The organism is Roseibium sp. RKSG952, assembly GCF_009711355.1.
This window is the reverse complement of sequence record NZ_SMMF01000917.1, coordinates 1-56,862: the sequence shown is the minus strand read 5'-3', so window position 1 is coordinate 56,862 and position 56,862 is coordinate 1. Positions and strand designations below refer to the sequence as shown.

General features: G+C 57.8%; 49 protein-coding genes and 2 tRNA genes. 25 read left to right on the top strand and 26 right to left on the bottom strand.

Features of this window, described 5'->3' with window-relative positions; all coding sequences use genetic code 11:
• Window positions 1–144: 144 nt before the first annotated feature.
• Together E1297_RS20515 and E1297_RS20510 are read right to left on the bottom strand one after the other, a co-directional pair.
• Complete coding sequence (locus tag E1297_RS20515; protein WP_155141738.1) at window positions 145–1,509, bottom strand: MFS transporter; 1,365 nt, start codon at window positions 1,507–1,509, stop codon at window positions 145–147.
• 278 nt (window positions 1,510–1,787) lie between these two features.
• Window positions 1,788–2,831 (bottom strand): EF-hand domain-containing protein, encoded by a 1,044-nt coding sequence (locus E1297_RS20510; RefSeq protein WP_155141736.1) that lies wholly within the window; start codon window positions 2,829–2,831, stop codon window positions 1,788–1,790.
• Between the two features lie 240 nt (window positions 2,832–3,071).
• Between E1297_RS20510 and E1297_RS20505 the strand changes: the two genes are divergently transcribed.
• Window positions 3,072–3,797, top strand: coding sequence for a response regulator (locus E1297_RS20505; RefSeq protein WP_368669630.1), 726 nt, complete (start codon window positions 3,072–3,074; stop codon window positions 3,795–3,797).
• A complete protein-coding gene (locus E1297_RS20500) occupies window positions 3,798–5,219 on the top strand; it encodes an ATP-binding protein (protein ID WP_155141732.1) in 1,422 nt (473 codons plus the stop codon).
• Between the two features lie 97 nt (window positions 5,220–5,316).
• On the opposite strand, the gene E1297_RS20495 is transcribed toward E1297_RS20500, so the two are convergent.
• The 6 genes from E1297_RS20495 to E1297_RS20470 form a co-directional block, all read right to left on the bottom strand.
• Window positions 5,317–6,294, bottom strand: coding sequence for a formylglycine-generating enzyme family protein (locus E1297_RS20495; protein WP_368669629.1), 978 nt, complete (start codon window positions 6,292–6,294; stop codon window positions 5,317–5,319).
• A 10-nt stretch (window positions 6,295–6,304) separates the two neighbouring features.
• On the bottom strand, window positions 6,305–7,300 hold the full coding sequence (locus E1297_RS20490) for an HAD family hydrolase (protein ID WP_209015891.1): 996 nt from the start codon (window positions 7,298–7,300) through the stop codon (window positions 6,305–6,307).
• Between the two features lie 76 nt (window positions 7,301–7,376).
• Window positions 7,377–8,975, bottom strand: a complete 1,599-nt coding sequence (locus tag E1297_RS20485) for an arylsulfatase (protein WP_155141730.1) — start codon at window positions 8,973–8,975, stop codon at window positions 7,377–7,379.
• 235 nt (window positions 8,976–9,210) lie between these two features.
• Entirely contained in the window at window positions 9,211–9,594 is a 384-nt protein-coding gene (locus tag E1297_RS20480; protein ID WP_155141728.1) for a cupin domain-containing protein, read from the bottom strand.
• 114 nt (window positions 9,595–9,708) lie between these two features.
• On the bottom strand, window positions 9,709–9,948 hold the full coding sequence (locus E1297_RS20475) for a CDGSH iron-sulfur domain-containing protein (protein WP_155141726.1): 240 nt from the start codon (window positions 9,946–9,948) through the stop codon (window positions 9,709–9,711).
• A 68-nt stretch (window positions 9,949–10,016) separates the two neighbouring features.
• Entirely contained in the window at window positions 10,017–10,424 is a 408-nt protein-coding gene (locus E1297_RS20470; RefSeq protein WP_155141724.1) for a cupin domain-containing protein, read from the bottom strand.
• 286 nt (window positions 10,425–10,710) lie between these two features.
• Between E1297_RS20470 and E1297_RS20465 the strand changes: the two genes are divergently transcribed.
• Complete coding sequence (locus E1297_RS20465; RefSeq protein WP_155141722.1) at window positions 10,711–11,625, top strand: NAD(P)/FAD-dependent oxidoreductase; 915 nt, start codon at window positions 10,711–10,713, stop codon at window positions 11,623–11,625.
• Between the two features lie 108 nt (window positions 11,626–11,733).
• On the opposite strand, the gene E1297_RS20460 is transcribed toward E1297_RS20465, so the two are convergent.
• From E1297_RS20460 to E1297_RS20450, 3 genes are read right to left on the bottom strand one after another with little or no spacing between them, the layout of a single operon-like run.
• The gene (locus tag E1297_RS20460; protein WP_155141720.1) at window positions 11,734–12,651 is read right to left on the bottom strand and encodes a DMT family transporter; all 918 of its coding nucleotides are present in this window, start codon (window positions 12,649–12,651) and stop codon (window positions 11,734–11,736) included.
• 3 nt (window positions 12,652–12,654) lie between these two features.
• Window positions 12,655–13,005 (bottom strand): antibiotic biosynthesis monooxygenase, encoded by a 351-nt coding sequence (locus E1297_RS20455; protein WP_155141717.1) that lies wholly within the window; start codon window positions 13,003–13,005, stop codon window positions 12,655–12,657.
• A gap of 7 nt (window positions 13,006–13,012) precedes the next feature.
• Window positions 13,013–13,330, bottom strand: coding sequence for an NIPSNAP family protein (locus E1297_RS20450; protein ID WP_155141715.1), 318 nt, complete (start codon window positions 13,328–13,330; stop codon window positions 13,013–13,015).
• Between the two features lie 78 nt (window positions 13,331–13,408).
• Here E1297_RS20450 and E1297_RS20445 point away from each other — a divergent pair, with 78 nt between their 5' ends.
• On the top strand, window positions 13,409–14,101 hold the full coding sequence (locus E1297_RS20445) for a helix-turn-helix transcriptional regulator (protein ID WP_155141713.1): 693 nt from the start codon (window positions 13,409–13,411) through the stop codon (window positions 14,099–14,101).
• A 71-nt stretch (window positions 14,102–14,172) separates the two neighbouring features.
• Here the strand turns inward: E1297_RS20445 and E1297_RS20440 are convergent, their stop codons facing one another.
• Window positions 14,173–14,502, bottom strand: coding sequence for a hypothetical protein (locus E1297_RS20440; protein WP_155141711.1), 330 nt, complete (start codon window positions 14,500–14,502; stop codon window positions 14,173–14,175).
• Between the two features lie 132 nt (window positions 14,503–14,634).
• Here E1297_RS20440 and E1297_RS20435 point away from each other — a divergent pair, with 132 nt between their 5' ends.
• The 3 genes from E1297_RS20435 (at window position 14,635) to E1297_RS20425 (ending at window position 16,877) form a co-directional block, all read left to right on the top strand.
• Entirely contained in the window at window positions 14,635–15,255 is a 621-nt protein-coding gene (locus E1297_RS20435) for a hypothetical protein (protein WP_155141709.1), read from the top strand.
• A 354-nt stretch (window positions 15,256–15,609) separates the two neighbouring features.
• Window positions 15,610–15,813, top strand: a complete 204-nt coding sequence (locus E1297_RS20430; RefSeq protein ID WP_155141707.1) for a hypothetical protein — start codon at window positions 15,610–15,612, stop codon at window positions 15,811–15,813.
• Between the two features lie 407 nt (window positions 15,814–16,220).
• Entirely contained in the window at window positions 16,221–16,877 is a 657-nt protein-coding gene (locus E1297_RS20425) for a hypothetical protein (RefSeq protein ID WP_155141705.1), read from the top strand.
• Between the two features lie 147 nt (window positions 16,878–17,024).
• On the opposite strand, the gene E1297_RS50965 is transcribed toward E1297_RS20425, so the two are convergent.
• From E1297_RS50965 to E1297_RS20410, 3 genes are all read right to left on the bottom strand, one after another.
• Window positions 17,025–18,812, bottom strand: a complete 1,788-nt coding sequence (locus E1297_RS50965; protein WP_155141703.1) for a calcium-binding protein — start codon at window positions 18,810–18,812, stop codon at window positions 17,025–17,027.
• Window positions 18,813–19,096: 284 nt separating this feature from the next.
• Window positions 19,097–19,264, bottom strand: a complete 168-nt coding sequence (locus E1297_RS20415) for a hypothetical protein (RefSeq protein WP_155141701.1) — start codon at window positions 19,262–19,264, stop codon at window positions 19,097–19,099.
• Between the two features lie 193 nt (window positions 19,265–19,457).
• Window positions 19,458–21,620: a malate synthase G gene (locus E1297_RS20410; protein ID WP_155141699.1), complete on the bottom strand. Its 2,163-nt coding sequence runs from the start codon at window positions 21,618–21,620 to the stop codon at window positions 19,458–19,460.
• Between the two features lie 245 nt (window positions 21,621–21,865).
• Between E1297_RS20410 and E1297_RS20405 the strand changes: the two genes are divergently transcribed.
• The 3 genes from E1297_RS20405 (at window position 21,866) to E1297_RS20395 (ending at window position 26,338) form a co-directional block, all read left to right on the top strand.
• Window positions 21,866–22,783, top strand: coding sequence for a DMT family transporter (locus E1297_RS20405; protein ID WP_155141697.1), 918 nt, complete (start codon window positions 21,866–21,868; stop codon window positions 22,781–22,783).
• 103 nt (window positions 22,784–22,886) lie between these two features.
• Window positions 22,887–25,586 (top strand): cation:proton antiporter, encoded by a 2,700-nt coding sequence (locus E1297_RS20400; protein WP_155141695.1) that lies wholly within the window; start codon window positions 22,887–22,889, stop codon window positions 25,584–25,586.
• Window positions 25,586–26,338 (top strand): SDR family oxidoreductase, encoded by a 753-nt coding sequence (locus E1297_RS20395; RefSeq protein WP_155141693.1) that lies wholly within the window; start codon window positions 25,586–25,588, stop codon window positions 26,336–26,338. The genes E1297_RS20400 and E1297_RS20395 overlap by 1 nt, the downstream gene beginning before the upstream one ends.
• Before the next feature lie 18 nt (window positions 26,339–26,356).
• On the opposite strand, the gene E1297_RS20390 is transcribed toward E1297_RS20395, so the two are convergent.
• Window positions 26,357–27,871, bottom strand: a complete 1,515-nt coding sequence (locus E1297_RS20390) for an ankyrin repeat domain-containing protein (protein ID WP_155141692.1) — start codon at window positions 27,869–27,871, stop codon at window positions 26,357–26,359.
• Between the two features lie 186 nt (window positions 27,872–28,057).
• A complete protein-coding gene (gene mnmD / locus E1297_RS20385) occupies window positions 28,058–28,816 on the bottom strand; it encodes a tRNA (5-methylaminomethyl-2-thiouridine)(34)-methyltransferase MnmD (protein WP_155141690.1) in 759 nt (252 codons plus the stop codon).
• 116 nt (window positions 28,817–28,932) lie between these two features.
• Here mnmD and E1297_RS20380 point away from each other — a divergent pair, with 116 nt between their 5' ends.
• Window positions 28,933–30,117 (top strand): FAD-binding oxidoreductase, encoded by a 1,185-nt coding sequence (locus E1297_RS20380; RefSeq protein WP_155141688.1) that lies wholly within the window; start codon window positions 28,933–28,935, stop codon window positions 30,115–30,117.
• 156 nt (window positions 30,118–30,273) lie between these two features.
• Window positions 30,274–30,750 (top strand): YbaK/EbsC family protein, encoded by a 477-nt coding sequence (locus tag E1297_RS20375; RefSeq protein ID WP_155141686.1) that lies wholly within the window; start codon window positions 30,274–30,276, stop codon window positions 30,748–30,750.
• A gap of 23 nt (window positions 30,751–30,773) precedes the next feature.
• Here the strand turns inward: E1297_RS20375 and E1297_RS20370 are convergent, their stop codons facing one another.
• Window positions 30,774–31,784 carry an SDR family NAD(P)-dependent oxidoreductase gene (locus E1297_RS20370; RefSeq protein ID WP_155141684.1) on the bottom strand — a complete coding sequence of 337 codons (1,011 nt, stop codon included), beginning with the start codon at window positions 31,782–31,784 and terminating at the stop codon, window positions 30,774–30,776.
• Window positions 31,785–32,114: 330 nt separating this feature from the next.
• Here E1297_RS20370 and E1297_RS20365 point away from each other — a divergent pair, with 330 nt between their 5' ends.
• On the top strand, window positions 32,115–33,512 hold the full coding sequence (locus E1297_RS20365; RefSeq protein WP_155141682.1) for a mannose-1-phosphate guanylyltransferase/mannose-6-phosphate isomerase: 1,398 nt from the start codon (window positions 32,115–32,117) through the stop codon (window positions 33,510–33,512).
• 123 nt (window positions 33,513–33,635) lie between these two features.
• Here the strand turns inward: E1297_RS20365 and cysN are convergent, their stop codons facing one another.
• From cysN to cysQ, 3 genes are all read right to left on the bottom strand, one after another.
• Complete coding sequence (gene cysN / locus E1297_RS20360) at window positions 33,636–35,570, bottom strand: sulfate adenylyltransferase subunit CysN (RefSeq protein WP_155141679.1); 1,935 nt, start codon at window positions 35,568–35,570, stop codon at window positions 33,636–33,638.
• A gap of 2 nt (window positions 35,571–35,572) precedes the next feature.
• The gene (cysD, locus tag E1297_RS20355) at window positions 35,573–36,487 is read right to left on the bottom strand and encodes a sulfate adenylyltransferase subunit CysD (protein WP_155141677.1); all 915 of its coding nucleotides are present in this window, start codon (window positions 36,485–36,487) and stop codon (window positions 35,573–35,575) included.
• Between the two features lie 69 nt (window positions 36,488–36,556).
• Window positions 36,557–37,459, bottom strand: coding sequence for a 3'(2'),5'-bisphosphate nucleotidase CysQ (gene cysQ, locus E1297_RS20350; RefSeq protein ID WP_368669626.1), 903 nt, complete (start codon window positions 37,457–37,459; stop codon window positions 36,557–36,559).
• Window positions 37,460–37,716: 257 nt separating this feature from the next.
• On the opposite strand from cysQ, the gene E1297_RS20345 reads away from it, so the two are divergent.
• The 5 genes from E1297_RS20345 (at window position 37,717) to E1297_RS49880 (ending at window position 42,152) form a co-directional block, all read left to right on the top strand.
• The gene (locus E1297_RS20345) at window positions 37,717–39,087 is read left to right on the top strand and encodes a PLP-dependent aminotransferase family protein (RefSeq protein ID WP_155141673.1); all 1,371 of its coding nucleotides are present in this window, start codon (window positions 37,717–37,719) and stop codon (window positions 39,085–39,087) included.
• A gap of 153 nt (window positions 39,088–39,240) precedes the next feature.
• Complete coding sequence (locus E1297_RS20340; protein WP_155141671.1) at window positions 39,241–39,681, top strand: DUF983 domain-containing protein; 441 nt, start codon at window positions 39,241–39,243, stop codon at window positions 39,679–39,681.
• A 378-nt stretch (window positions 39,682–40,059) separates the two neighbouring features.
• Window positions 40,060–40,722 carry a cysteine hydrolase family protein gene (locus E1297_RS20335; RefSeq protein ID WP_155141669.1) on the top strand — a complete coding sequence of 221 codons (663 nt, stop codon included), beginning with the start codon at window positions 40,060–40,062 and terminating at the stop codon, window positions 40,720–40,722.
• 74 nt (window positions 40,723–40,796) lie between these two features.
• A complete protein-coding gene (locus tag E1297_RS20330; protein ID WP_209015889.1) occupies window positions 40,797–41,729 on the top strand; it encodes an urea transporter in 933 nt (310 codons plus the stop codon).
• A 54-nt stretch (window positions 41,730–41,783) separates the two neighbouring features.
• Complete coding sequence (locus E1297_RS49880; RefSeq protein WP_209015888.1) at window positions 41,784–42,152, top strand: cupin domain-containing protein; 369 nt, start codon at window positions 41,784–41,786, stop codon at window positions 42,150–42,152.
• 36 nt (window positions 42,153–42,188) lie between these two features.
• Here the strand turns inward: E1297_RS49880 and E1297_RS20325 are convergent.
• A tRNA-Gln gene (locus E1297_RS20325) sits at window positions 42,189–42,263 on the bottom strand.
• A gap of 318 nt (window positions 42,264–42,581) precedes the next feature.
• Here E1297_RS20325 and E1297_RS20320 point away from each other — a divergent pair.
• A tRNA-Pro gene (locus tag E1297_RS20320) sits at window positions 42,582–42,658 on the top strand.
• A 218-nt stretch (window positions 42,659–42,876) separates the two neighbouring features.
• Here E1297_RS20320 and E1297_RS20315 read toward each other — a convergent pair.
• The 3 genes from E1297_RS20315 to E1297_RS20305 form a co-directional block, all read right to left on the bottom strand.
• Window positions 42,877–43,821, bottom strand: coding sequence for a diguanylate cyclase (locus E1297_RS20315; RefSeq protein WP_196223371.1), 945 nt, complete (start codon window positions 43,819–43,821; stop codon window positions 42,877–42,879).
• A gap of 208 nt (window positions 43,822–44,029) precedes the next feature.
• Window positions 44,030–44,317 carry a DUF2218 domain-containing protein gene (locus E1297_RS20310; protein ID WP_155141665.1) on the bottom strand — a complete coding sequence of 96 codons (288 nt, stop codon included), beginning with the start codon at window positions 44,315–44,317 and terminating at the stop codon, window positions 44,030–44,032.
• Between the two features lie 133 nt (window positions 44,318–44,450).
• Entirely contained in the window at window positions 44,451–46,577 is a 2,127-nt protein-coding gene (locus tag E1297_RS20305; protein ID WP_196223370.1) for a TonB-dependent receptor, read from the bottom strand.
• Window positions 46,578–46,912: 335 nt separating this feature from the next.
• Between E1297_RS20305 and E1297_RS20300 the strand changes: the two genes are divergently transcribed.
• The gene (locus tag E1297_RS20300; RefSeq protein ID WP_155141662.1) at window positions 46,913–47,719 is read left to right on the top strand and encodes an IclR family transcriptional regulator; all 807 of its coding nucleotides are present in this window, start codon (window positions 46,913–46,915) and stop codon (window positions 47,717–47,719) included.
• Between the two features lie 212 nt (window positions 47,720–47,931).
• Here E1297_RS20300 and E1297_RS20295 read toward each other — a convergent pair whose 3' ends face one another.
• Window positions 47,932–49,239 (bottom strand): NtaA/DmoA family FMN-dependent monooxygenase, encoded by a 1,308-nt coding sequence (locus E1297_RS20295; RefSeq protein ID WP_155141660.1) that lies wholly within the window; start codon window positions 49,237–49,239, stop codon window positions 47,932–47,934.
• Between the two features lie 112 nt (window positions 49,240–49,351).
• On the opposite strand from E1297_RS20295, the gene E1297_RS20290 reads away from it, so the two are divergent.
• From E1297_RS20290 to E1297_RS20270, 5 genes are all read left to right on the top strand, one after another.
• Window positions 49,352–50,137 (top strand): ABC transporter ATP-binding protein, encoded by a 786-nt coding sequence (locus E1297_RS20290; protein ID WP_244327825.1) that lies wholly within the window; start codon window positions 49,352–49,354, stop codon window positions 50,135–50,137.
• Window positions 50,137–51,150, top strand: coding sequence for an iron ABC transporter permease (locus E1297_RS20285; protein WP_155141655.1), 1,014 nt, complete (start codon window positions 50,137–50,139; stop codon window positions 51,148–51,150). Before E1297_RS20290 ends, E1297_RS20285 begins: the two co-directional genes overlap by 1 nt.
• Window positions 51,150–52,214 (top strand): FecCD family ABC transporter permease, encoded by a 1,065-nt coding sequence (locus E1297_RS20280; protein ID WP_368669631.1) that lies wholly within the window; start codon window positions 51,150–51,152, stop codon window positions 52,212–52,214. Before E1297_RS20285 ends, E1297_RS20280 begins: the two co-directional genes overlap by 1 nt.
• Window positions 52,215–52,224: 10 nt before the next feature.
• Window positions 52,225–53,220 carry an ABC transporter substrate-binding protein gene (locus E1297_RS20275; RefSeq protein ID WP_155141650.1) on the top strand — a complete coding sequence of 332 codons (996 nt, stop codon included), beginning with the start codon at window positions 52,225–52,227 and terminating at the stop codon, window positions 53,218–53,220.
• A gap of 405 nt (window positions 53,221–53,625) precedes the next feature.
• Window positions 53,626–56,667 (top strand): condensation domain-containing protein, encoded by a 3,042-nt coding sequence (locus E1297_RS20270; RefSeq protein ID WP_244327824.1) that lies wholly within the window; start codon window positions 53,626–53,628, stop codon window positions 56,665–56,667.
• Window positions 56,668–56,862 lie beyond the last annotated feature (195 nt).

Below are 56,862 nucleotides of genomic sequence, written 5' to 3'. Positions count from 1 at the left end.
AACACCGGCCTTTTTCAACGGGCTGCTAAGAAGCTGAGAGAGCTCCGCAGTTACAAAGTACGGCAGGCAGGAACCAGAGAATACCTTGAGCCACCCGAATTAGCCCGCAGCGCGTTTTTTTTACATGGCGGCCATGTCAAAAAACTATGACTTAAATACCGCCAGTTCCGCATCATGCGCCAGAAGAAGCGCAATCCCAAGTACAACGAGAGACAGGGCAGCGGCCCCTAAAAACACGACTGCAAATTGACCGGTCAAGGCCAGTAAGAAACTGGCAACCGTCACCCCGAAAGTACCACCGATTACTTTTGCGGCTGTTTGCACCCCCATCACTTCGCCATGGAGGTTGGGCGCAGTTTGGGTTAAAACCAGTTGTAACGCAGGCACATAGCACAGCGGCATGAAGATGCCGAATGTGAAGAGGGCAACCAGCGTCGTGTACAACAACCCGAAGTGCGTGGAAACCGCGACACCTGTCATTGTCACCGCCATCCCGGCCAGCCCGGCTAGAATCGGCGCCCGCGATCCGTATATGTCGGTTACCCGCCCGCCGATCGCCGTACTGAACGGAACCAGGAGAACAGAAACGCTGGTCGCAAGGCCGCTATAAAATGCGCTGAAGTGAAGAACCTTGTGAAAGTAAAAGGCTGCAAAGATTGCGACCGTCAGCTTGCAGAACTGGCCGGTAAACACGGTCGCACATCCGGCAAGCATACTCGGCTTTGAAAGCAGACCAACATTGATCAATGGCTCCCGGACACGGGCTTCATGACGAAAAAACAATGCCGTGATCGTCACACCCACAATGACCGCTGCAATGGCCAAGTAACGCACCAACCCCTGTTCGGGTGCTTCCATCAGGCCAAACACCAGCAACGACAGGCCTGACAACAAGAGCACAAAGCCCATGTAGTCCGTATGCTTTTGGGCCGGAAATTCATGCTTATCGTTGGCGAGAACCAAAATGACGGTCGCGCCGAACAAAAACACAGGTACGTTGAGCAGGAATATCCAGCGCCAGCTGGCATATTCGGTCAATGCGCCCCCGAGGATCGGACCGAGGGCCAGAAATGTCGTGCCTGCACTTGCCAAGGTTCCCAGAGCCATCCCGCGGCGATCCTTTGGAAAGGCACTGGCAACCACCAACATCGAAACAGGGAACAATATCCCTCCACCTATCCCTTGAAAGCCGCGCGCCAGAACCACCAGCCACGCGTCCTGCGCCAATCCCCCGAGCAAACTGCCCGTCAGAAACACGGCGCCGCTGACACACAAGACCGCCTTCAATCCATAGAACTCCCGAAGTATACCTCCAAGAGTTGCGAAGCAGGCGAAGGCCAAGAGATAGGAATTAATCACCCAATGGATTGCAATCGGCGACGGCCCGAGTGCGGCTTGCATATGCGGCAACGCCGGCCCAAAAACTGTTTCATCCAGCAGAAAAAGGGAGAAGATAGCTGAAGTGGCAAAAAGAATAAGCCATTTCTGGGCACCGGCGTATCTGTTCATCTAGTTGCCCTAAAAGTAACAACTTGTACTGACCCGCAACTAGAGCTGCCAGAGCTAATGAGAGATGTATCTGGCACGGAGTGAATTCAAGATCCAGCGCTGCAAGATGCAACGACTGCTCATACCAAATTTCCAATCTCGGATCAGTCGATCGCAGAAAGGGCCGCGTGGACACGCGACCCTTCTTGCACCGGCCGGTTGCGGGTGGGGGAGCGGACCCGACCGGAGACAACGGAATGCACCACATGGGCGGGCAGTGCATTCCGAAACCAGAGAGGTCAGCCCTGTTGAGCTGGCGGGGGCGGAAGGTCGCCCGGAGCTTCTGGAGCCTGCCGCATTTGGCCGGGCTTGCCGCCACGGTGATGTTCACGATGGCCGTGACGTTTGCCTTTCTTGCCGCCCTTGAAGTCTGCCTTGGTCACCAGCCCGTCATGGTTTCGATCAAGACGCTCGACAATGTTGGAATAGGGTGCAGCGAATTCCTGCTCCGTGATTTCCAGATTGCCGTTCTTGTCAAGGCGCTGGAACATGCGTACGACACGGTGATCGTTCACCTTCATCCAGATGTTTGAAAAGCCTTCCAGCTGGAAGCTGCCGGTATTGTCCGGATCCGCAAGGGCATAGAGCGCGTCGCGCTGCTGCTCGAATTCGGCGCGGGTCACGGTGCCGTTATTGTCGGCATCCAGGTAGCGGAACATGGCACGCATCTCGCCGCGTGGTCCGTGCGGACCAGGCCCGCGGCCCTCATGCTTCCGCGGCCCGCCGCGTTCGCCTCGTTTTTCACCTTTTTGACCGTCCGACTGCTTCGCGGCATTGCCGTCCTGTGCCGCCGGTCCGCCGCGGCCGACACGTGTCAGTTCTCCGTCACCATTGCGGTCCATGCGATTGAACATCTGATCGGTGATCTCGACAAAGTCTTCCTTTGTCACTGTCCCGTCACCATTGCGGTCCATCCGCTGAAACGCGCGCACCTGGCGGTCCTTGCTCTGGCCCTTGAAGAAGGCCTTGAACTCGTCCAGAGTCAGTGTGCCGGAGCCGGTGGTGTCAGCCTTGGCAAAGTCCTGTGCGATGACCGTGTCGACGTCCTTTTGGGAAAAGCCGCCTTCGTTGTTGATGTCAAAGCGTTCAAAAAGCCGCTGCATCCGCTCCGGTCCGCCGCGGCGGCCGTCCCGGTCCTTGCCCGGGCCCTTGTGCGCCATCTGCTGGGTCTGCGGACCATCGGCCGGTGTCTGTGCCTGCGCACTTACCAGGGACGACGACAAGGCGGTCCCGGCAATCAGTGCAGCCATGGCTGCGGCAGCGATCTTCTTTACTCGTGTCATCCCAATTAACTCCTTGGGTTGGTCATGCAGCTTGTCTCTGCGATGACCAGAAGGTAGGTGGCACTTGTCGCAAAATTACGTGTCGAAACCGGCTCAAGTGTCGCCAGCTGTCGCGCTGGCCGCTCCTGTTACAAGCCGTTACAACTTCACCGGAAAAACCAGTGTTTTTAAGGCTAGGAGCAGACAGCACGTCCTCCAATTTGTATGGAGGTAAGCCAATTCAGCAATCGGAGAAAAGCGGTGAGCGATCCGAGCCCGCACATTCTGGTCGTCGATGACCATCGAGACATTCGCGAAACCCTCGCGCGCTATCTGATCAAGAACGGCCTCCGGGCAACCACGGCCGAAAGTGCTGCCCACGCCCGGAAAGCATTGAAGGCGGCCTCGATCGATCTGGTGGTGCTGGACATCATGATGCCCGGCGAGGACGGGTTGTCGCTTTGCCGCCACCTCGTCGAGACAGGCGCCCTGCCCGTCATTCTCCTGACAGCAATGGCCGATGAAACCGACCGGGTGATCGGCCTGGAAATCGGTGCCGACGACTACGTCACCAAACCGTTCAACCCGCGCGAACTGCTCGCTCGGATACGCGCCGTTTTGCGCCGGACAAGCCAGGTTCCCAAGGATCGCGATCCTATCGATCAGGAAAAACTCTCTTTCGAGGGCTGGATGCTCAATATCGGCAAGCGCGAACTCCACGGGCCGGACGGCGATGTCGTGCCACTGTCCAGCGGCGAGTTTCAGCTGCTGTGCGCCTTTTTGAAGCGGCCCAAGATGGTCCTGACCCGCGACCAGCTGCTCGATCTGACCACCGGGCGCGCACCGTCCGTCTTCGACCGGTCGATCGACAATCAGGTCTCCCGCCTGCGCCGCAAGATCGAGGAAGACCCCAAGGACCCGCGCCTCATCAAGACGGTCTGGGGCGGCGGCTACATGTTCACTGCAGATGTGACGGACGGCGCCTGAATGAAACACTTGTCTTGGAAAACTTTGATCCCGTCGAGCCTCGCGGGGCAGCTGATCGCCCTGCTGTTGTTCGCGCTCGTAGCCGCACAGGTAATAAGCATCTGGGTGTTTCACGATGAGCGCAAGGTTGCGGTGATGCAGGTCGTCCGGGACAATCTTCTGTCGCGCGCCGTCTCCGTTGCCGAACTGATCGAGGAAACACCGGATAGCGTTCATGACCGCGTGCTCAGCGCCAGCAGCAGCCGTTATGCCAATTTCTGGGTCGCTCCAGGCCCGATCGTCTCGCAAACAGGAGAGTCGCGCGCCGAACAGCGTTTGCGCGGCTATCTCAACAGTCAGTTTCAAGCGCCGCGCGACGTCCGCATCAACATTGAAAGCGAGGCCCCCAGGGACCGCCCGCCTAAGGTATCCCCGGAGCAGGAAAACACACCCGAGACACGCGCTCCCGACCGCAAGGGCCACAGGGAAAACTGGCGCAAGGCCATGCGCCGGGAAATCGACCTGACCATGTCGATCCCGCTCGAAGACGGCCGCTGGCTGAATGTTGCGACAAGTTACCGCCCGCCCGAACAGCCACTTTTGCCGCTGATGGTTCAACTTGGCATCACCGCTCTTGCGATCATTGTGATCGTCGGGTTTGCAGCGCGGCGGATCGCACGGCCTTTAAGGGAACTGGCTGGTGCCGCCGACCGCCTGGGGCGGGGCGAGGACATTCCCGAACTGACTGTTGCGGGTCCGCGCGAAGTCCGGGCGGTCACCCTCGCCTTCAACGACATGCAGGCGCGGTTGACCCGTTTTGTCCGGGACCGCACCCGCATGCTGGCCGCCATCAGCCACGACCTGCGCACACCGATAACGTCGCTTCGGCTCCGGGCCGAATTTATCGAGGACGACGAGAACCGCGAAAAAATCATCGAGACACTCGACGAAATGGCCGCAATGACCGAAGCAACCCTCGCATTCGCGCGGGACGAAGCAGCCCGCGAGGATGCGGAGGAAACCAATCTCGCCGATCTTCTGGAAAGCCTGGCCGGCGACCAGACGGATCTCGGGCATACGGTCACTTTCCCGGCGACTGATCCGCTCGTAATCACCTGCCGCCCGATCTCGATCAAGCGTGCCCTGCGCAACCTGATCGAAAATGCCATCCGGTATGGCGGCGATGCAGAGGTCTCACTGGCCCCGGAAACGGGAAACGCGGTCATCCGGATCACGGACAATGGCCCGGGCATTCCGGAAGACCGGCTGCAGGACGTGTTTGAGCCCTTTGTAAGGCTGGAGGAATCCCGCAGCGAAGAAACCGGCGGCATCGGCCTCGGCCTTGCGATCACCCGATCGATCATCCATGCCCACGGTGGAACTATCACGCTGAAAAACCGTCCGGAAGGCGGACTGGAAGCCGAAGTCCGGCTGCCGGCGTGAACTCAAGGGCTGTGGGTTTCAATCATCCACATGGCGCAGCCAGCCCGCCCTGCCGCGTCCAGTGAACACCCGCTTGCAAGACCAAGACTGGCCGGGTTCAGCTGCCGATCTCCTTCACGATCCGGAAGCCGATATGATTGGACCCGATGCTGCGCTCCGCTTGCTGGCGGGCCGACGGGCGGTAGCGCAGGCAATAGGATGGTGAACATAGCCAGGAGCCGCCCTTGACGACCCGCATCGGACCGACGGCTTCATGGGCAAAACTGGCAGCAAGCTGGACCGGCGGGCCGTCCGGATCGGCCGCCGGGCGGGCAGGATGCCCCGGCACCCACCAGTCGCCCACATGCTCCCAGACATTGCCTGCCATGTCGAACAGACCGTATCCGTTCGGTGCAAAGGACCCGACCGGCGCGGTCCCCTTGTGGCCGTCCTCACCCAGATCGACGCTCGGGAACACACCCTGCCAGGTGTTCGCCTTCCAGCCCTCGGACGGGTTGTAATCCTCGCCCCAGACATAGTCAGCGCCGTCCAGACCGCCCCGGGCAGCAAATTCCCATTCGGCTTCCGTCGGCAAGCGCCCACCGGCCCATTTGGCATAGGCCTCCGCGTCCTCCGGTGACACCTGCACCACAGGGTGGCCTTCCAGCCCTTCGATACTGCTGCCCGGGCCGGTCGGCTGCCGCCATGTCGCACCGCGCACGTACCGCCACCAGGACCGGAAGTCATTGATGTTGCGAACGTCCTGCGGTTGTGCGAAGACCATGGACCCGGCCTCCAGAAGATCCTCTGGCACGCCGGGATGATCCGCAGGGTCAAGCGGCCGCTCCGCGCTCGTCACATATCCGGTCGCCTCGACAAACGCCGCAAACTCCGCATTTGTCACTTCCGTCGCCTTGATCAGAAACGGGCTGACGGTGACCTGATGTTCGCTGCGCTCTTCGCGGTAATGCGTGTCAGAGCCCATGGTGAACGTGCCCCCATCAATGCGGACAAAGGCATTGTTGTCAGCCGCCGCGGCAGCCGGTCCGAGCGGACCGAAGAGCAGTGCGGCAAGAACCGTTCGAATACGCAACACGCGGTTCCTCCTACTTCCCGTCAAGCTGATAGGGAAAGACCGTACGCCAGTCCGACTTCATGTCAATGACAGTCCAGCCATATTGCTTGGCAGCCTTCAGCGCCGTGTCGAGATGGCCGACATCCGAATTGCGGTCATAGGCCCACTCCCGCTCAGAGTCCGTATGATGCACCAGTATCGCAAAGGCCGGGCGCTCGCCGAGAGTGGTGTATTCCAGCATTTGCTGATCGCCATCGGAATTGCCGACGGCAAAGACCGGCCGCCGTCCGATATGAAGATCTATGCCAACGGGTTTGCCGCTGTGATTGTCATCGAAGAAAACCTCGGGCAGCATATAAACATTCGCGAAGTCGTCCCTGATCTCGAACTCGCTCTTGAGAGAGGAACCGATCACCTGCTCGGGCGGAATGCCGTAAACGGTTTGGGCATAGGCCCGAATAAAATTGATCCCGCCGCCGGAGACGATATAGGTCTTGAAGCCATTGTCGCGCATGTAAGACAACAGCTCCAGCATTGGCTGGTAGACCATTTGCTCATAAGGTTCGCCGGTGTCCGGATGAACCGCAATTGCCAGCCATTGGCGCACTGATTCCTTGAAATCCGAGACCGACATTCCTTCCTGGGCACCTACCATCAGCTCCAAGAAGCCCTTCATTCCGTCTGCCGCGATTGTTTCAGCATCCCCTTCAATCGCCGCCTTGAGCACCGGGTTGCCCTTGCCAAAGTCCGGGTCCTCGGCTGCCCGTTGCTTTATCTGCGTCATCCCGTAAGCGATCTGGAAATAATATGGTTTTTCCGCCCATAATGTGCCGTCCTGATCGAACACCGCGATCCGTTCGGCAGGCACCACATAGGCGCTGTGGGCCGGGTCAACCGATTGTTCGACAAATGCAATGATACCCGACTTTGCCGCGCCTTCATTCCAAGAGGGCAATGGATCTGCCAGCACCAGCGTAACCGGACACACCCACAGGACGAGACCTGCGGCCAATCTCAACACAAACACGTAGTTCCCTCCCGAGGCAGTCAATGCAGGGGCTGCGCATCAGCCCCTGCTCTTCCCTGTCATGTCCGGCTCCGGTCTAGTTGCCGATCCCGGTTTTCAGTTTTTCCTCGATGGTCGACAGATTGAAAGACCCCGGCGACTGGCTCGGGGGATATTCCTGCATGGTTGTCAGAAACTGCGCTGCGAGCCCCTGGATCGGGACAATCACGAAGGCCCGGTCGAGGAACCAGTCGTCATAGGTGTTGGAGTTGTGCTGGGCCTTCTCGAACGGGTCCCGCCGCAAATTGAACAGGAGCGGAACGCGCAATTCGGTGAACGGTTCGCGCCACACCCCGAAGGCCTGTCCGCGGTTTTCGAGGAAAACCACCTTCCAGTCGTCATAGCGCGCGGCAACGACCTGGCCGTCGTCATTGACGTACCAGAACTCGCTGCGCGGGCTCTCGTCCACCTCGCCCTTCAGATAGGCGCTCATATCGTAGCCATCGATATAATTGCGATAGGGCCGGCCGATGATCTCGACACCTTCACGCAGCTGGTCCTTGATATCGGCAGCCCCGGCGATCGCCGCGAAGGTCGGCAGCCAGTCTTCATGGGCGACAATACCGTTCAGTGTTTCGCCCGCCGGAAACACGCCCGGCCAGCGCACAAATGCCGGAACGCGGTACGCCCCTTCCCAGTTCGAATTCTTTTCGCTCCGGAACGGAGTGGTCGCCGCATCCGGCCAGGTGTTGAAATGCGGACCGTTGTCGGTCGAGTACATTACAACGGTGTTGTCGGCGATCCCGAGTTCGTCGAGAAGATCCAGCAACTCGCCGACATGCATGTCATGCTCGACCATGCCATCGTGATACTCGTTGCCGCTGGGGCCGGAAACCCCGGTCAGTTCGTCCTTCACATGAGTACGGAAATGCATCCGCGTGCCGTTCCACCAGACAAAGAAGGGCACGCCTTCCTGAACCGACTCGATGATGAACCGCTTGGCCTCTGCAACCGTTTCGTCATCGACCGTTTCCATCCGCTTCTTGGTCAGGGGACCGGTGTCCTCGATCCGCTGACCGCCATCCGGGAGCGCCCAGGAATGAATCACGCCGCGCGGGCCGAATTTCTCCCGGAAGGTTTCCCCGTCCGCCAGCACCATGTCGCCGGGATAGTCGCGATTTTCCGGTTCCTCCTCGGCATTCAGGTGATAGAGATTTCCGAAGAACTCATCGAAGCCGTGATTGGTCGGCAAATGCTCGTCCAGATCCCCCTGGTGGTTCTTGCCGAATTGCCCGGTCCGGTATCCGAGTTCCTTCAGGACGGCGGCAACGGTCACATCGACCTCCTGCCAGCCCTGCTCGGCGCCCGGCAGACCGACCTTGGTCATGCCGCTGCGCACCGGGACGCTGCCGCTCAGAAAGGCGGCACGTCCGGCGGTGCAGCTTTGCTGCGCATAATAGTCGGTGAAGCTCAAACCTTCGCTGGCGATCCGGTCGATATTCGGGGTCTGATACCCCATCATGCCGCGATTGTTGTGACTGATGTTCCAGGTACCGATGTCATCCCCCCAGATGACGAGAATATTCGGCCTTTCCGGATCCTCCTGGGCCTTTGCACGCTCGGGCGCGGCTGCAAAAGCCGCCGCAACTCCCAGAAGTGCCGCGCAGAAACGCGACGCGGTTCGTCTCCCACTCATTGAAATCTCCCAAGTAAATTATCCCGGGCAAAGAAGGCCTTATCGGCCACGGCACCGAAGCTGCCGCCCTGCCACTCGATTACCCTAGGGAATTTACGAGTGTGACTGAAGGAAAAATATCCTCGTCACAAATGTTTCATTGCTTTCTTACCAAAAACAAAAACAGGTCATTGCTTTTTTTGACGATAAATCTGAGGAAGGACATTTTATTGCAACCGGGAATACATGAAGCTTGTCAAAATGAGGCAATCCAGGGCCCATTGACATAGACCGCCTCGTGATCTCCGGGCCAAGGCGGCATGGAAATGCAGATGAATTTGAGTGGAATATCGCCAATGCTGCGGTACTGAAAGGCAGTGCCAACCGGAATGTCGATAGACATGCCCGGCGTCAATTCGGTCACCCGTTCCTCATTCTGATCCTTTCGCCAGATCTCACCTGCACCCTCGAGAACGAACCAGAATTCACTGACCGTGGCATGAATGGTTGCCCGGTTGATCTGTCCGGGCGGCACCGTGCTGTGGATCATGTTGCCGGTCTGTCCGTTCATCAGAAACCGGATATCGGCCCCAGCCGGGGATTTGGCATCGGCTGTTTCCGGAAATGGAGTTTGTTTCATGAATGAGGTCCCGCCGGTAGACATGGCTATCGCCGGATATCTATCCCGATTCTCGACCGGCTCAAAACACGCCTTGATGCACGTACTTCAAACATCCCCCACAACACTCCCGCCCTAAAGTCCGGAATGTGTACCGTCACAAAGAGGCACCTTACCGGTCTGCTTGCACGCGCAGAAAAATACCCGGCCATCCCTTTCAGCGGTGTATTTGACTGGCGACAGACCTGTATCCTTGTGACTGCCGTCGCAAAACGGCTGTTTGGCGCTTCGGCCACAGTAGCACCAAAAGTAGGACTTTCCGGCCTTCACCTCGACCGGGATCGGGCTTTTTTGGGCAATCACCGCTTCGCTCATACTATCAGTCTCCCCGCACCATTCACGAAGCCTGACATAGCGGAGCTTTCAATGCCGCCAAGGTGTAATCACGGGTCTCGCGCATATTCCCCGTCCGACACCGGTTCCATCCAGTCGACATCGGCACCGGGCGAGGCAGCCAGAACCACCAGATGAACCATGTCCGCGTCTGGCGATGCGCCATGCCAATGCTTGACTTGCGGCGGAATTACGATGGTATCGCCTGTCCGGAGTTCGACCACCGGCTCGCCAGCCGCCTGAAACCGGCAGAGACCGGACATGACATGCAGGGTTTGTTCGACCGGATGCGTGTGCCAATAGGTGCGGGCCCCAGCCTCGAACCTGACCTGAAACACCTGGGTTTGTGCAGGCTCGGACGAGTTGATGATCGGATCGCGCCAAACACCCCCGGTGAAATAGGTTGAAGGCATACGCTCGGAAGGGCGGCTCCCGGCCTTGAATATTTCAATGCTCATGAGGTCTGCTCTCCATCAAAACCAAAACGGCAAGTAACGAATATAGAACCGATGTCCGGCACGCTTGCCAGAATTATCGCTTTGCAGGAATGCCAATCCTTCCATTTGCCGCTTGATGCCGAATTCAAGATATGGTGCCGGAAAACCAACGCACCAGTCACCCCTCCGGTTTTTGAAGGCTGCCCTTGAAAGGGCGCCTTGTTCGTCTGAAACTTGCAATCTGTTCCGCAAATGCCCTTGAGCAAGTCGGCGCGACCGTCCGCACAAACGAAAGGCCTACCGGATTATGACGACACAGACGACAATGGCCGTCATCGGCGCGGGTCCGGCCGGATTGGCCGCAGCCCTGACCTTGTCCCGCTCCTTGCAAAAAACCCTTGTGTTCGACGCCACAACGCCGTTTCGCAATCGCGATTCACCAGGTGTTGGCGCTGTGCTCGGGCGTGACCGTGTTCTTCCCGGCGATCTGCGCGGTCTCGGGCGCCAGGAAATCGAAGGCTATGGTTTTGTCCGGTTTGTCGATGAAACGGTGTCTCACCTCCAAGGTGCCAAGACCGGAAGCGGTTTCGAAATCAGGACCGGCGCAGGGCCGGTGTATTACGCGGACCGCGTGCTGCTTGCCTGCGGCATGATCGACCTGTTTCCCGAGATCCCCGGTCTGTCGTCGTTTTGGGGCACATCGATCATCAATTGTCCTTTCTGCCACGGATATGAACTGCGTCACCGCCCCTGGGGCGTGTTTGTCAATCGCCCGGAAATGCTTGCCGCGGCCGAAATTTACCGCACCTGGACAGAGGATATCGTGTTCTTTCTGGAGCCGGGGCCGGAACCGGCACAGGAACGCGCAGCCGAACTGACGGCACAGGGGTTTGGTCTCGAACGCCGGCGCATTTCTCGCTTCATCGGTACCGATGACGGTTTGACGGCGGTCAGGCTGGAGGACGGCACGGACATGCGGCGGGAAGGCTTTGTCATCTGGCCGTTTCAGAAACAGACCGATCTTGTTGCCGATATCGGTCTGACCATGGACGAACGCGGATTTGCCGTTGTGGATCCGGGATACCGGACAAATATCGATGGTCTTTATGCGGCCGGAGATCTGCTTTACCGCGAACACCAGAACATCAACACAGCCATGCATATGGGCAACCTCGCCGCGTCAACCATGGTGTTCGACCAGGCAAAGCAGCGCGTGTTCTGACCGGTCGGCAAAAGAGGCCGCAGACGGATTTGATTGTACCTGAAAGACGCAGAGCACCTGCGCCCTGCGTCTCTCGTTCCACGATAACGCCGGATGACCCTTTTGCGGTCAAGCCACTTTCCGGCCCGCCAGGTTCTGGCCGGTCCTTTTCCCACCCGGCCAATTGATCAGGACCACTCCGGAGATCGCCAGACATATCCCGGCAAATGTCGCCAGTTGCAGCACCTCCGACAGGAACATCACCCCGAGAAACACCCCGACCCCAGATCTCAGATAGGCCTGGCTGGCCGCCCCCATGGGACCAAGCGTCCCAAGGAGCCTGAAATAAAGCAGGAAAGCCAATGCTGTACAGACAACTCCGAGAATTGCGACCGAGAACAAGGCCTCCGGAGCTGGTTGCAGCGTCCACGGGCGGTCGACGATCAAACTCAACGGAATGACAACAAGGCTGGAGCAGATCAGGGTTCCGGCTGCGGTTACTGTTGGCGGATTTCCCGCAAGTTTTGCCCCGCGCAACGCAGCCCCGCCGTAAAGGACCGCGCCCAGCAGGATAGCTGCCTGCGGGATCAGTTCGTCTCCCAAGTGACCAAGGGCGCCGGGTCCGACGATCAGCAGGATCCCGCCAAAGCCGAGAAGAGCGCCGCCAAGTTTCAACAGACCCGGTCGCTCGGTCCCTTTCACAAACAGCAGCGAAAGAACAAAAACGAACAAGGGGGATGTGGAGTTCAGGACACTTGCAACCGCGCTCTCGACATATTGTTGCCCCCAGGCCAGAAGCAACCAGGGCCCCGTGCTGTTCAACACAGACTGCAAAGCAAACGCCTTCCAGATCCGGACGTCCCGCGGCAATTTCAAGCCGCGCAGCTTGATCACGGCCAACAGGAACGCCGCTGCCAGTCCGACCCGGATGGCAATCAGTGTCACGGGCGGGAAACTCTGCAAGGCCAGATCGATCCAGAGGTAAGACGAGCCCCATGCCAGCGCGAGCAGCCCCAGAAGACCATACTCCAATGACTTCACCGGCATGAATTATACCTCGTCATGGATCTGGCGGCTGTCTGCCGGAGCCTCATCGCGCGCTTCCATCCCGTAGTCACGGATCACGCTGGCGACCCGCAGCCGGTAGTCCCGGAAATAACTGCCCCGGCCAGCCGCCTGTGCCTTGCGGTGCCCGGTCAGCTGGCGCCACTCATCAAGCGCCGCCTCGTCCCGGAAGAAGGACACTGACAACAGTTTTTCCGGATTGGTCAGGCTCTGGAACCGCTCGACAGAGAGGAAACCGTCGATCCGGTCGACCAAAGGCCGCATCTCGGCAGCCATGTCCAGATAGGCCTGTTTCTTGTCCGCATGCGGAATGACTTCGAAAATTACGGCAATCATCAGACCCTCACCCCTTTTTCGGCGTTGACACCAGCTTCAAAAAGGTCCGGTCCTCACGCAAGAGAAACTTCTCCTTTTGCGCAAAGAGATAGTTCTCCCGGCCAAGCGGGTCGGCTGCCAGCCGCGCGCGATAGGCTTCGTAGGCCGCAAGGCTTTCAATGTTGTAGACACCGTATGCCAGCGTCGAGGACCCCTCATGAGGTGCGAAATAACCAATGAGGTCCGCCCCGCAGCGCGGGATCGCCTCACCCCAGTTTCTGGAATAGGTCTCAAAGGCTTCTTTTTTCGTCGGATCAATGTGATAGCGGATAAAACATGTGATCATTTCCAACTCCTCGTCTGTATTGATGTGGAGCCGGTTTGCCATATGGACGCATGCGCATGCTTCGATTAGGATCGAACTATGAAAGAAGGCCCGGACATTGCCCGCATTGGCGCGCTGATTGGCGACCCGGCGCGCGCCAACATTCTCACCGCGTTGATGAGCGGCAAGGCGTTGACTGCAACCGAGCTTGCGGCAGAGGCAGGCGTGACCCTGCAAACGGCAAGTTCCCATCTGGGCAAACTGCAGGACGGCGGGCTGTTGTCACAGGCAAAGCAGGGCCGTCACCGGTACTTTACTCTGGCGGGACCGGAAGTCGGAGCAGCGCTCGAAGGGCTGATGGGGCTTGCCGCCCGGAAAGGGCATTTGCGCACGCGAACCGGCCCAAAGGACCCTGCCTTGCGCACCGCCCGCGTCTGCTACGACCATCTGGCGGGCGATCTGGCCGTGCGCATCTTCGACAGTCTTCACGAACGCGCCTTCTTGAGCATCACAACGGACAAGGGTGGCTTGGGCCTGAGTGATACCGGTGTCCGGTTTGCCGAGGATTTCGGGATCGATATCGCTGCCTTGAGAAAAGCGCGCCGTCCTCTGTGCCGGGCCTGTCTTGACTGGAGCGCGCGCCGAAATCATCTTGCAGGCGCTTTTGGGGCAGCCTTGCTGACCCGGTTTCAGCAACTCGGCTGGGTTCACCGCAACCCGGACAGCCGTGTGGTCCGGATCAGTACTTCCGCAGAAGTTGAAATAAAAAAACTTTTCAAATTAACAGGTTAGATCTCAAAATCTGCAGGTAATCCAACACAGATGACAAAATCGTCATGAGGAAGACCGGCAACCGTAAGGTTTCAGCATGCCTCCGGAAGGGCAACGCCCAATTCCTCTCCCACATCTAGGGGCGACACCGATCCCGGTGTTTTGAACGCGAGAGGAAAGAAAATGATACGTTCCCGCAAATCGAGAATCGCTGTAGCGGCCGGATTGGCAACGCTGCTTGCCGTTGCCGGGATGAGCGGAGAAGCATCGGCTGCGACAGTTACCATTTCCACAAATCCCCCGGCCCACAAGGTGGCTCCGCCGCCTGCCCCGGCACCAGCTCCGGCACCCGTCGCGTTCGTGGCGCCAGCCAAAGCGCCGCCCCCCGCCGCCGGACCCGCGCATGTCGTGATCCATACCAAGGCACCTTCTCCGGCCCCGGCTCATCCGCCAAAGCCGGTCTAGTCACCGCCAGACAGATCCCCTTCTGCTGAAGGGGATCGCGACCACAAGCGACCTGATATCTGATCATTGAATGCAAGAGAGTTGGTAACATGAGCACTTCAAGGAAATGGAAATTCGCTGCCGTAACCGCATTGGCCACTGTCATTGCCATCGGTGGTCTAGGCGCTGATGCCATGGCAGCAACCCCGGCCGCCGCCAATCCGGCCTATACCCAGCAGCAAACAACTGCTCCATACGCTCAACCGGCTGCTCAGGGGCCGTCCGCACAACGAACCGCCCCCGCTCCCAATCCGGGCCCTGCACCACAGCGGTTCGTCATTGTCCGTCCGGCGCGCGCACCACAACCGGCCCCGGCACCACAGGTTCGCGTCGCACCGGGTCCGGTTCCGGCACAGCCTCCCACAGCAACACCAGCTATGGCGCGCGGAACGGTCCCGGTCGTGATCATTACTCCAAGGGCGCCAGCACAACAGCCAGCACCGGCAAAAGGCCCGTTTGTCATTTATCGCGGCACCGTGCCAGCTCCCGCGCCGGTCGCAGCTCCGGCCATTCATCCGGGCGCTCCTGCACCCGCGCCTACGCTTACGGTCAATCCGGCTGCGCACGTCCAGAATCCGGCTCTCGTACAAACACCCGCAGCAAATGTGCAAGGTCAGGGCCAAACCCACGTGCAGGGCCAAATGATGAACCAGATGCGGGGATCGATGTAGCTTCCGGCAAAATCTTGAAGCTCATAAACCGGCCCTGCAGTTACTTTAAAAAGGTTTTTAATACTGCTTAGTCCAAAATCCATTTTTCCAATCATTTCCCGCAATCAAAAAGCCGGTCAGTTGACCGGCTTTTTGATTGACCGGATCCGAAGCTTTTTATGAAGTCGCAAAAAATGTCTGAGTACGATTAAAACCCAGTAACACAGACCGAATTCCTCAAATATCACAACATAATTCATGAAAATGAAAGCAAAACGTCAGGCATCTGTCAGGGCGAAGAACCAGATAATTTTTATGCATGAAAGGCTTAGTCAGCACATGCAGCATTGATCCAATCACCTTCGGAGTAGAGTCATGACATCAATCAGCAAATGGAAAATGGCTACTGCAGCAGTTTTGGTTGCAGGCATGGTCCTCGCCGGCATGAGCGTGGACGCAAATGCCGCCACAGCAACATCAAACGCACCGACTAGCATGTGTTCGCAACACATGGCATCGGTCTCCGGGCATCAAATGAACACCCAGCCAAATACTCAACATTGCAACATGATGCGTTGAGAAAACTGATCCTGGAGCACGCAACGGTCCAAGTTAACTTTTCGGGCATGCCTGCTGCGGTGTTTGGACCGTTGACACTTTCAAATCCGCCAAGAACCAGACACTGGATCATACGACAAAGAACCGGCTTCTTGCCGGTTTTTTTGTCAAGAAATCATTCACGGGAAGGCAGTTGACCCGCGACCATTTCATCCGGTCCGTCAGGCGAAACTTGTTTTCACGCCACGTTTCACGCGTTGGCCCAAGCATTTTCTGCAAGGCACCGGTTTTGTGAAAAAGCTTTCTAAGTCATGACAAAATCGTCACGAACTCGACTGGCAATTGTAATTCCCGGCGAGGCAATTCGCGCTGAAATTCATATTTCGAATCCCATATCAAGGTCATCCGAAGACCTAAGGAGACGGAAAATGAGCACGTCGAGATATACAAAGATCGCAGGCGGGGTCCTGGCGGCGGTGATTGTCGTTGGCGGACTGAGCGCCGGTGCGATGGCCGCACAAAGCCACCAAGGCAATCAGCCAGCAACCCCTTCCCAGACGCAAGGTCAAATGCAGTACCAATCCGCACCATCTCAGGGTCAACAGGTTCAACCCCAGGGTTTCTTCCGTGTTACGGAAATCGCTCCGGCTCCGGAAACCATGCAGCAGGCAGCCAACGGTCAGCAGAACTACATTGTTGTGACCGGCAGTGAATTGATGAAGGCCAACGGACAGGACGTGATCAACCAGCCGCAAGCCTACCTCTACAACCCTGCCACCGGTCAGGTAACGGCCATCAAGCAGATGCAAAACCAGCAACCTGCCTCGCAAGCGCAGCAATCCCGATACAATCTGAGGCACCCGGTGGCTACGGCACCTTCCGCCCAAGCGCAGCAACCTAGCTCAAGGGCACAAGGTCAAATCCAGGTAATTCAACCCTCGAATGGTTCATCCAGCCAAAACACTACACTCAACCAACAGCAGGCCCAGGCGCCTCAAAAGGCACAAACCCAGCAACAACAAGGCGGTTTCTGGCATCGCATGTGGGAAGACACAACAGGCGGCTCATCCGGCTCATCCTCCTAGGTCACTCCCGACCCCTGCCTGAGGGCCACATAACCCCTTTGCCCAAACGTCACTGAAAACGCCGGCCCCGGGAGCCGGCGTTTCGGTTTTGGCCCTGCTCGGTGGCATCAATGGGAACGATGCACACCCATACTCAAGCGCGACCCATCAGATCCACTCACTCAAATCGAAGCTGGACGTTTCGTAGGTAACGATCCCACCGTCATAAGACAGGTCATAATCACTGCCGTCCGAGAATGTGATGTAGTTCCCGGCCCAGTCTGCAACGCTATCATATGTAAGACCATCCGCGTCGGTGACCGAGCCGGTATCCTCGTCATAGGTTGCGTCATAGGCATCGAAATAGATGACAAGACTGTCCTCATCGGCATCGAAATCGGTAATCGTGGCCGTTCCACCGGCGAGCACAAATGTATCGGCACCATCGCCACCGGTCAGTGTGTCATTGCCGCCGTTCGAGATCAGGATATCGTCCCCGTCGCCACCATCGAGCACATCATCTCCGTTGCCGCCGACCAGAATGTCGTCCCCGCCACCGCCATAAAGCTGGTCATCACCATCAAAACCGAGGAAGACATTGTCGTTGTCATCGCCGATGATGATGTCGTCGTAGTCGCTGCCCCAGATATTCTCGATGCTGTAGAGATGGTCCGTAGTACCGAAACCGTCTTCGGCCAGCGCGTAGGTACCGTTCGCATCTTCGTAGGTCGTCGACAGGTCGACATAGATGCTATCGGTCGAATCTGTATACGCTGATGTGTCGGACCCGTCGCCACCGAAGATGTAGTCATTGCCGGCCCCGCCCTGGATCCAGTCGTCGCCGTCAAAACCGTAGATGTAGTCGTCGCCGCTGGTCTCCGCACCGGTGTAACCGGCGATCGAGGAATCCGGGATGTAGCCGTAGATGATGTCGTCATAGTTGTTGCCAACCAGAACATTGCCTGTGGAATCGCCGTAGACATACCATCCACTATAGGCTCCCATCAGAATGTAGGCCGAATCGTCGATTGAGCTGATTTCGCTCGATGTCATGTCGACCGACCCGCCACTGGTGAAGCTGTAGACGTCGCCATCAGCGGTCACGATCAATGCATTTTGCAGCATCGAATAGTAAAAGGCGTCGACCATGGACTGGGACCAGGAGGTCACGTCCTCGCCGAAGATCTCACTGACGTCATCGAAGGTCACCGTGGCGACAATGTCGGACGAAGAGCCGTTGTCGTACATGATGGTGAAGCCGTAGCCGCCATTGGTCAGATCGCTTGACAGGAATACATTCGACAGGCTTGTCGAGTAGATCGGCAGGATCAGGACATCCGATGTCGGATTGAAGTCCGTAACCTGTGCGTAACCGGGTGTTGGATCACTGGAGCTGTCATCGGTGGTAAACAGCGTTGCGTCCAGAATATCCGACACGGCATAGGCAACCGTGCTGGCAACCGACGCCGGTCCCAGGCTCGCACCTGCCGCACTTGATGCTTGCAGCAGCGTTGTCGTCAGGGTCTTGCTGATCGTCTTGGAAAGACTTCCCCAATCCACGCTCGACGAGGACCCGCTGCTATCGGCAACCTCACCGAGCACAAAAGTATTTGACCCGGAACCACCGGTCAGAATGTCGCTTTCGCCATCAAACAGGGAACCCGAATACAGCCAGTCGTCGCCGTCACCGCCATAAAGGACGTCATCACCGGGGCCGCCATAGAGAACATCGTTGCCATCTCCGCCATAAAGCGTGTCGTTGCCGAACCCGCCATAAAGCGTGTCGTCGCCGGCGCCTCCGTAAATCGTATCGCTGCCGGTTGCACCATACATGACATCATTGCCATCGGTACCGTAAAGCTCCTGATCCGTAATCAGGGAATCGACGGTATCCGCAACATCCTCTTCGTCGTCGTTGTCAACGTTTGTGAGTTCATCAAGTATTGAGCCGACCATCCTGCCGAACCTCTCAAATGTTTTAGGTCAGGCATTGTCATAAGTGCGAAGATACTTCAGTTGAAATTAAATTTACGTCATAAAATCAATAGCTAATTTCGAAAATATGAACATGAAAAGTCAACACCCGTAGAGATTTTGGAGCTTGTCAGAATAACAAGAGCTTCGCGAACTCTACCGTTTTAAAGCCATTTCGATACAGCTTGCCGCTCCGGATTTACTCGCCAGAAGCAGGAAATTTTCCGGACCGCGCATGCTGCTTTTGACTGCTTGGCAAACAAGTCTCAAAACAGTTTCCAGAACGGCCGTGACATCGGACCTGTGTCCGGGATTGGCCGGGCCTCCCGACGGGTCCGATAAAGACTGTCCGGCCACCACTCAAGGCGCTCGTGGTTGTAATCAAGACCATGTTTCACAAACATGCAACGCGCGGTGAAAAGACTGTGGCTCATGATGGGTTTCCTTATGTCATTTTTTGTTGTCCTTAGGTAAACTTAGGCGCACACAGTGCATTATGCAAGCGCAATATGTGCACGTTTTCATAAAGCACCCGCAGAGCCGCTCGATCACCGGCCCAAACAAAAAGAACCCGCGCCTTCGCGCGGGTTCCATGGCTCTTCAAAGTGTTTTGACAGCGGAAGACCGTCAGGCCGCCTGCTTCGCCTTGAACTCGATCCGGCGGCGATGCAGCACCGGCTCGGTGTAGCCGCTCGGCTGCGCGGTACCCTCAAACACCAGATCACATGCAGCCTGGAACGCCACCGACGCCTCAAAATCGGCAGCCATCGGGCGATAAAGCGGGTCCCCCGCGTTCTGCCCGTCCACGACTTTTGCCATGCGCTTCAGTGTTTCCCGAACCTGATCTTCCGAGCACACGCCATGGCGCAGCCAGTTGGCGATATGCTGGGAGGAAATGCGCAATGTGGCCCGGTCTTCCATCAGGCCGACATTGTTGATGTCGGGAACCTTGGAGCACCCCACCCCCTGTTCGACCCACCGTACGACATAGCCGAGAATGCCCTGGGCATTGTTGTCCAGCTCGGCCTGAATGTCGTCCAGTGCCCAGTTCGGACGCTCCGCAACCGGAATCGACAGGATGTCTTCCAGCTTGGCGGCCTCGCGTGCCTTCAGCTCGTCCTGGCGATCAGCCACACTGACCTTGTGGTAGTGCAGGGCATGAAGCGTTGCAGCCGTCGGCGACGGAACCCAGGCGGTGTTCGCGCCGGCCATCGGGTGGCCGATCTTCTGTTCCAGCATCGCCTGCATCAGGTCCGGCATGGCCCACATGCCCTTGCCGATCTGGGCATGGCCGGGAAGACCGCTCGCAAGACCGACATCGACATTGTTGTTTTCATAGGCCCCAATCCAGGTCGCTGCCTTCATGTCTCCCTTGCGGATCATCGGGCCGGCTTCCATCGAAGTGTGCATCTCGTCGCCTGTGCGATCGAGGAAGCCGGTATTGATGAAGAACACACGGTCCTTGGCCTGACGGATGCACTCCTTCAGGTTGACCGTCGTGCGGCGTTCCTCGTCCATGATACCCATCTTGAGCGTGTTGCGGGTCATCCCCAGTGCGTCCTCGACCCGGTTGAACAGCTCACAGGCAAACGCAACTTCTTCCGGTCCGTGCATCTTCGGCTTGACGATATAGACCGATCCCGCGCGGCTGTTGGCGCGGCGGCCGTTTGCCCCGACATCATGCAGACCGATCAGCGCGGTGACCATACCGTCGAGAATGCCTTCCGGAACCTCCCGGCCCTCACTGTCGAGAACAGCCTCGTTGGTCATCAGGTGGCCGACATTGCGCACGAGCAGAAGCGACCGGCCATGCAGGGTCAGCCCGGAACCATCCGGAGCCGTGTAGACCCGGTCGGCATTCATCCTGCGGGTAACGGTCTCGCCGCCCTTTTCGAAGGTTTCCTGGAGATCCCCCTTCAGCAGACCCAGCCAGTTGGAATAGACCACCACCTTGTCTTCGGCATCAACGGCTGCAACCGAATCCTCGCAGTCCATGATCGTCGACATGGCCGATTCCAGAATGATGTCGGAAATCTGCGCCTTGTCGGTCTTGCCGATCGGGCTGGTACCATCGATGACGATGTCGAGATGAAGGCCGTTCTTATTGAGCAGAACATGCGCCGGCTTTGCGGCATCGCCCTTGTAACCGGCAAACTGGCGCGCATCGGCAAGACCCGTTGCGGCGCCAGCGGTTGCGACCTGAAGCGCACCATCCACGACCGACAGGCCTTGCGCATCAGTCCAGGATCCGGTCGCCAGAGGCGCTGCATCATCAAGCACCTTCCGCGCATGGGAAATCACTTCGGCACCACGCGCCGGATCGTATCCGCCGCCTTGTGGCTTCGAGCCCATGGCATCGGTGCCGTATAGCGCATCATAGAGCGAGCCCCAACGGGCATTGACGGCGTTGAGCGCATAGCGGGCATTCATTACTGGGACGACCAGCTGGGGCCCGGCGACCGTTCCGATTTCCGGATCCACATTGGCAGTCTTTACCTTGAAGTCCGGACCTTCCGGAACGAGGTAACCGATCCCGGTCAGGAACGCCTTGTAGCCGTCCATGTCCGGCGTTCCAGGATTGGCCCGGTGCCAGTCATCAATCTGCTTTTGCAGGGCTTCGCGCTTTTCGAGAAGCGCGCGATTCTTAGGTGCGAGGTCTTCGACAATCGCGGCCAGTCCGGCCCAAAACGCGTCCTGCTCCACTCCGGTGCCCGGCAAGGCCTTTTCATTGACGAACTCGAATAGCTCGCGGGCAACCTTCAGTCCATGCGCGTCGACGCGTTCCGTCATGCTTCAACTCCCTTTTATCGCGGTGTTGGAGGGAGGGTCTCCCCCATTGGCGCCCTTTTTGACGGCTGGCAAGGTCCGGGTCAATTCCCGCAAAAACCCAATCAGCTTTTCATTTAAGGAAAAAATTTAGCAGACTTGTTCCGGCTCCTTCGCAATGCAGGGCATCTTGGATGCGTTCCGGTCTTGCCCTGTAATGCGCAGTAGGTCATGTCTGGCACCCGATCCTTTCGCACCAAGGCTGCCTGATGCTTTCCACCCTGACCCTGTTCGGCAACCGGCTCTATGCAAATGCCATCTTGCTGCTTGTCCTGACCACCCTGTTTTGGGGCGGAAACACGGTCGCCGGACGACTGGCCCTGGGGGAAGTGTCGCCCCTGATGGTTGTAACGTTGCGTTGGATTATCGTGGCGGTCATCATGCTGTTGTTCCTGAAGAATCGCATCCGTCAGGAGTGGCCCATGATGCGGCCACATATCGGCAAAATGACACTGATGGCGGCGCTTGGCTTCGTCGCATTCAACTCTTTGTTTTATATCGCTGCCCAAAGCACGACCGCGATCAATCTCGGGATCATTCAGGGATCCGTGCCGGTCTTTGTGCTGGCGGGCTCGATTCTGGCATTCGGAACGCGTGTCAGAATGATCCAGGTCACAGGCATACTCATCACCGTGGCAGGTGTTGTCCTGATTGCGTCGCAGGGAAGCCTTCAGGTCTTGCGCGCTCTCGCCGTCAACCCCGGGGACGGCTACATGCTGATCGCCTGTGTTCTCTACTCGGGCTACACGCTCGCTCTGCGCAACCGGCCTCAGGTTTCAGGTCTTGTGTTCTTCGCGGTCTTGTCGATGATTGCCGCAATCACGTCCCTGCCCGCCGCCGCCTATGAAATCATGATTGGCCAGGCCCAGTGGCCGACCTTCAAGGGATGGCTTATCGTCCTTTACATAGCGATATTTCCGTCCTTCCTGTCCCAGATCTTTTTCATGCGCGGCGTCGAGCTGATCGGTCCGGCCCGCGCAGGCGTCTTCATCAATCTGGTCCCGATTTGGGCCCCCATACTGGCGGTGGGCATCCTGGGCGAACCCTTTTACTGGCATCATGGCTTGGCACTGGTTCTGGTACTAGCCGGTATCTGGATGTCGGAGCGCCGGGCAAACCCGGGATGAATCGTGTGATGTCCGGCAGAAACCCATACTTTTTAAGTGACTGACGAAAAAAGACCTTTGTTCGCGCTTGGAAATGGCGTTTTCCATAGGCACATTGGGAGCCATGGAAACACCGATCGTCGTAGGCTCATTTGCCGGTCTCTTATTTGTCATCTCTTTGCTGCAGCCGCTTGCAAGGCGCTTGGGGCTCGCGCCGAGTGTCCTGCTGGCCATGATCGGCACCCTGATCGGGATTGTCGCAACCTATCTTCTCTACACGCCGTCCACGGATTCCTTTAATCAGGTTGCGCGCGTTTTCGTCGACCCCCCGCTGAACGCGGAGATGATCCTCTACATCTTCCTGCCGATCCTGTTGTTTCAGACATCTCTGACGCTTGATGTCCGGAGGATTTTCGAAGACATCGGCCCAATTCTGGTCATGGCGGTCGTGGCGGTGGTGGTGGCGACCGCTTTTATAGGCTTTGCACTTTATCCGCTTTCGGGCATGCCTTTGGTTGCCTGTCTTCTGCTGGGAGCTATCGTCGCCACCACGGACCCGGTCGCTGTCGTGGCTATTTTCCGAGATATTGGCGCGCCAGCGCGGCTCGGACGGATCGTTGAGGGCGAAAGCCTCCTGAACGACGCTGCGGCAATCGTCCTGTTTGTCATCCTTCTCGGCATCCTGACCGGCAATGCCAGCCCGGATGCAGCCACAGCCACCATGGCCTTTTTCCGCTCGTTTGCAGGCGGTGTTGTGGTCGGGGTCGTGATGTCGCGGATCTGCGTGATGCTGCTGCCATTGATGCGGGACCTGCCACTCGCCCAGGTCACCCTGAGCCTTGCCATGCCCTATGCGGTCTATGTACTCAGCGACCAGTCTGCCGATGTTTCGGCCGTGGTTGCAGTCGTCGCCTCCGGTATCGTGTTCAATCTTTACGGCCCGTCCCGAATCTCCCCTGAAAACTGGGAATTTCTTCAGGACGTTTGGGAGCAGATTGCCTTCTGGGCGTCATCCCTGATCTTTATTTTAGCTGCGATCCTGATCCCGAAACTTGTCGATGGCTTCGAACTGATCGACGTTTTGTTGCTGGCGGTGCTTGTGGTCGCGGCTCTGGCAGCCCGCGCCGTCGTCATTTTCGGATTGCTCCCCATGCTGCGGATCTTCAACATCGGACAGTCCGTCAGCAACAACTACAAGACTGTCATGCTTTGGGGGGGCATGCGGGGCGCAGTTACGCTAACACTGGCCCTGTCGGTTTCAGAACACGCTTTTCTCGCACCGGACGTTGCCGAGTTTGTTACCAAACTGGCCACAGCCTTTGTCCTGTTCACGCTTTTGGTTTACGGGATCAGCCTGAAGCCGTTGATCCGCCTCCTCGGACTCGACCAGCTAAATGCCCGTGACAAGGCAATCCGTGGCCAGTTCCTTGCCCTTGCCCTCTCCGACGTCAAGCACGGAGTGGAAGAGGCTGCCAACGCCTACCATATCGAACCCCGTATCACGAAACTCGTCACAAAAGAGTATGACCAACGGGCCGCCGCAGCTCTTGAGGAAACCAACAAGCTGGAAGAGCTCAAGGACCGGGACCGGGTGACACTGGGCCTGATCGCGCTTGCCGACCGCGAACAGCAACTTGTCCTTGAGCATTTTCGCGACAAGACGATTTCGTCCCGTGCGATTTCACCACATCTCGCAATGGCCGGCCGGATCGGGGACCTTACCCGCAGCGAAGGCCGGATCGGCTACAATCGGGCCACCCGAGGACGCCTCACATTCTCCACAAGGTTCCGCGCTGCCCAATGGCTGCAACGGCGGATGAAAATCAAGCGGCCACTCGCGACGCTTCTGGCCGACCGGTTCGAATTCCTGCTGGTCTGCCGAATCATGGTGGGCGAGTTGATCGACTTCAACCGTAACCGTATCCGCCCACTGGTAGGGGACCGCGTCGGAGACATTCTCCACGACATGCTGCGTGTGCGCCGGGATGACGTGCACACCGCAATAGAGGCCCTGCGGCTTCAATATCCGGACTACGCCGATGCGCTGGAGATGATGTTCCTGCGCAAGACAGGTCTTCGGATAGAAGAGACATCTTACGCGGAAGCCCATGAACAGACCCTGATCGGTACCGAACTACACAATGATCTGAAACGCGATATCGATGCGATCCGGGACAAGACCTACGCGCGTCCCGATCTCGACCTCGGCCTGAAGACCCGTGATCTTGTCTCAAATCATCCGCTGTTCCAGGGAATTTCCAACAAGCAGCGCAAGATGATTGTCCGGATGATCCGCCCGCATTTTGCAGTTCCCGGCGAAAAACTCATCCGGAAAGGCGATCGCGGTGATGCAGCCTATTTCATTGCTTCCGGGGCGGTCGAAGTCAGGACACCTGAGCGGAACATAAGATTGGGACGTGGCGACATTTTTGGCGAGATCTCCCTCTTGACGGGCTCCAGACGCAGCGCGGATGTCGTCGCGCTCGGCTATTGCCACCTGCTGAGACTGAATGCCAATGACTTCCGCGAACTGATGCGCAAATCACCCGACATCCGGGCCCATGTCCGGGAACTTGCCACCGCGCGCCAGGCCTCGACCGACGAAGCTGCGGACTATGTTGCGGAAAAGAAACTGGCCAAAGCCCAGAACCCGCCCCCCGAAACTGCATGCGAGAATGCGGCCGATGCGGTGGCGGAGCCCGAAACGACAGAAGCCTCTGCGCCCGACTTGCCACCGGCGGCCAATGACCTGGGCGGCAGCCCCGCAGCGGAGCGTGCACATGACGATCAAGAACGGGAAAGCAAACAGGCGGGGTCTTCCTGATGAGTATTGACGGCAAGGTGGTTCTGGTCACGGGCGCAAGCTCCGGCATTGGCAAGGCAACCGCGGAGGCGTTTCTCAAAGGGGGCGCCACGGTTGTTCTGACTGCCCGGCGCCAGGACAAGCTGGAAGCGGTCCTCTCCGGCCAAAATGATCGCAACGGCACAGCAATTGCCTGCGATGTGTCCGATGCAGCACAAGTGGACGCCCTGTTCCGGAACATATCGGACCGGTTCGGCCGTCTGGATGTGGTTTTCAACAATGCGGGCAACAATGTACCGGCGGCCCCGATCGACGAAATCCCGGTGGAGGACTGGTTGAAGGTCCTGCATGTCAATCTGCATGGCGCGTTTCTGGTCGCCCGTGGCGCGTTCGGCCTGATGCGCCGTCAGGAGCCGCAAGGCGGCCGGATCATCAACAACGGGTCGATCTCCGCCCACGTTCCACGGCCCGGCTCCGTGCCCTACACCGCCACCAAACACGCAATCACCGGTCTCACCAAGACACTGTCTCTCGACGGACGCCCGTTTGATATCGCTTGCGGCCAAATCGACATCGGCAATGCCGCTTCCGACATGACTGCAAGCTTCGACAAGGGCTTGCCCCAAGCCAATGGCAGCATGATGCCCGAACCGGTCATGGACGTGTCCCATGTTGCCCGCGCCGTCGTCGACATGGCATCCTTGCCCCTGACCGCCAATGTTCAGTCCATGACTATCATGGCAACCAATATGCCGTTTACCGGGCGCGGATAGCGGCAGGTACCTTATCTTCTAGGTCCGCAAGGCCCAATCCTCCAGAAAGACGGCCATCTCTTCCTCGCCGCAGCCGGAAACATAGTCCGGGAAAAGGGTTGCTCCCGCTTTAAGGGCCATGCGTGCGCAGGCAATGTGATCCGCACCGGGCCGTTTGGGTGCGAATTCCGCGCCATGTACAATCGTGTCGAGCGCATCGCCGCCGAACTTGTTGCGATAGGCAAGATCCGGCTGAAGACCCAGAAAATACCGGAACTCGTCGGCAAGTCCGTTCCACCCAGCGACATGAAGTGGTGGCAGCCCCATATCATCCCGCGCGTCCGGGTCGAGCCCGGCAGTGACGAGTGCTTTCAGGTGTTCCAGCCGCCCGGGCTGAAACGCGATCTTGGTGAGGAGACCTCGATCTTCAGCTGAAAGGGCTTCCAGATCCAGTCGCTCTGGCGGAGCTGCACCGTCTGCACAAGCTGCAAGTATGCGTTCGTTGAAGTCCAGATGTGCGGGAGCGCCCCTCTCGGCCAACAGGCCCGCCACAGCATCGTTTCCATAAATGCGCGCCATGGCGTAAGGCGTATGGCCATCCCAGTTGGCCGAAGGATCTGCACCAAAGTCCAAAAGCAAAGTTACCATATCGACCGAAGCGCCTCGCCGCGCGGCCTGATGCAAGGCCGGGATCGTATCCATCGGATGGCCACTTGGATGATCCTCGGCGGCCTCGTTCGGATTGGCGCCCGCTTGCAGCAGCAAGCGCACCTTTTCAATGTCATCGAAATCGAGCGCTCGCGGCAAGGCGTTTGTTCCCGATGGACTTGCGCCATGGGCAAGGAGCGCTTTCAGAGCGTCGGTGTGCCCCAACTCGGTCGCATGGTAGAGGCTTTCATTGTCATCCGGGTTTGCCCCCTGCGCCAGCAACCACTCCCCGAGCGCGGGATTGTCGGCATGGCACAGAGCGCCGTAGAGTGCGGAAATTGTGTGATCCGATTCAGAAGCAGCCCGATAGCCGTCGTTGACATTCGCACCGTGATTGACGAGCAGCTCCGCAATGGCGAGCATGTCTGCCGCCTTCTCCGGAGACCGGTGTATTTCCCTGGAATAGGCCAGATGCAGGATCGGGCTCCGCACACCGGCAAGCTGCGTCGCCGCTCTCGGGTCCCTGTCGACAGCCTTGCGGACAGCCGCCAGATCATACAGCGCCACCTCAAGGCCGAAGTCCGCCTGCGCCAGATCCGGGTCTTCGGCCAATAGTTTATGCGTAACCCAGTGCTGACCGAAGTAAAGGGCCCTCCTCAGCCTGTCCGCACAGTCCGGGCGGCTCATCCCAGCGATTTCCAGGGCCAGCTTGAGTTTGGGCCAGCTTGCAAATCCGGCTTCGCGGGCAACAACATGCAAGAAGTCGGCATGTTTGGGACTGGCTGACGAAATCCCTTGGCGTGCGGCGCGCTCCAGCGCCTCGGGCTCCGCCGACGCATAGGCCTTTTTCAGGGCACGCGCATTTTTCCGATAGCCGTCAAGGGTCTGGCGAGGCTTCACAGACATGGCTTTTCTCCTGTCAGTTCGCCCGAATGATCCGCTTTGTATCGGGCGCAGGTGAAAAACCGGCATGTACCGTCTTCATGTCAGGGTGCTCATCGCTTTCCGCGGATCCGGCGGCCGCCCTCATCGGCCACGCCAATTTCGCGCAACACTCTTGCGATTGCAAGCCCGGCGGTTGCAAGGGCATGATCAGACGGTTTCGGTCTTCAACCGTCCAACGGACATCTCGCGCTTTCCGGCGAAGCCCCTGACCTTTTTCATCTCGAACCCGGCGGCTTCCAGATTGCGCCGAACCCAACCGGCCGATGTGTAGGTCGCACATGTGCCGTCACTTGCCGTCAGAACAGCGGCGTGTTGCAAGAGGCGTTCGTCCCAGAGTTCCGGGTTTTTTGCCGGACTGAAACCATCCAGATACCACGCATCCACCGGATCGACGGGACGTCCGGCGTTCGACCTAGGATCTCCGCCGCCAGTTTCGAGACCGGCAATCAGGTCGCGGGCATCGCCGATGCCGAGCACCAACGTTGCTTCACCGAGCGGGACTGTTTGCCATCCGGCGCGTGGTGCCCAGTGCTCAAGAAGCTCCTGCGCTTCCGCTTTGAGATCCGGAAATGCCGACAACGCCAGATCCAGCTGCCCGGCAGACATCGGAAACAGCTCGAAACTGACATAGGTCAGTCTGAGCCCCGGATGCGAGCGGCGCGCCTCACGAAGCGTTGCAAGGAAATTCAACCCCGTGCCAAAACCGAATTCACCGATTGTAAAACGCTGCCGATCAGCCCAACGATCCGGCAAGCCATTGCCCGCAAGGAACACATGACGTGTCTCGGACAGCCCTCCCGCCCGCGAAAAATAGGTATCGTCAAACTGCGCGGCCTTCGGCACGCCATCCTCCAGCCACGTCAACTCCGGATTTGAAATATCGTTATTATTGTCAAGTTTTTTCATTGTATCCTGTACCGGTACCGAGACGGCCTTGAATCCAATTCGCTGAAACGCATCTTCCTGCGCATACACGGCTTTGATATGTGCACGCAAAACACAAGCACAGACTGGAGCATCCCTTGCCACTTTCGACTTCCGGCCAGAGTTTCGACCTTGCGATAGCAGGCGGCGGTATTTTTGGCCTGTCCATTGCGTATGCCGCATTGAAACAGGGATTGAAAGTGGCGGTGTTCGAAGCCGACAAGATTGGCGCGGGCGCAAGCGGCGGGCTGCTTGGCGCGCTGATGCCACACATGCCGGCCCGCTGGAACCCGAAAAAGGAATTTCAGTTTCGTGCGCTTGGCAGCCTGGAAACCCATGCCAGAACGCTGGAAAGCGAGACCGGCATGAACACCGGCTATCGCCGATGCGGCAGATTGCTGCCACTGACCACGCAGGACAAGCTGGATCATCATCTTGAGCGGGCCGAGGAAAGCCTCGAACGCTGGAACCCGGACAAGACCGGTTTTGCCTACAGCGTGGAACCCGCCGGCAGTTACCGGCACTGGCTTTCACCGGAGGCAGCTCCCTTTGGTCTGGTCTGGGAAACGCTGGCCGCCCGGATCTCACCCCGCGCCTATCTGGCGACGCTTGCAAGCTACATTCGACAGCACGGTGTCCTTGTTGAAGGCACCGCTGTTACCCGGTTCGAGGAAGACACCGGGCAGGTGATCGTTAGCAACGGGAAAGGTCCTGTTTTCGCAGGACAAATGATCTATGCAAATGGTCATGCAAGTTTCCCGGAGATCCGGCGCCTGACCGGCGAGACCGTGGGGCGTGGTGAAAAGGGTCAGGCGGTTCTGCTCGAAGGGCCGGAACTCGAAAACCTGCCGGCGATTTATTGCGACGGACTTTATGTGGTTCCGCACGGCAACGGCACGGTGGCCATCGGAAGCACGGCCGACAAGGTCTATGAAGACGGCACCCCCTCGCGCGAACGCACCGATGAGCTCGTAAGACGGGCTGTCCGGTTTTGCCCCAAGCTCGCCGGATTGCCGGTCTTGAGCGCATGGGCCGGGATACGACCCAGATGCAACAAGCGGGATCCTTTGATCGGACGGTTGCCCGGTTATGAAAGAACCTATGCGGCGACCGGCGGCTACAAGATCTCCTTTGGAATCGCGCATCTGGCCGCAGACGCGCTCCTCGGCGAGATCAGCCCCACGGCATCCGGTCCCGCCTTGCCCGACACGTTCCGGCCGGAACATCATTTTGGCACGAACGCCTTGCCTGCAGACAACGGCCATATGCACCTTGGTGCGTAGAGCTCTCGCCGGGCCGGATGGGCCATTTTCTTGTGCCCCTTGCTCCCGGTTTCGAAAACCGGAGCCCATCCCCGCGTATGCGGGAGAACCTCTTGACGATAACGCCATGCTTCGGAAAAGACTGTCAAATACCAACGACAAAAGCGGAGCCCGATCATGAGTCTCGAAAGCGTGCGTGCCCATCTTGCCGAGGCCGCCCCGGACCTAGAGATCATCGTCACCGGAACAAGCAGCGCGACCGTCGAACTGGCGGCGGAAGCCCATGGTGTCGAGCCTGCGCAAATTGCCAAGACCCTCTCGTTTCGTCTCAAGGATGAAGTGTTTCTGGTCGTTGCGCGAGGAGATGCCCGGCTCGACAACAAGAAGGCCAAGCAGGTCTTTGGCGGCAAGGTCAGGATGCTCGGCCTTCACGAGGTCGAGGAGCTGACGGGACACCCGGTCGGCGGCGTCTGCCCCTTTGGCCTCGCCGGGCCGCTCAAGGTCTGTTGCGACCTATCGCTCAAGGCCTTTGACGAGGTGATCCCGGCAGCAGGTGCCCAAAATGCGGCGGTGCGGATCACCCCTGACCGGATGGCTGAAATCACTAATGCCGACTGGGTCGATGTTTGTCAGGAGGCCGAGGCCTTGGCCTGAGGACGGGGCTGCGGCCACGGCAGCTAGACGCGGTAATAGTCGCGGTACCATGCAACAAAGGCCTTCACCCCGTCGCGCATGCCCGTTTTGGGCCGATAGCCGGTCAGTTTCGTGAGCAGATCCGCATTGGCCCAAGTGGCCGGAACATCGCCTTGCTGGATCGGCATGAGATTGCGGACAGCCTTCTGCCCTGTTGCCTGTTCAATCGCATCGATGAAGTCGGTCAGCTCAATGGATTCCGAATTACCGATATTGACGACCCGCCACGGTGCCACCGGTGACAGGCTGTCGCCTTCCGGCACTTCACCATTTTCGGGGCGTTCGGGAACAGCGTCCATCAGCAACCGGATCCCTTCGACCAGATCCTCGATGTAGGTAAAATCCCGCCTCATCCGTCCGTGATTGTACACGTCGATAGGATCGCCATTCAGAATGGCTTTTGTGAACTTGAAGAGTGCCATGTCCGGGCGCCCCCAGGGACCATAAACCGTGAAGAACCTGAACATGGTGGTCGGCAGGCCGTAAAGATGGGCATAGGAATGCGCCATCGACTCGGTCGCCTTTTTGGTCGCGGCATAAAACGACAACTGATGATCGGCCTTGTCAGTCTCGGTGTAGGGCATATCCGTATTGGCGCCATATGCGGACGAGGTTGATGCCAGCAACATGTGCTTTGGAGGATATGCGCGCGCTGCTTCCAGAAGCTCGAACGTCCCCTTGATATTGCTTTCCAGATAGGAACGCGGTTCTTCAATCGAATAGCGGACGCCAGCCTGGGCAGCCAAATGGATAATGTAGTCGGGCCTCTCCCGTTCCAGCAGCCTCGACAAAACGTCCGGGCTCTCAATCCGCTCATGGACTGCGGAGAAATGCTGGTTTTGCAGCAACATCTGTTCCCGCCGGTGCTTGAGCCCGACATCGTAATAATCCGTCAGTGCATCAATACCGATTACACGGTAACCGTCCCTCAGCAACCGGCGGCACAAGTAATAGCCGATAAACCCGGCGGATCCGGTAACGAGTACAGTTTGCATGTTTTGGAGGACCGGTGCGCTCTGGTGGACGGGACCCGCGTGGTCTATCCTATTCTGCGGCCACGCGCCAAGCGGAAATTAGACGGCCGTTCATATACTTCCGAAAGCCGCTATGGCTTTTTGGCAGTGGGCCACTCTCAAAAACCGCGTGTAAAATTGCAATTTCACGGCGAACCTTCATTAAAAATAAACCAGAATGTCAAAGTGCTGGATATTTTAAATTGCAGACGGACAAAAATTCTTGAGCTCCTGTTTTGATCAGCCGTTGCCTGAAATGAACGGTTATTGGCTGCGCATGAGCATATGCTGACACAGTCTTTGGAGAAGCAAATGATTTATCCTTGCATCCTATCCGGCGGCGTTGGAACCCGTCTTTGGCCACTTTCCCGGCAGGATCGCCCAAAACAGTTTCTGCCTCTGTTCGACAACCGCAGCCTGTTTCAAATGACGGTGAAAAGGGTTCAGGGCTCCGCTTTTGCTGCTCCGATCGTCATTGGAAATCAGGATCACCGCTTTCTATTGGGCGAGCAGCTTCAGGAGATTTCCGCGCAAGCCGATACGATTCTTCTCGAACCGATGGGCCGCAATACGGCGGCACCGGCGGTAATGGCCGCTCTCCTGGCAGAAGACCGGGATCCGGATGCTCTCGTGCTACTCCTGCCGTCCGATCACATGATCGGTGATGTCGATGCCTTTCACAAGGCCATCGCATTGGCTGAACCTGCGGCTGAAGACGGCCGGATCGTTACCTTCGGCATCACGCCGGACGCGCCCAATACCGGATATGGCTATATCCGGCTCGGCGCAGCAGAAGGCGACGTTCATCCGGTCGACGCATTCGTTGAAAAGCCTGATCGCAGCACTGCCGAACGCTTCCTGTCCGAAGGCAACCATGTCTGGAATGCCGGTATCTTCCTGTTTTCGGCCAAAGCCATGCTTGCAGCCTTTGAACTCTATCAGCCGGACATGCTCCGGCATCTTCGCACAGCATTGGCCGACAAAAGTGTCGACCTCGACTTTACCCGCATTTCCGATGAGGCTTTTTCGAAAGTCGACAACATCTCCATTGACTATGCGATCATGGAAAAGGCTAACAATATCGCTTGCGTCCCGATGGCTCCGCAATGGGATGATCTGGGCTCGTGGTCGGCCATCTGGTCCGTGCTTGACAAGGACGCGGACGGAAACAGCGGCTTGGGCGACACGCGTTTCCTGAACAGCAAGGACTGTCTCGCCTATACGGATGACGCGCTGGTGTCCGTGGTCGGCTTGACTGACGTGATGGTCATCGCGACCCGTGACAGTGTACTTGTGGCTGACAAGGACCATGCACAGGACGTGAAGAAGGTCGTCGACGCGCTCAACAAGGATGGACGGACCGAAACCCAGTATCACCTGCGCGCCTACAAACCCTGGGGTTACAGCGAACGCATCAACGCAGGCGACCGTTTTGCTGTCCAGTCGATGATGATCAAGCCCGGCAAGCGGATGAGCCTGCAAAGCCATCTGCATCGCGCCGAGCATTGGGTGGTCGTGTCGGGAACCGTCGAAATCACGATTGATGACGATGTCCGGCTATTGTCGGAAAACCAGTCAGCCTATGTCCCGCTCGGCGCCATCCATACCTTGCACAATCCGGGCAAGATTCCTGTCAGGATGATCGAGGTGCAATCAGGCACATATATCGCTGAAGACGATATCACGCGCTACACCGACACCACGGTCTAAAGGGCAACCGGCAACGCGTAGCCGGGCAGGCTGACCACTATCGGCAAATGCCCTTTTCCCGCCAAACAAAAACGCCGGGCCTTTGATCAAGGCCCGGCGTTTTTACAATTGCCTAAGGACTTCTTAGTCGGCGCTGTTCAGGAACCCGTTGTTGCGCAAATAGTCGATCACCTCGTCGGCAACATCTTCAGGCTTGCGGCCAATATTGTGCAAGTGAAGCTCGGGGCTACTCGGCGCTTCATATGGACTGTCTATACCGGTGAAATTTTTGATCTCACCGGCTTCTGCCTTCTTGTAAAGGCCCTTCGGGTCGCGCTTCTTGCACTCCTCGATCGGCGTATCGACGAAGATCTCGATAAACTCGCCCGCCTCCATCAGGTCGCGCGCCATCCGGCGCTCGGAGCGGAATGGAGAAATGAAGGAGACCAATGTCAAAAGACCGGCATCGGCAAACAGTCCGGACACCTCACCCACACGGCGGATGTTTTCGACCCGGTCTGCGTCCGTAAAGCCGAGGTCACGATTCAACCCGTGGCGAATATTGTCGCCATCAAGCAAATACGTATGTCGGCCTTCCGCATGCAGCTTCTTTTCAACCAATGAGGCAATCGTGGATTTGCCGGACCCGGACAATCCGGTAAACCACAATACCGCAGGTTTTTGTCCGAGCGAGCTTGCCCGCGCTTTGCGATCGACTTCAAGCGCTTGCCAATGAATATTGGTCGCACGCCGCAACGCGAACCACACCAGACCGGCACCGACCGTCTGATTGGTCATCCGGTCGATCAGAATAAACGACCCCGTGTGCTGGTTCGCCTCGTAGGGATCGAAAGCAACGGGCGCTGCCAGAGACAAGTTACAGAATGCAATCTCGTTCAGATCGAGCGATTTTCCTGCAATTTGTTCAAACGTATTGACATTGATCTTGTGCTTGATCTCCGTGACGGTCGCATTGACGGTCTTGGCACCAATCTTCAGGAGATAAGACCGTCCCGGCAACATTGCGTCTTCGGACATCCAGATCAGATGAGCCGCCATCTGATCGGCGACATCCGGGCGTGCCGCCGGATCGGCCAGCAGGTCGCCACGGGAAATGTCGATCTCGTCTTCAAGAGTGATCGTCACAGCCTCACCGGCACGCGCGCTCTCCACGTCTCCAGCCGGAGAAATGATTTTGGCAACACGGGAGGTTTTTGCCGGTCCAGCAACGATGACCTCATCGCCTACAGAGACACGTCCGCCAGCGATTGTTCCCGAATAGCCGCGAAAATCAAGATTCGGACGGTTCACCCATTGCACCGGGAACCGGAAAGGACGGTCCTTTTCATGCTCCCCGATCTGAACGCTTTCCAGATGGCCCAACAGGGTTGGACCGGAATACCAGGGCATGCTTTGGCTCGGCGCGGTGACATTGTCTCCAAACCGGGCCGACATCGGAATTGCCACGAGGGTTTCAAAATCAAACCCGTTGGCAAACTGCTCGAACTCCTCCCGGATTTCATCGAACCGCTCTTGAGAATAATCAACGAGGTCGATCTTGTTGACTGCCAGCACCACATGCCGGATGCCCAGGAGAGATGCGATAAAAGCATGGCGGCGGGTTTGCACCATCAAGCCGTTGCGCGCGTCAACCAGAAGCACGGCAAGATCCGCGGTAGACGCACCGGTCGCCATGTTCCGGGTATATTGCTCGTGGCCCGGGGTGTCGGCCACGATAAACTTTCGCTTGTCGGTCGCAAAGAACCGGTAGGCAACGTCGATCGTGATGCCCTGCTCGCGCTCGGCCTCAAGGCCATCCACCAAAAGGGCAAGATCGATTTCTTCGCCAACTGTGCCGTGCTTGCGGCTGTCCTTTTCCAGCGAGGCCAGCTGGTCCTCAAAGATGAGTTTGGTATCGAACAGGAGACGGCCGATCAGGGTGGACTTGCCGTCATCGACCGAACCACAAGTCAGAAACCGCAGTTGGTCCTTGCTTTCCTGGGACCGGACGTATTCCGTAACCGCCTGCTCTGCTTCAAGCTCAGCCGGGGCGTTCTGGAGGGGCTCTGCATAACTCATGATTAGAAATATCCCTCGCGCTTCTTCTTTTCCATGGAGGCGCTTTCATCCTGGTCGATCAACCGGCCCTGACGCTCCGATGTACGTGCGATCAACATCTCGCGAACGATCCCCGGTAATGTAGTGGCGTCTGACTCAATTGCACCTGTTAACGGATAACAGCCAAGCGTCCGGAAACGGATCATCTTTTCTTCTATTTCCTCGCCGGGCAGCAGCTTCATCCGGTCATCGTCAACCATGATCAGCATACCGTCACGATTGACGACCGGGCGTTTCGCCGCAAAGTAAAGCGGAACCATCGGAATATTCTCGATCAGGATGTACTGCCAGATATCGAGTTCGGTCCAGTTCGACAGCGGAAATGCCCGAATGCTTTCGCCTTTTGCCACGCGTGCGTTGTAAAGGTTCCAGAGCTCCGGCCGCTGGTTTTTCGGGTCCCATGCGTGAGCCGCATTCCTGAAAGAAAAGACCCTTTCCTTGGCCCGAGACTTTTCCTCGTCGCGCCGGGCACCACCGAAGGCCGCATCAAAGCCGTATTTGTTGAGCGCTTGTTTCAAGGCTTCGGTTTTCATGATGTGCGTATGCACCGACGAGCCGTTGTCGAAAGGGTTGATTCCCTTTTCCACGCCTTCCTTGTTGGTGTGAACCAGCAATTCGAGGCCTAGTTTTGCCGCCGTTTCATCCCGGAACTTGATCATGTCCCTGAATTTCCACGTCGTGTCGACATGAAGCAGCGGAAAAGGAGGCTTGGATGGGTAAAAAGCCTTCATCGCCAGATGCAGCATCACCCCGGAATCCTTTCCGATGGAATAAAGCATCACCGGATTGCGAAATTCCGCTGCGACCTCGCGGATGATGTGGATGCTTTCCGCTTCAAGGCGCTTCAGATTCGAAAGGCGCTCTTCTGGGAGGGACATCAATATACCTCGTTGCTTTCGTCTATTGCTTCCGCAGCCGAACCACGGCAGCGGTTTCTGATCATTGACCTAGGCCGGCTTGTCTCGAGCAAATGTCTTCAATTCCGGCAGCAGCTTGGCATCTCCAACCGCGATGAAATGCGGATTGCGAAGATCATCTTTCGTCGGATTTTCCGGAATTTTGTATGCAAACGGCAAAAGCCCGTCCGCGTAAAGCGTGTGCCCGCCTGCTGCCCGCAAGATCGCATCCCCGGCAGCAATATCCCACTGCATCGTTGGTGCGAGGCGGGGATAGAGGTCTGCCTTGCCTTCGGCAACCCAGCAGAGCTTCAAGGATGAACCGACGGACACCCGCTCGGCCACATCAAGATGGTCAATCAGCGCTTGCGTTTCAGCAGAGCAATGGGACCGGCTGGCCAGGACCGTCAATCCTTCAGACGGGACTTCACGTACAAAGATGGAGACGGCATCCCGAATGTTCTGCCCCTCCGCATGCGCCTTGTATGCCACGGCACTGGCATTGGCTGTTCCACCAAGGTCTTCCGGAATGGAGCCGCCCCAATAAACAGAGCCAAGAGCTGGTGCCACGACGACACCGAACACAGGAACACCATTTTCAATCAACGCAATATTGACAGTGAATTCCCCGTTGCGGCTGATGAACTCCTTGGTTCCGTCAAGCGGATCAACAAGAAAAAACCGGTTGCCCGTGCTTGGGAGATGTCCCGCCTCAACGTCTTCTTCAGCGACAACCGGTACGGACGGGAAAAGTTCCCGCAAACCGGACAGGATAACCTTCTCCGCCCTGGCATCGGCCTGCGTGACGGGAGATCCATCAGCCTTGCCTTCACTTGAGAAGTCTGTTCCGTACACATCAAGGACTTCGGCAGCGGCAGCAAGCGCCAAGCAAACAACTGCATCTGAAACATCATTTTCAAATCGGGAAAAACCAAGATCTTTCAAAATATACACCCCAAAAATCAAATAGCACTTGACGATTCACATTGCTCATATTGCACGAGTGATCCGAGCGCAAGAATTGTCATTCTAAGAAAGTGCCATTTTGTAAAAAGCCGCTATCCACATGATGAGAACGCCCATTCAGCACACCGTTTTTCTAAGAGACGCTGTTTGAGGCTAAGGGACATCTATCCAAACAATTTTACATACAATATAATATTAGCGCGCGAGACGCTCGCGCCAACTACCGGGAATGAGGATACTATATATTGCCCACTTGGACACCCAAACTCGACACAAACAGCAAACCCATCTATCTGGCAATTGTAGAGGCGTTGGTGTCCGACATATCCGGAGGAACGCTTCTCCCAGGCACACAATTGCCACCTCAAAGGCAGCTGGCTGACCATCTGGGCGTGGATTTCACAACAATCAGCCGCGCATATGCAGAAGGCAGACGCCGGGGGCTGATTGAAGCTGCGGTCGGGCGTGGAACCTTTGTAAAGTCCGTCAAAGCAGTGAAAACTGCCAACCCGAAACGCGACCTGGGCATGAACCAGCCACCCGTCCCGAATGCACCTCACCTTGGCTTGCGCGTTGCCCAAGCCTGGCAGACTGTCGGTCAACAACAGGAGTTGGGCGACCTGCTACGCTACCAACACCCCGGCGGCACGGAGACGGATCGCGCCGCAGGGGTTGAATGGCTCAAAAAGCAGCTGCCGGAGATATCCACGGACAGCGTCATGCTTTTTCCCGGAACACAGAGCGCGCTTACGGCAATCATAGGGCATCTCACGCACTCCCGGAAGGTGATTGCAGCCGAAACGCTCTGTTACCCGGGCATCCGAGCACTTGGAGCTCTTCTCGGTCTTCGGGTGATCGGCATTGCCATGGACCATGAAGGTATTCTCCCCGCATCTCTTGGAGAGATCTGCGAAAAAGATGCGCCAGCTGCAATCTACTTGAACCCGACCCTTCACAACCCGACCACATCGACACTATCCTCGGAGCGCCGCATCGAAGTCATCGAGATCGCGCGGCGGCACCGAATTCCGCTGATCGAAGATGATATCTACAGCTACCTCAGCCCGGAGAGCCCTCCTCCTCTGGCGAGCCTCGCACCGGATCTGACCTATCATGTGTCCGGGCTTGCCAAGTGCGTATCGCCGGCTCTACGGATCGCCTATGTCGTCGCGCCGGACCGGCATGCCTTGAAGCGGCTGACATTTGCCGCAAGGGCCACGACGGGCATGATGCCGCCCTTTCTCAGCTCTCTTGCGGCACACTGGATAACAACCGGTCTGGCACGGGATATGAGCCGCGCCATCGCCGAGGAGACAATCGCACGCAGCCGGATTGCAACTGATCTCCTGCCCGCCCCCCTTCTTCAATGCGCAAGGGAGAGCTTTCATGCCTGGCTGACGCTACCGCCAGACTGGACCCGAAACCAGTTTGTTGACGAAGCGCAGGAGATTGGGCTTTATCCGGTGGCAAGCGACGCCTTTTCCTTGGGGCAAGCTCCTGAAGCGGTTCGACTGAGCCTCGGCGCTCCGGAAACCAGGGCAGAGCTAAGCGAGGCCATGTCTCGACTGGCTGATTTGCTGGCCAGACCGCATACATACGATTCGTTGATTGTCTGATCCAATACCAGGGAGACAGTTTGACGCAATTATACATTCAATTAAATATTGATTGCATTCATTTTTTCCATCACCATGCGTCCACTTAAAACCTGCTTTCACCGAAGGCTGGACCGTTACCCGCTCCCGGTGAAGCGGACCGAAGGCGAAATAATGACCGACCGAACCTATCCGAAGATCCCGCCCTACAAGACCGGCCCTTTCGGCAAGTGCCCCCGGTGCGGCAATGGTCATTTGTTCAAGGGATTTCTGACCCTTCGCCAAAAGTGTGAAGCTTGCGATCTGGACTATTCCTTTGCAGACCCCGCAGATGGCCCCGCTTTTTTTGTCATCTGCTTCGGCTGCGTTCCCAGCGTCGCGCTGGCGATCTGGATCGAAGTTGCCTATACGGCACCTTACTGGGTCCACCTGTTTACGAGCCTGCCCTTTTTGCTTCTGACATGCATACCGCCACTCCGGCCTTTGAAAGGCTGGCTGGTCGCGAGCCAGTTCTTTTACAAGGCAGGCGAAGGTCGGCTAGCCGAAGACTCAGAGGTCACTTCGCGCATTGCCACCACACCGCCAACCGAAGCACAAGTTTCCAAGACAAGCTGAAACCGCCCCAAAAATGTTTCAGCTGAAGGAAAGCCAGGGCCCGCCACCGGCCCTGGCTTTCCACTATAGGGAACACTATAACACTCCTGTCCGCACCAGCAGGCTAAGTCACTTGGTTTGCTTGACGGTTTTCTTTAAATTGTCTCTCGCATAAAAAATTTCATCGACTACTGGAATAATGAAAAGACAGCCCCACATTGGAATGGTTCGAGGCTGTTGATCAATGTTCCACCAACCTGAAATTGCATTTTCAATTTCATGACACCTGCCTAAACAAGCTTAACAAGACAAAAAACAGTAATATTGTTTCCGCTGCAAGGGATGACGTATAGTCTCTTGCCATGCGGAGCATCGCCCCGCTAAAGGGAGATTGTAAAAATGCCAATCGTTAAAGCAAAACCCTTCGATTTCGAATTGAACATCAACCATACCGCCCTGATATGCATCGACATGCAACGTGACTTCATCATGGCCGGTGGTTTTGCAGACACACTGGGAAACAAAATTGCGAATGTCCAGAGCTGCATCCCGGTGATTGCAAAGCTTCAGGAAGCCTTCCGCAGAAACACCCTTCCAGTCATCCACACCAAGGAATGCCACAAGCCTGATCTTTCTGACCTTCCGGTCGCTAAAAGAAACAGAGGGAATCCGTCTCTGAGAATTGGCGACCGCGGGAACCTGGGCCGCATCTTGATTGACGGTGAAGCAGGTTCAGACTTCATCCACGAAAACTACCCCCGGGAAGACGAACTTGTTATCTCCAAACCCGGCAAGGACTCGTTTTATCGCACCGAGTTGCTTGACTATCTGTACACACGAAACATCGGCAGCCTGGTATTCACCGGCGTAACAACAGAAGTTTGCGTACAAACCACGATGCGCAATGCCAATGACCGCGGTTTTGACTGCCTTCTGGTCGAAGACGGCACCGACAGCTATTTCCCCGAATTCAAGGAAATGACCCTCCGGAGCTTGACATCCCAGGGTGGCATTGTGGGCTACACCTGCAAGTCTGAAGACCTTCTGGAAATGTTGAAGTGAGATCATGTGACGGCCGGCTTCCATGAACAGCCTGCCGGCCGTCATTCACTGCAATTACCCGGGATCTCGCAGCCATGACACCGCTTGTCGACTATGTTCTCCCGAAAATCGAAAACGGCAATGTCCCTTATTGGCGGCTTGCCCTCAGGGGCTGCTCGCAACTCTGCTTTCAGACAAACGAGCTGACCGGCCTTTTTTTCCTCGCGGCCGTTCTTGTCGCCAGCCCGATCGCTGCTGCCTACATGTTTGTGGCTGCGTTTCTGGCTCCGGGCGTCCGCATGCTCCTTGGACACAGGCACACAATCCCGACCGGCGCCCCGGGGCTAAACCCCTGCCTGATCGCCATTTCCCTGCCTGCGTTTTTCGCAACCGGCTGGACAAGCTACAGCATGTGGGCCGTCTTGCTCGCAAGCATCGTCATAGCGGCGATATTGGTGCGTATATTGGTGGTAATCATTCCGCTACCGATCACCGCCCTGCCCTTCATTCTGGTCTTTTGGGGTCTCTACGCATTGGAACCACATGTCGGTTTTCTGCAGCCGGCCATCGCGCATACAGGAGCGGCAACGCCTCTTCCGGCATCATTTCATCCGGTGATTTCCGTGGTTCACGGACTTGGCGAAGCTGTCTTCTCACCCACGATAGCGTCCGGCATCCTGTTTTTTTTAGGCGTTCTCGTCAGCAACTGGCGGCACGCCATCGTCGCCTTGCTTGGAGCATTCATCGGGACGTATGTGGCCTATTTCTACAGCCATGCGGATCCCTCGAGCGTCAATCTGGGCCTCTACGGCTTTAACGGCGTTCTTGGAGCTGTATCCACCTATGTCATTTGCGGCGCCAAGCTGCGCTTGGCCATTCTCGGCGCCTTGATTGCAACAATCGGGATTTCCTTTTTCGCATACTTGGGAATCCCGGCACTGTCCGCACCTTTTGTGTTTACCCTCTGGATCATGATCTGGCTCGGCTGGGTTGAGACCAGTTGGCACAAAGACGCCGATCCGGGATGACCCAGGGAGAATGCAAAAACACTTCACTCACATAATCAGACTGGGGAACCACTCATGACCGACCTTACCACCACAACAACTCTACCCGACCTGATCGAACTCGCGACACAAAAACTCCACGACAATGATTGGCAAGCTTTCAGGCCAGGCGTTACCGCACACTGGCTCTACCGCGAAGACAATGGCGGTCCGGCCGCAGTCATCCTCAAATACGAACCAGGTGCACGCGTCGCCCTGCACGAGCACGTCGGATACGAGCATTTGTATGTGATGGAAGGCGACCAGTATGATGAATACGGCAGCTACCCGGCCGGTTCCTTCGTCATCAACCCGCCAGGGACCCGGCATTCACCGGGAAGCAAGACCGGATGCGTCGCGCTGCTGATCTACGAAAAAGCCGTACGGTTTGTCGATCCGAACTAGACCGCGCCTGAAACAATTTCGTTTTTATGGAAAAACTGGCTGGGGTGGAAGGATTCGAACCTTCGCATGGCGGTACCAAAAACCGCTGCCTTACCGCTTGGCTACACCCCAAGGCCGTGGAAGCGGTGTATACGCGGGAGTGCCGAAAAGCGCAAGAGGCTCGAATACGCCGTTTTCTGCCAATCCGGAGAGTTTTCCCCAATTCGACCTTTCCAGATATGCATTTCGGGGCTGGATCGGGCAAATTCGAACGGTTTTTCCACTGCTTGGTGGCGGACAACCGGTCAATGACCGTTTTTCCACCATCCGCCTCGCAAAGCTCTTGCAGGATCAAAAAACCGGTGCTAAATGAGCGCCCACACAACGAGGCAACACTCGTTGTTCCCGAGGTTTCCGGGGCAATTGCTTCAGGAATCAAAAATATTGGATCGGAGTGTAGCGCAGCCTGGTAGCGCACCTCGTTCGGGACGAGGGGGTCGGAGGTTCGAATCCTCTCACTCCGACCATTTTCTATTCTAGAGAACCAAACGGTAAGAACCTGCTGTTACGGCGAGGGCGTATGACCTTCGCTGAAAGATCAGTGGCATTGTCTTCAATCTCGACAACTCCTCCCTATCGCCAGTGATGCTTACCGGACAAGCTTGGCTGAACCGTCAAAATTGAAGGTTTACGCCCGTGCATGCGAGCCCTGACGCCCAGCGCTCCGGAAACGGACATGCGCGCGCTAAGCAAGTCTTCCGGTTTCGATCATGGTTGGGCTCCCCGTCCGTGCCTTGACGAGCGCCAGTTTCGCGGCCTCCGGCAAGGCCAGCGGATCCTCACCTGAGGACGGGCCTGAAAACAGAGCCGTGACAGCGCCGATATAGGTGCAAAAGCCACTTCGCCCGGATGTTCCGCCGCTTCCGGGAGCGGGCGCTTCCAATGCCTTGGAGATCTTTTGCGCAATGGCCAAGGCCGCAGCCTCGGGCGTGTTGGGCAGCAGGACAGCAAACCGGTTTTCGATGAGGCGGACGGCCAGATCGGATGGCCGGCGCGCCACGGTCCGGATGACACGGGCAATGGCAAGCGCATGCTGGGAAGACAGACGCTCCCATCCCGTCGGATTGTCGGGACGCGCGACCTCGATCAACAAAAGGCTGAGCGGCGTTTTCCCGCGCCGCGCCATTGCCCATTCGCGAGGCAGGTTTTCCCGGAAACTCCCGGCTGTTGCAAGACCGGTTAACTCGTCTTTCGGGCTCAGACCGATCAGGGCTTCCTCCAGATCGACCAAGCCGGCCGCATCCTGCAGATAGAGACCGAACGCGCATGAACCAGCTCCTGCCGCCGCCAGATGTTTCAGCGTGACGTCCACCCAAATCAGCCCTTCCGACTTGCTGAGCAAGCGATTGCGCCCCCGGATCGGCGAATGACGGAGCTTGAAGGTGTTCAGCCAGTCAAGAAAACTGGCATCCTGCTGCGGAGCAAGAAGCGTCAGCCCGCACCTGCATACGTCCTCCGGAGCCCACCCCAGAAGGCTGGTGATCGCGGGCGACGCATAGCCCACCCGCAGCTGCTCATCCAGACCGAGCACAGCATAGGGGCTGCTTTCAAGGAGCGCTTGGACCGTGTCGTCCGTAATCGGATCAGGCCTTTCGCCGCCGGCCACCACGGATGTTTCAGATTGCGCCATCGCCCGCTCCTCCCTGCCCTCCGACATCGATCAAAGGAAGCAGAAGGGATCATACGCAATTTGATCGGGCATGGATAGGTAGCTGGCAGACCATCAGCATTCCTGCCGAGGGGCCCAGTGAGACCGGACAGGCGCTCTCATACCTGGCGGAGTTACGCTTTGTGTCAGATGTAAACCACGGCAAGGACCGGCCGGGAGCAGCGAAACGTCAAGCCATCTGTGTCCAGCTGAATTTCAGGTCTTCGCGCCAGGCGAAGCGCTTCAGGTGATCCTCGATCACCTCTTTCATCTGCGACAGATTCGAGGCGTCTTCCGCCTTGCAGGAAAAGGTCAGACCGGTGTCCGTGGCGTCTATCCGGCAATCACCATAGGGAAAATCGACTTCGCCCTTTTCCGCATCCCACTGGACCGAAACCTTGTGGGCAAAGTGCTTGCAAAGCTGCTGCAGATATTTTGATGCGGAGGTGGTTGGAACCGTCGCGGTTTCGCAGAGCATCAGCAGTTCTCCGATAGGATGAGCACGCTTGTCCAAGCGCTGTGTGATTGAGACTGGATTGGCACCCCAATCCGGGAGAGGAAAACACTCCGGCGATGCCCTGCACCGCCGGAGACGAAAGACTTGACGAACCTTAGAAAGTCGCCTTCAGGCCAATCCCGAACATCCGCGGAGCCGTCATGTAGCCTTCTGTCACAACATCGAACCCGGCTCGCGTATTCTGCAGATAGGTCGGTACCCGTTCGTCAAAGATGTTGTCGACATATCCATAGATCTGAAGATGATCATGCACTTGGTAGACCGCACGCGCGCTCGCAATCGTATAGGGGTCGACTTCAAACGCCTGGGTGTTCAAAACGTCCGAGAAGTAACCGTCCGTGTGCCGGACGTTGGCCGAGAGGGCCAGATTGTCCAGAACATCCCACGTCGCCCCAAACCCGAGCATGTATGCAGGCGCATTGGCAAACGCATTGCCTTCAAGATCCTCTGCCCCGTCGAAGTCGGTAATGCGCGTTTTCAGCAAGCCCGCGGTTGCATCAAACCTCACAGTTTCCAAAATCTGGTAACTTGCCGCAAACTCCGCGCCATACGAGTAGGCTCTGGAGGCGTTGACCGTCGTCGTGCCGTTCACCCCGTTGCCTAGATCACTGGTGACGAAAAGCTGTGCATCATAGATGTCCATGACGAACAGATTGCCGGACAGGAAAAGACGGTCATTAAGAAGATTGGCCCGGGCAAAGACTTCATAGTCCCAGAGTGTTTCTTCCTCAAAGGTCGTCCATTGCATGTTGCCGAAGTCGATGGAGGTCCCACCGGGATTGTACCCGCGGCTCACCAATCCCCCGACAGTGACGTTCGGCGTCAGATCGTAGGACAAAACAGCCTTTGGCAACAGCGCCGTAAAGGTTTCATCGTAGTCAAGGCTGCCATCCGGAGCGCCAACGGTGTTGGTTGCCCACCCGGAAAAACCGGTCCGTTGTTTCCAGTCAGCCTGAAACCGCAGTCCTCCTGTAAAAGTCAGTTTTTCGCTCAAGCTATAGTCGGCTTCGGCAAACACTCCAAGGCTATCCTTTTCGTCACTTAGACGTGATTCCCCGATTCCTCGAGAAGTGTAGGGGCTTAGACTGTCATCCGAGGAAGTGTGGGCGTAGAAAATGCCGGCAACACCATTTAAAGGGCTCTCGTCACCGCCAAACCCGAGTTTTGATTCATTCGAAAAGGTGTTCTCATGGATTTTCGCGGTCCCCGCGTCCACAGGGTCTGTAGTTCTCTTGACCCGTGAGTGCGAATAGACGGTCTGGTTGGTGAACTCCATGCCATTGGCGAACTCATAGGCAATATCGCCGACACCTGTATGAACACGCTGATAGAAGCTCGGCATGTTCGTCGCCGTGTTGTCGAGATCGTCATAGGGTTCCATCGCCGATTCAGAGGTCGGCTGATTGTTCTGCGTCTGGACATAGGTCAGTTTCGCGGTCAGCCCGGGAATGGCACTCGGGGTCCACAAGAGCTTGGCCCGCCCCGTGAAGGACATGATGTCCTGATCGGTCTGCCCCTCCTGAAACGCGGAATTGACATAGTCGATGAATGTGTCGCGGCCATAATAATCCATCGCCACGCGCGCCGCGATGTCGTCCGTCAGGCCACCCGAGACCATGCCGGCCACCCGGTGGGTGTTGTAGCTGCCATATTCCGCAAGAAACGCCGCTTCCGGATCAAAGCTCGGATCATTGGTCCGGACGATTGTTGCGCCGGCGATGCTGTTGGCACCCTGCGATGTTGTCTGCGGTCCGCGGAACACCTCGATGCCCTGAACATCCCAGGTCGACTGGCGGCCATAGACATATTCGAGATAGCTCAGGTACTGGCCGTCGACATTGATTGTCGCGCGCGGCACCGTTCCGCCCAGATAGGCAATCGCCCCCGTGTTCGGGCCCTGGCTGTCCTGACCTCGGATCACCGGAGCTGTTCCAACCGTGCTGTAATAATTGACGTTCGGAACATCTTCGATGGCCTGCTGCACGCTTTCCTGTTCAGGACGGGCCTCGAGATCGCCTTCTGACACAACCGCAACCGAGCTCGCCGTGTCCTGCAATCGCCGGGCGATGTGGTCACCCTGAACGATGATGGTTTCCAGAAGGGTTGCATTCGGATCCGAAGCCTGTGGCACATCCTGTGCCCAAGTGCCGGTATTTCCCATCAACATGGCACTGACGATCGCGGAGCTGCCAAGCAGCGTCGCATGCGCATTCAATTTCATTTTTCTTTCCTGAAAATTTCTCTGCCCCGGTTCCCGGCTGGCTGTGGCTGGCGCGACTGCAAACACGGAATGGCCGGAGGATGCGCAGAGCGGACGCCGCCCCCACGACTGCCCCTGCCGACCTAGGTATTTCACATTGCAGAAAACATTCTTCATTTCAATATGAATATAAAAGTCAAGTTATTTGTTGCAATATTGCAACATATATTCGCGCCATTGAAATTATTGTAGTTTTCCACTCGCCAGAAAGTGTTTATCCAGGTGACGCGCAAGTCCGGCACACGGCACGAAACCGGCGCGTCACCAGAAACAGGCACAAGCCAGAAAGTGTGTTCATGGAAAAACCGTCTGATGCGGAGACCACCGAGCGGCGCACCGGAACCGTCCAGTCGGTCGCCATTGCTGGCCGCTTTCTCCGGATTCTGACAAATGCGGAAACGCCCCTGCCCCTCGGCCTGATCGCCAGGAAAGCGGGAACAGGCAGCCCCACCGCCCACCGCTACCTGCAAAGTCTGGTCAAGGAAGGACTGGCCCGGCAGGATCCCGCAACCGGGTTCTATGATCTTGGCCCGGCAGCACTGGACATCGGCGCGGCCGCGCTCAAGCGGGTGCAACCGGTCGAGCTGGCCGCGCGGGTGATGAAAGACCTGGCCAACGGCTCGGCCTCAAGCGCCGGTGTTGCGATCTGGACCGAGCGCGGCCCGACACTGGTGCGCTGGTATCGAAGTGCCTATTTCGCAATCAGTTCGGTGGGTCTCGGAGATGTCCTGCCGATTGACAATTCCGCCTGCGGATATGTGTTTCAGGCATTCCTGCCTCAAGGCCGGATAGAGGCGGCAAGAGCCATGCAGCCGGATCATTTTCGTGGAAACGCGCCGGATTCAGACAGGCTGGCAACCATCCGGCAGACCTGCCGCGCCGAACTGACCGACCACCTGTTGCCAGGGATCGCCGGGCAGGCCGTGCCGGTGTTCGATGCCCAGCAGGAAATAGTCTGCGCCCTCACGACCGTCACGAATGCCGGGCGCCAGTCAGACCCGTCTGACCAGAACCGGTTGGTTCAGTGTGGCGCGGATCTCGCCCGAGAGACCGGGGGCACGGCGGCCTTTGCGGCCGCCGGTCTGCTTTCCGCTGATGAGTGACACCTCTGCCCGGACGTTCCTGCATCCGGGCATTTTTGCTCCAGAGGAGCCTTGGCGAACGGGAGCGCCCGCCCAGCCCCCACCTTCGTCACCGGATTTGATCCGGCGATCCATGCCGCAACATCACCCAGGTTAGGCCGTGTTTAAAGAACTGAATGGATCCCACGATCAAGTCATGGGATGAAGACAGTGGCTAAAGCCCTGATGCAGGGTCAGTCTTCTTTCAGGTGATCGAAAAAAGTCGATCCCGAATAGTCCGTACGGAACAGGCCGAGCCGGGACAGCTCCGGCACTACGCCTTCCAGAAACAGCTCGACCACGCCGGTAGACCCGCCCGGAAACGCGACAAAACCGTCAATCGCGCCGGACCCGGCCCAATCGCGGATTTGCTCCACCGCGTCGTCCACGGTGCCGACCACTTGCCAATGTGCCGATCCAACGACTTCCGGACGCCGCAACAGGTCCTGAACTGCCGGAGAATCCCGTTCGATCATCCGGCGCAACAATTGGGCATGTGTGCGGCTGCGCACCTTTTCGGGCGGCGGCGGAAGGTCTGCTGCGGTCACGTTCCGCCCGGCGGCCCAATCGCTAAGGTCAAGGCCGGTCATTTCCCGCACCGTCGCAATGCCGCGTTCCCGGCTCAACCGGGCATTCGTTTCGGCAAACATCTCTCGGGCTTCGCTGCGGCTCGGGGCGAGAAACAGGCTGAGACCGGGCAGAAGGCGGATGTCATCGCCGCGCCGTCCATGGCCTTCGGCCCGCGCTCTCAGGTCCGCGCGCAGCTCTGCCGCCGCTGCCTTGTCCGGCGTGGAGGCAAAGATTGCATCGGCAACGGACGACGCAAAGGCCCGGCCCGCATTTGAAGCCCCCGCCTGAACAAGCGGGACAGGTGCCTTGCCGTAGCGCGGCACGTTCAAAGGCCCCTTCACGTCGAAGAAACGGCCGGAAAAATCTATCGGCTTGACCCGGCTTGGGTCCGCAAACTGGCCGCTCTCCCGATCCAGTTTCAGCGCGTCTGCCGGGTAGCTCTGCCACAGCAGCTGGACCACCTCCGCAAACTCGGCCGCCCGCGCATAACGTTCTTCCGGGCTGGGCATGTCGGTCAGGCCGAAATTGGCATTGCCGTCTAGCGCGGTCACGATGTTCCAGCCCGCGCGTCCCTTGCTGAGCCAGTTGAGGGACTGAATCTGCCGGGCGACGATGTAGGGCGGGTAAAACGTCGTCGAGGCCGTCGAAAGCAGACCGATTTTTTCCGTTGCCCGGGCAACAAAGGCCTGAAGCACAGTCGGATCAAGGCTGCCGAGCCCCATTCCGGTTTCGATCAGGCCCGTGTTCAAAAAGAGCGAGTCCGGCAGAAACGCGAAATCCAGTTTCGCCGCTTCGGCGCGTCTTGCGATGTCAACGTAAAAGTCGCCTCCATAGAGACCTTCAACACCGCTGTCTGCGCGGCGCCATGCGTCGCCGCTGAGCCATGTCGGGGCGAGCGACATGCCAATATGCAGTTTCCTTGGGACTGTCATCAATTCTGCTCTTGATTGGATTGGGAACGAGACGAAAGGCTGGCTATTAAATTGCTGGCTCGTTTCAAATAGTATAAAGACTTCCGCATTGCGAAAGATCAAGAGGCCCGTTTTGCTGGAAACAAGGCATGTCTGCGCGGCATACGGTAAACACAACGTCCTGAGCGATGTCTCGGTCCAGTTCCGGCCCGGGCGGCTAACCGCAATTGCCGGCCCGAATGGCTGCGGAAAATCCAGCCTTTTGAAGGCGATCATGGGTTTTTTGCCCCTGTCGTCGGGCGAGATCCTTCTGGACAAGACCCCCATTTCACGCTCCGGCCGCAGGACATTGGCACGCAAGATTGCCTATCTGCCGCAGGACTGCTTTTGCCCCGATTACATGACCTTGGGCGAGCTGATCGAACTGGCCGGTTATAACCGCTATGGCCTGATCGGCGGCCCGTCCAGGCGTGACCGCGACCTGTTCCGGTCCGTGCTCGAGATTGTCGGACTTTCGGACAAGGCCGGTTTACCCGTCAACAAGCTCTCCGGCGGTCAGCGCCAACGGGCCTGGATCGCGATGGTTCTGGCACAGGACACCGACATCATCCTGCTGGATGAGCCGGTCAATCATCTGGACATGAAGTATCAATTCGCCATCCTCGAACTCGTCAAGGACCTGACCGAACGGCGCGGCAAGACCGTGGTTGCCGTTCTTCACGATCTCAATCTGACAACCACATTTGCCGATGATGCCGTTTTGATGCGGGCAGGCACTTGCGTGACCGCCGGACCGGTTTGCGAAACCGTCACCGCCCCGATGATCGAGCAGGTGTTCGACATTAAAACCCGGCTTTTCCCGCAGGACGGCCGTCTGATCTGCGTCCCCGAACGCACGCCCGCCGAAGCACGGATCTGATGAGCAAACCCATTCTATTTGTTTCAGCAGCGGTGGTTCTGCTCGTGCTCCTGACCGGTTTGCATCTGTTTTACGGGTTCGAACCCGGGACGGTTCCGGAGCTGCTGACCGCCTTCAAAAGTTTCGAGGCAAACAGCTATGATCAGGCCGTCCTGTTGTACCAGCGCCTGCCCCGGAGCCTGATTGCCCTTTATGCCGGAAGCGTTTCGGCCGTCAGCGGTTTTGTCCTTCAAAGCCTTGTCCGCAATCCGCTGGCCTCTCCCTCGACGATGGGCGTCAATGCCGGGGCTGCCCTGTTCCTTGTCGCCAGCGCACTCCTGTTCAAGGCGGGAACGGCCGTGCAAGGCGCGGCCGCGCTTTTCGGAGCGGTTTTCGGTTTTCTCGCAAGCACAGCCCTTGCCCGCTTTGCAGGCAGACGGAACGATCCGCGCGGGTTGTCGCTGATCCTGTCAGGCGCCCTTGTCTCCATGCTGTTCACCGGTCTCACGAACGCGCTGCTTCTTTCGGATCCGATGAGCCGCAACGAGTTCCTGAGCTGGCTGACGGGAAACATCAACCACGCCTATATCGACCGGCTGGCGCTGTTCTGGTGGATCGGCGCCCTGTCGATCCTGGCGCTGGCAGCCCTTGCCCGCCCGCTGACCCTGATCCTGCTCGGGCCTGAAAAAGCGGCCTCGGCCGGTGTCAACGTGAAGATCACTTCCAGACTGGCATTTCTGGCGGCCGTATTTGGAAGCGGGTCCGCCGTCGCGATCTGTGGTCCGATCAGTTTCATCGGACTGATCGTACCACATATTGTACGGCCGTTCGCCGGCAACAATCTGGCCAGGGCCCTGCCCGCCTGTCTGGTGACCGGAGCGATCCTTTGCCTGATTGCGGACCTGATCGCCCGCGAAGCATTGAAACCCATTATGGTCAATACCGGTCTTGTGACGGAATTGTTCGGCGGCATCGTCTTCCTTCTCATCGTCAAGCGATTTTACCTCACCCCGCGCGGCCGGGAGGCATCATGATCAGGCGCGGCACGGCGACCGACCAAAAGCGGGTGCTGCGGCTCGCGAATGGCTTGCAGATCAGAACCGGAAATCTCCGGGCAGGCCTTGTGCTGGCAGGCGCCGTCGTTGTCCTTGCCGCGCTGTCTCTGGGGCTTGGGCAAACCGACACCGGCCTGTTTGATTTTTTGAGCAATGTCATCGGGTCCCGCTTGCCGGCCACCGACAGTTATGCGCTTTGGGACGTCCGCCTGCCACGCATTGTGCTTGGCTTCATGGTCGGATGGGCCGTGGCGCTATCCGGCGCGATGCTTCAGTCCCTGTCCCGCAACCCGCTGGCCGATCCGGGCCTTTTTGGTTTCAGTCAGGGTTCCGTCATCATGATCATGCTCTTGCTGGTGGCCGCCCCCTTTGCACCAAAAGGGCTTGTGGCCCTTGCAGCGGTGGCTGGCGGCCTGTTTGTGGCGGCAATTCTCTTGTGGCTGGTCGGAGGCAACCGCTCGGCTGGCCTCTCCATAGTGTTGGCCGGGATCGCACTTGAGTCGGTTCTGTCCTCCTTCAGCGCGTTCCTGATCCTGTATCTGCCGCCCGAAACCTCTCTGGCCCTGTCCGAATGGCTTGCCGGATCGCTGTTTCAGGCGAACTGGCCAGGCATTGCCTGGTTCACGCCGCTGTTTCTCGCAAGCATCGCCGGGATCCTCGGTTTGGGTGGCACGCTGGCCCGCTATGAACTCGGCCCGGAAATGGCCATGGCTCTCGGAGAGCGGGTCGCGATTTCGCGGCCCCTGGTGCTTCTGTTTGCGGTTGTCCTGAGTGCGAGTGCTGTGACTGCGGTCGGACCGCTTGTGTTTCTGGGTGTTCTGGCACCACATCTTGCAGGGTTCCTGTCACCCGCCCTTGGCCGGGCGCGTCTCTTCCTGTCGGGTCTGACTGGCGGTCTTCTTGTGATTGCCGCAGACGCATTCACACGCGGTCTGTCAGACACCATGCCGTTGCCCCTTGGGTTGAGCCTGACACTGATCGGCGTCCCCCTGTTTATTCTGGCCCTGCGTCTTCAGGCATTTCGCAGACTGCAGTCCCATTGAAAGGTCTCTCATGCGCGCACCACAATTGTCCGCACCGCTATTCGCCATTTTTGCGCTTCTGTCCCTGCCCGCACATGCAGCTGACCGGACCGTTGTCGACGATACCGGCCGCACGGTCGACATCCCGGAAAATCCGCAGCACATTGTCGTGATGCACGAACCCTTGCTTGGTTTGCCGCTTGTGGATCTGGGCGTTCAACTCACCGGCAGCTACGGACGGACAGACGATGGGGATTTCGTCATAGCGGTCGACTTCATAGATACCGTTTTCGGCGAAGGGCTTCCCAAGCCGAGAGGAATCGGACCGTTCGGGCAACCGGACCTTGAAAAACTCAATGCGCTGGAACCGGACCTGATCCTCGCCACCGAGCTTGATGCCGGGAAGGCTGGCCAGCTTGCCACGGCCGCCCCGGTCTACATGCAAAAGGTGACCACCGGCAGAGTCCAGGGGTTTGACATCGAGGAGGACCTGGCGAGACTTCTAGGGCTGGAAAAAACCTTTGAAATGCGCAAGTCCGGTTATCTGGAACGTTTGGCCGCCTTCAAGAGCAGTGTGCCGGACACGGAAGCAGACAAAACCTTTCTCGGGGTTTTCATCACCGATCAGCTCAATGTCGTCGGCAGCTCTTCGGGAATGGTGCAGGTTCTGCACGACCTCGGTTATCAGCCACTGCAGATCGACGAGAAACAGGCTGCAGGGGCCGGGCTTGGATCAATCCTCTCCATGCCGCTGAGTGCGGAGCAGTTCGGAAAGCTCAATCCCGACATGCTGATCCTGCTCAACAGCTACGCCTCCGAGGCCCGCGACGAAGCAGGAACGCGGGCAGCGCTCGACAAGATCGTGCCCGGCTGGAGCCGTTTCATGAAACCGGCGCTGGAAGGACGTGTCCTGTTCCTCGATCCGGCAAAAGTGATCAGCCCAACCGTTGCAAGTGCCGAGCATATGCTGGATGCCCTCGAAATCTGGGCGGCGCACGACGGGACACCGGTCGCCCCTGCGAACTGATACCCACCGGCACCGCACATCTGAGGTGCCTTCCTCCCGGTGCTACAGCCTTAAGAACACTTTTTGAGTGTATTTCTTAAAAAATAAAACATGAGTATTATTTGCAAGTTTTATTGCCTCAGTTGACCACCCCTGCTATGCCAGTGCTCTGAAAGGATCTCCTGAGGCGGATGCAATCCCTTTGAGCCTGGCCGAACACCGTTCGCACTGCCGGTGTCCCGGGGACTGGACATTCCGTCGTTGAAAGCCAACAGCCCCGAATTGCAGCCGGGCGCAGCTTTCGGAGATCTTTCACGCATATCAGCCAAACCGGATAAACAACCGTTTCCCCGGGACTAGCCGCTTTCAAAATCGCACGGCTCGTTGCCGGTTGACCGGCACGATGACGATCATCAGGAGACAGGCATGACCGGAAGTTTCGACCGGCTGTTGACACAAAGCGAATTCCAGAAGTTTGGCGAGGGCTTGAGCGCTCGGCCGGATCCAACTGACCCGGACCGGTCCGTTATGAATACGCATATCCTTGCAGAGGAAGCGGTAAGGGATGCCTCCTATAGCCTGACCCGGCACCAGGAAACCACATGGTTAGCGCAACAACAGAACGGCGACCGCGTGTTCCGCCATGCCACGGCCTACCGGATCGAAGGCGACGTCGACATTGCCCGCATTGTTCAGACGCTCGACCACGTCATCAAGGCGCAACCGGAATTGCGCATGCTTTATGTCTTCACCGAAGAAGGTGATTTGCAGAAGCTTCCGGCCCCTGCATCGGTAACCAGTGTGGACTTGCGGCACGCGCAGTGCGAAGCCGATGCCATTGCCATGATCCTCGACCATCAGGCTGCCCCCTGGATCTCCGAATCGGAACCTCCCTTCAAGGTGTTGGTTCTTCTGTGTCCGGACAATGTTCTACTGGCTCCGCTCGTTCACAGCGTGGTGGCGGAATATTTTGCGCCAGAGACCTTTTTGCGGGCGTTCGCCGACGCTTTCAACGGCCGGTCAATCGACGGGTCGGAAAACGGCCCAATATCCGGCGCGGGCGAAGTCGCGACGGATTTCTTCGCCAGCGAAACCCCACCGATCCCGGCCCTTCGAAAAACCGACCTTGAGCAATCCGTTTCGGTCTCCTGTTTCGGGATTGCTGGCAACGAACGGACCCAAGCCACGTCACTGGCGCATCGATACGGGGTCACATTCTCGACCCGCCTTTCCAGGGTCTTGACCGGTCACAACACCGGCGCGTCTTCTGTTCTATCAATTGTTGCAGCCGGATTTGCGCGGTTTGTCTGTGCGGTCGGCGGACATGAGCAAGTCGTACTGCGTCTGCCCGCCTCCCCTTTTGAGCGCCTCTGCGATCAGTCGCAGGTCCATGCCGGACGTGACATGACAGCCACGGTGATATCTTCCCGGATCACTCCCGATGAAGCGATAACCCTCGTCCATAACAAGCTGAGCAGAAAAACACTTGAAGAGCTGCCGGGCGGAGACACACCTGACGTTACCGTTCGCTGGATATCCGGCCCAAACGCCTTTTTTGAGGCGAAAGACATCCGCCTTGTCCGGCTTCCACTACCAACATCGGAGCCGCGTCCGGATCTCGAGCTCGCCGCCGGCCTCGACACGAATGGCAACATTGTGCTCGAGCTGACGGCCGGACAACACATGAACAGCGGTGCCGGCGCTGTCTTGCTGGAACGCTTTGCCGCATATCTGACGGATGCGAAGGCCGAAGAACTGCCTCTGCTGCATAGGGTCACGCCCGTTGCAGCGGCAGCCAATCACGATACCACAAGACATGAGCACAGGCCCCCGGTTGCGGATCAGGGCACCGAAACAAGTGCGATCGAGACCGCAATTCTAACCGAATTCCGTGAAGCGCTGTCTGCGCCGCAGCTTTCGGCAGAGGACGATTTCTTCGACTTTGGCGGCCATTCGCTGGTCGCAACCCGGATTATCGGCCGCCTTTTGCACAACCATGGCATCGAAGTGCGGTTCAATGACCTCTTCAGCAACCCGACTGCGGCAACGCTTGCCTGTCATGCGTGGATTGTCGACGACGGCAAGAAAGCCATAGGCGACGGGTCGGTCGAACTTTCAACCGCTTCGGGCAGCATGTTCGTCTCGCCCCTCGGCCATGCCCAGATGTCTCTCTGGAAGATCTATTCGGCATTTGATTATAGCGAGATTTTCAACCTGCCCTTTGCGCTGGATTTCCTCGACACAGTTGACGAGACAGTGTTCGAGCAAGCCTTTTTCGACATCATCGAACGCCATTCCGCCCTCAGAACTCTCTTCGTCGAAGACGGCAACGGCGAGGTGCGGCAGAAGGTGGTGCCAGCGCACGAAATCGGGGACTACAAGTGGTTCTGGACGAGCAGCGACAGTCTTGGCGTGGAGCGCAATTCCGAGGCAGGTCATCGCTTCGACCTTGCGTCCGAACTTCCGGTCAGGCTGCGGTTTCTCACCGACCCCTGCACCGGCCGGCAGGTGTTGTCCTTCCTGTTCCATCACATCGCCCTCGACGAATGGTCGGTCAATTTGTTGATGGACGAGCTCGCAGAGGCCTATGGCGCAAGAGCCTCCGGAACGGCACCGGTCTGGGACGATCAACCGGTTCCGTTTCACGAGTTTGCCCGCAAGCAGGCCGCATCAGGCGTCAATCAGCAGCATCTCGCCTATTGGACCGGCATGCTCCGCAACGCGCCCAAAACCCTGGAGTTGTTCAAGGACAAAGCAGCACTCGAGACGCCATCAGACCAGTCGGCTGCTGGTGGCTGGGTCGAAATCAAGCTGGAGAACAGCGTATCGGAAGGCCTCTATGCGCTCGCCAAAGACAATGGCGCATCGCTGTTCAACGTCGTCTACGGGGCGATTGCCGTCTCACTAAAGAGCATAGGCGGCCTCTCGGATCTGGTGATCGGCACCTCGGCCTCCGGCCGCACGGATCCTGCATTCTTCGACACCATCGGATACTTCACAACAGTGGTTGCGCACCGGCTGCGCTTCGCGGAGCTTTCGACCGCAGGTGACCTGATCCGCCATGTCCGCGACCTGATCAATGGCTCCCTGCCCTATACCGATATCCCGATCGACCTGATCGAGGCGGAACTCGGAATGACGCCCGGCCGGGATCATCTGTTCGACGTCTTCATCCAGATCCATGCGCAAAACAAGCTGAACGGCAGTCTGCCGGGGCCGGACGGCAGCAAGATCGCCTTCCGCCAAGTTGACCCCGACAAGCATGACTCCCATCTCGGTCTGCAATTCGAGGTGATGGAGGAAGTCATCGACGGAGACCGGTCCATACGCATTCTGATGAGCTACCAGACCCGGCGCTTCACTCCGGATCAAGTCTCCATTGTCCGGGAGACCCTGACCGCTGTCTTCAGCCAACTCTCCAATTCGGGTGCTTCCGGCAAGACACTGGCAGACTTGCGGGTGGCCTGACCGATTCGCAGTTTTCGTCAAAAGGACCGGCTGCCGTGCATCCGGTCCGTTTTTTTACGCGGCCCCATCGGAGTTGCTGATTTGGTGTGCCCGGGACCATCCGGCAGCCAAATGGGCCCAGACACCTCTTTCATCCTGTCCTTGCGGGCGAAACGGCCACCTCTGCCGTCATCCCATGGCTTGACCATGGGATCC

Coding starts and splice junctions, on each gene's coding strand:
- E1297_RS20515 (WP_155141738.1), bottom strand. CDS start 1,509: ATGAACAGATACGCCGGTGCCCAGAAATGGCTTATTCTTTTTGCCACT.
- E1297_RS20510 (WP_155141736.1), bottom strand. CDS start 2,831: ATGACACGAGTAAAGAAGATCGCTGCCGCAGCCATGGCTGCACTGATT.
- E1297_RS20500 (WP_155141732.1), top strand. CDS start 3,798: ATGAAACACTTGTCTTGGAAAACTTTGATCCCGTCGAGCCTCGCGGGG.
- E1297_RS20485 (WP_155141730.1), bottom strand. CDS start 8,975: ATGAGTGGGAGACGAACCGCGTCGCGTTTCTGCGCGGCACTTCTGGGA.
- E1297_RS20480 (WP_155141728.1), bottom strand. CDS start 9,594: ATGAAACAAACTCCATTTCCGGAAACAGCCGATGCCAAATCCCCGGCT.
- E1297_RS20475 (WP_155141726.1), bottom strand. CDS start 9,948: ATGAGCGAAGCGGTGATTGCCCAAAAAAGCCCGATCCCGGTCGAGGTG.
- E1297_RS20470 (WP_155141724.1), bottom strand. CDS start 10,424: ATGAGCATTGAAATATTCAAGGCCGGGAGCCGCCCTTCCGAGCGTATG.
- E1297_RS20465 (WP_155141722.1), top strand. CDS start 10,711: ATGACGACACAGACGACAATGGCCGTCATCGGCGCGGGTCCGGCCGGA.
- E1297_RS20460 (WP_155141720.1), bottom strand. CDS start 12,651: ATGCCGGTGAAGTCATTGGAGTATGGTCTTCTGGGGCTGCTCGCGCTG.
- E1297_RS20455 (WP_155141717.1), bottom strand. CDS start 13,005: ATGATTGCCGTAATTTTCGAAGTCATTCCGCATGCGGACAAGAAACAG.
- E1297_RS20450 (WP_155141715.1), bottom strand. CDS start 13,330: ATGATCACATGTTTTATCCGCTATCACATTGATCCGACGAAAAAAGAA.
- E1297_RS20445 (WP_155141713.1), top strand. CDS start 13,409: ATGAAAGAAGGCCCGGACATTGCCCGCATTGGCGCGCTGATTGGCGAC.
- E1297_RS20435 (WP_155141709.1), top strand. CDS start 14,635: ATGAGCACTTCAAGGAAATGGAAATTCGCTGCCGTAACCGCATTGGCC.
- E1297_RS20430 (WP_155141707.1), top strand. CDS start 15,610: ATGACATCAATCAGCAAATGGAAAATGGCTACTGCAGCAGTTTTGGTT.
- E1297_RS20425 (WP_155141705.1), top strand. CDS start 16,221: ATGAGCACGTCGAGATATACAAAGATCGCAGGCGGGGTCCTGGCGGCG.
- E1297_RS50965 (WP_155141703.1), bottom strand. CDS start 18,812: ATGGTCGGCTCAATACTTGATGAACTCACAAACGTTGACAACGACGAC.
- E1297_RS20415 (WP_155141701.1), bottom strand. CDS start 19,264: ATGAGCCACAGTCTTTTCACCGCGCGTTGCATGTTTGTGAAACATGGT.
- E1297_RS20410 (WP_155141699.1), bottom strand. CDS start 21,620: ATGACGGAACGCGTCGACGCGCATGGACTGAAGGTTGCCCGCGAGCTA.
- E1297_RS20405 (WP_155141697.1), top strand. CDS start 21,866: ATGCTTTCCACCCTGACCCTGTTCGGCAACCGGCTCTATGCAAATGCC.
- E1297_RS20400 (WP_155141695.1), top strand. CDS start 22,887: ATGGAAACACCGATCGTCGTAGGCTCATTTGCCGGTCTCTTATTTGTC.
- E1297_RS20395 (WP_155141693.1), top strand. CDS start 25,586: ATGAGTATTGACGGCAAGGTGGTTCTGGTCACGGGCGCAAGCTCCGGC.
- E1297_RS20390 (WP_155141692.1), bottom strand. CDS start 27,871: ATGTCTGTGAAGCCTCGCCAGACCCTTGACGGCTATCGGAAAAATGCG.
- mnmD (WP_155141690.1), bottom strand. CDS start 28,816: ATGAAAAAACTTGACAATAATAACGATATTTCAAATCCGGAGTTGACG.
- E1297_RS20375 (WP_155141686.1), top strand. CDS start 30,274: ATGAGTCTCGAAAGCGTGCGTGCCCATCTTGCCGAGGCCGCCCCGGAC.
- E1297_RS20370 (WP_155141684.1), bottom strand. CDS start 31,784: ATGCAAACTGTACTCGTTACCGGATCCGCCGGGTTTATCGGCTATTAC.
- E1297_RS20365 (WP_155141682.1), top strand. CDS start 32,115: ATGATTTATCCTTGCATCCTATCCGGCGGCGTTGGAACCCGTCTTTGG.
- cysN (WP_155141679.1), bottom strand. CDS start 35,570: ATGAGTTATGCAGAGCCCCTCCAGAACGCCCCGGCTGAGCTTGAAGCA.
- cysD (WP_155141677.1), bottom strand. CDS start 36,487: ATGTCCCTCCCAGAAGAGCGCCTTTCGAATCTGAAGCGCCTTGAAGCG.
- E1297_RS20340 (WP_155141671.1), top strand. CDS start 39,241: ATGACCGACCGAACCTATCCGAAGATCCCGCCCTACAAGACCGGCCCT.
- E1297_RS20335 (WP_155141669.1), top strand. CDS start 40,060: ATGCCAATCGTTAAAGCAAAACCCTTCGATTTCGAATTGAACATCAAC.
- E1297_RS20330 (WP_209015889.1), top strand. CDS start 40,797: ATGACACCGCTTGTCGACTATGTTCTCCCGAAAATCGAAAACGGCAAT.
- E1297_RS49880 (WP_209015888.1), top strand. CDS start 41,784: ATGACCGACCTTACCACCACAACAACTCTACCCGACCTGATCGAACTC.
- E1297_RS20315 (WP_196223371.1), bottom strand. CDS start 43,821: ATGGCGCAATCTGAAACATCCGTGGTGGCCGGCGGCGAAAGGCCTGAT.
- E1297_RS20310 (WP_155141665.1), bottom strand. CDS start 44,317: ATGCTCTGCGAAACCGCGACGGTTCCAACCACCTCCGCATCAAAATAT.
- E1297_RS20305 (WP_196223370.1), bottom strand. CDS start 46,577: ATGAAATTGAATGCGCATGCGACGCTGCTTGGCAGCTCCGCGATCGTC.
- E1297_RS20300 (WP_155141662.1), top strand. CDS start 46,913: ATGGAAAAACCGTCTGATGCGGAGACCACCGAGCGGCGCACCGGAACC.
- E1297_RS20295 (WP_155141660.1), bottom strand. CDS start 49,239: ATGACAGTCCCAAGGAAACTGCATATTGGCATGTCGCTCGCCCCGACA.
- E1297_RS20285 (WP_155141655.1), top strand. CDS start 50,137: ATGAGCAAACCCATTCTATTTGTTTCAGCAGCGGTGGTTCTGCTCGTG.
- E1297_RS20275 (WP_155141650.1), top strand. CDS start 52,225: ATGCGCGCACCACAATTGTCCGCACCGCTATTCGCCATTTTTGCGCTT.
- E1297_RS20270 (WP_244327824.1), top strand. CDS start 53,626: ATGACCGGAAGTTTCGACCGGCTGTTGACACAAAGCGAATTCCAGAAG.